Annotated in this window: 52 protein-coding genes (1 of these 52 running past the window's edge); 32 read left to right on the top strand and 20 right to left on the bottom strand. The window is 72.9% G+C overall.

The genetic code is table 11. The features are described from left to right. On the bottom strand, positions 1 to 554 hold the 5' portion of the coding sequence (locus M3666_RS02950; RefSeq protein ID WP_251154450.1) for an NAD-dependent epimerase/dehydratase family protein. It extends 352 nt beyond the left edge of the window; only the first 554 of its 906 coding nucleotides appear in the window; its start codon is at positions 552 to 554; the stop codon falls past the left edge of the window. Positions 555 to 649: 95 nt separating this feature from the next. Here M3666_RS02950 and M3666_RS02945 point away from each other — a divergent pair, with 95 nt between their 5' ends. The 3 genes from M3666_RS02945 (at position 650) to M3666_RS02935 (ending at position 3809) form a co-directional block, all read left to right on the top strand. Then, complete coding sequence (locus tag M3666_RS02945; protein WP_251154449.1) at positions 650 to 1222, top strand: TetR/AcrR family transcriptional regulator; 573 nt, start codon at positions 650 to 652, stop codon at positions 1220 to 1222. Positions 1223 to 1289: 67 nt separating this feature from the next. Next, positions 1290 to 2501 (top strand): acyltransferase, encoded by a 1212-nt coding sequence (locus M3666_RS02940; protein ID WP_251154448.1) that lies wholly within the window; start codon positions 1290 to 1292, stop codon positions 2499 to 2501. Between the two features lie 126 nt (positions 2502 to 2627). Then, complete coding sequence (locus M3666_RS02935; protein WP_251154447.1) at positions 2628 to 3809, top strand: NAD(P)/FAD-dependent oxidoreductase; 1182 nt, start codon at positions 2628 to 2630, stop codon at positions 3807 to 3809. Positions 3810 to 3901: 92 nt separating this feature from the next. Here M3666_RS02935 and M3666_RS02930 read toward each other — a convergent pair whose 3' ends face one another. Then, positions 3902 to 4768 (bottom strand): UbiA family prenyltransferase, encoded by an 867-nt coding sequence (locus tag M3666_RS02930; protein WP_251154446.1) that lies wholly within the window; start codon positions 4766 to 4768, stop codon positions 3902 to 3904. A 94-nt stretch (positions 4769 to 4862) separates the two neighbouring features. Continuing rightward, positions 4863 to 6083: a formaldehyde dehydrogenase, glutathione-independent gene (gene fdhA, locus M3666_RS02925; protein ID WP_251154445.1), complete on the bottom strand. Its 1221-nt coding sequence runs from the start codon at positions 6081 to 6083 to the stop codon at positions 4863 to 4865. Between the two features lie 189 nt (positions 6084 to 6272). Between fdhA and M3666_RS02920 the strand changes: the two genes are divergently transcribed. Continuing rightward, positions 6273 to 7121: an aminoglycoside phosphotransferase family protein gene (locus M3666_RS02920; RefSeq protein ID WP_251154444.1), complete on the top strand. Its 849-nt coding sequence runs from the start codon at positions 6273 to 6275 to the stop codon at positions 7119 to 7121. 12 nt (positions 7122 to 7133) lie between these two features. Here M3666_RS02920 and M3666_RS02915 read toward each other — a convergent pair whose 3' ends face one another. Next, on the bottom strand, positions 7134 to 7619 hold the full coding sequence (locus tag M3666_RS02915) for a GNAT family N-acetyltransferase (RefSeq protein ID WP_251154443.1): 486 nt from the start codon (positions 7617 to 7619) through the stop codon (positions 7134 to 7136). 207 nt (positions 7620 to 7826) lie between these two features. Next, on the bottom strand, positions 7827 to 8741 hold the full coding sequence (locus M3666_RS02910; protein ID WP_251154442.1) for a DMT family transporter: 915 nt from the start codon (positions 8739 to 8741) through the stop codon (positions 7827 to 7829). A 71-nt stretch (positions 8742 to 8812) separates the two neighbouring features. Here M3666_RS02910 and M3666_RS02905 point away from each other — a divergent pair, with 71 nt between their 5' ends. The 9 genes from M3666_RS02905 (at position 8813) to M3666_RS02865 (ending at position 19199) form a co-directional block, all read left to right on the top strand. Beyond that, the gene (locus M3666_RS02905; protein ID WP_066655983.1) at positions 8813 to 9661 is read left to right on the top strand and encodes a LysR family transcriptional regulator; all 849 of its coding nucleotides are present in this window, start codon (positions 8813 to 8815) and stop codon (positions 9659 to 9661) included. Positions 9662 to 9732: 71 nt separating this feature from the next. Continuing rightward, complete coding sequence (locus tag M3666_RS02900; RefSeq protein ID WP_251154441.1) at positions 9733 to 10932, top strand: histidine kinase; 1200 nt, start codon at positions 9733 to 9735, stop codon at positions 10930 to 10932. Further along, positions 10920 to 11627 (top strand): response regulator transcription factor, encoded by a 708-nt coding sequence (locus tag M3666_RS02895; protein ID WP_251154440.1) that lies wholly within the window; start codon positions 10920 to 10922, stop codon positions 11625 to 11627. The genes M3666_RS02900 and M3666_RS02895 overlap by 13 nt, the downstream gene beginning before the upstream one ends. A 33-nt stretch (positions 11628 to 11660) precedes the next feature. Further along, the gene (locus M3666_RS02890) at positions 11661 to 12473 is read left to right on the top strand and encodes a fructosamine kinase family protein (protein WP_251154439.1); all 813 of its coding nucleotides are present in this window, start codon (positions 11661 to 11663) and stop codon (positions 12471 to 12473) included. 100 nt (positions 12474 to 12573) lie between these two features. Continuing rightward, positions 12574 to 13884: an ABC transporter substrate-binding protein gene (locus M3666_RS02885; protein WP_245172470.1), complete on the top strand. Its 1311-nt coding sequence runs from the start codon at positions 12574 to 12576 to the stop codon at positions 13882 to 13884. 44 nt (positions 13885 to 13928) lie between these two features. Beyond that, the gene (locus M3666_RS02880; protein ID WP_251154438.1) at positions 13929 to 14894 is read left to right on the top strand and encodes a carbohydrate ABC transporter permease; all 966 of its coding nucleotides are present in this window, start codon (positions 13929 to 13931) and stop codon (positions 14892 to 14894) included. Beyond that, complete coding sequence (locus tag M3666_RS02875; protein WP_209685759.1) at positions 14891 to 15784, top strand: carbohydrate ABC transporter permease; 894 nt, start codon at positions 14891 to 14893, stop codon at positions 15782 to 15784. The genes M3666_RS02880 and M3666_RS02875 overlap by 4 nt, the downstream gene beginning before the upstream one ends. 54 nt (positions 15785 to 15838) lie before the next feature. Beyond that, positions 15839 to 18265, top strand: coding sequence for a glycoside hydrolase family 31 protein (locus M3666_RS02870; RefSeq protein ID WP_251154437.1), 2427 nt, complete (start codon positions 15839 to 15841; stop codon positions 18263 to 18265). 133 nt (positions 18266 to 18398) lie between these two features. Next, a complete protein-coding gene (locus M3666_RS02865) occupies positions 18399 to 19199 on the top strand; it encodes an HAD family phosphatase (protein WP_209685760.1) in 801 nt (266 codons plus the stop codon). Here the strand turns inward: M3666_RS02865 and M3666_RS02860 are convergent. Further along, complete coding sequence (locus M3666_RS02860) at positions 19175 to 20200, bottom strand: LacI family DNA-binding transcriptional regulator (protein ID WP_209685762.1); 1026 nt, start codon at positions 20198 to 20200, stop codon at positions 19175 to 19177. The genes M3666_RS02865 and M3666_RS02860 overlap by 25 nt on opposite strands. A gap of 52 nt (positions 20201 to 20252) precedes the next feature. On the opposite strand from M3666_RS02860, the gene M3666_RS02855 reads away from it, so the two are divergent. The 8 genes from M3666_RS02855 to M3666_RS02820 all read left to right on the top strand — a co-directional run bounded on the left by M3666_RS02855 (position 20253) and on the right by M3666_RS02820 (position 36443). Then, positions 20253 to 22115 (top strand): glycoside hydrolase family 2 protein, encoded by a 1863-nt coding sequence (locus M3666_RS02855; protein ID WP_251154436.1) that lies wholly within the window; start codon positions 20253 to 20255, stop codon positions 22113 to 22115. A gap of 64 nt (positions 22116 to 22179) precedes the next feature. Then, a complete protein-coding gene (locus M3666_RS02850; protein WP_251154435.1) occupies positions 22180 to 24405 on the top strand; it encodes a glycosyltransferase family 39 protein in 2226 nt (741 codons plus the stop codon). Positions 24406 to 24457: 52 nt separating this feature from the next. Next, the gene (locus M3666_RS02845) at positions 24458 to 25180 is read left to right on the top strand and encodes a response regulator transcription factor (protein ID WP_066655996.1); all 723 of its coding nucleotides are present in this window, start codon (positions 24458 to 24460) and stop codon (positions 25178 to 25180) included. After that, positions 25177 to 26796: an ATP-binding protein gene (locus M3666_RS16990; protein ID WP_251154434.1), complete on the top strand. Its 1620-nt coding sequence runs from the start codon at positions 25177 to 25179 to the stop codon at positions 26794 to 26796. Before M3666_RS02845 ends, M3666_RS16990 begins: the two co-directional genes overlap by 4 nt. Positions 26797 to 26908: 112 nt before the next feature. Next, on the top strand, positions 26909 to 27259 hold the full coding sequence (locus M3666_RS02835; RefSeq protein ID WP_251154433.1) for a hypothetical protein: 351 nt from the start codon (positions 26909 to 26911) through the stop codon (positions 27257 to 27259). A gap of 76 nt (positions 27260 to 27335) precedes the next feature. Beyond that, positions 27336 to 28670 (top strand): glycosyltransferase, encoded by a 1335-nt coding sequence (locus tag M3666_RS02830; protein WP_251154432.1) that lies wholly within the window; start codon positions 27336 to 27338, stop codon positions 28668 to 28670. Between the two features lie 424 nt (positions 28671 to 29094). After that, the gene (locus M3666_RS02825) at positions 29095 to 34659 is read left to right on the top strand and encodes a glutamate synthase-related protein (RefSeq protein WP_251154431.1); all 5565 of its coding nucleotides are present in this window, start codon (positions 29095 to 29097) and stop codon (positions 34657 to 34659) included. Further along, complete coding sequence (locus M3666_RS02820) at positions 34656 to 36443, top strand: sulfite reductase subunit alpha (protein WP_251154430.1); 1788 nt, start codon at positions 34656 to 34658, stop codon at positions 36441 to 36443. Before M3666_RS02825 ends, M3666_RS02820 begins: the two co-directional genes overlap by 4 nt. 66 nt (positions 36444 to 36509) lie before the next feature. Here M3666_RS02820 and M3666_RS02815 read toward each other — a convergent pair whose 3' ends face one another. The 7 genes from M3666_RS02815 to mvk all read right to left on the bottom strand — a co-directional run bounded on the left by M3666_RS02815 (position 36510) and on the right by mvk (position 42616). Continuing rightward, on the bottom strand, positions 36510 to 36677 hold the full coding sequence (locus tag M3666_RS02815; protein ID WP_209685778.1) for a hypothetical protein: 168 nt from the start codon (positions 36675 to 36677) through the stop codon (positions 36510 to 36512). Between the two features lie 135 nt (positions 36678 to 36812). After that, positions 36813 to 37196, bottom strand: a complete 384-nt coding sequence (locus M3666_RS02810; RefSeq protein ID WP_066656011.1) for an ATP-dependent DNA ligase — start codon at positions 37194 to 37196, stop codon at positions 36813 to 36815. Positions 37197 to 37295: 99 nt separating this feature from the next. Next, positions 37296 to 38486: a hydroxymethylglutaryl-CoA synthase gene (locus M3666_RS02805; protein WP_209685780.1), complete on the bottom strand. Its 1191-nt coding sequence runs from the start codon at positions 38484 to 38486 to the stop codon at positions 37296 to 37298. Further along, positions 38483 to 39547: a hydroxymethylglutaryl-CoA reductase gene (locus tag M3666_RS02800; RefSeq protein ID WP_066656017.1), complete on the bottom strand. Its 1065-nt coding sequence runs from the start codon at positions 39545 to 39547 to the stop codon at positions 38483 to 38485. The genes M3666_RS02805 and M3666_RS02800 overlap by 4 nt, the downstream gene beginning before the upstream one ends. After that, positions 39544 to 40623 (bottom strand): phosphomevalonate kinase, encoded by a 1080-nt coding sequence (locus tag M3666_RS02795; RefSeq protein ID WP_066656020.1) that lies wholly within the window; start codon positions 40621 to 40623, stop codon positions 39544 to 39546. Before M3666_RS02795 ends, M3666_RS02800 begins: the two co-directional genes overlap by 4 nt. Continuing rightward, positions 40620 to 41627: a diphosphomevalonate decarboxylase gene (gene mvaD / locus M3666_RS02790; protein ID WP_235426370.1), complete on the bottom strand. Its 1008-nt coding sequence runs from the start codon at positions 41625 to 41627 to the stop codon at positions 40620 to 40622. The genes M3666_RS02795 and mvaD overlap by 4 nt, the downstream gene beginning before the upstream one ends. Beyond that, positions 41627 to 42616: a mevalonate kinase gene (gene mvk, locus M3666_RS02785; RefSeq protein WP_251154429.1), complete on the bottom strand. Its 990-nt coding sequence runs from the start codon at positions 42614 to 42616 to the stop codon at positions 41627 to 41629. The genes mvaD and mvk overlap by 1 nt, the downstream gene beginning before the upstream one ends. A gap of 101 nt (positions 42617 to 42717) precedes the next feature. Here mvk and M3666_RS02780 point away from each other — a divergent pair, with 101 nt between their 5' ends. The 3 genes from M3666_RS02780 to M3666_RS02770 are packed head-to-tail and all read left to right on the top strand — an operon-like array spanning position 42718 to position 44644. Continuing rightward, a complete protein-coding gene (locus M3666_RS02780; protein ID WP_200884109.1) occupies positions 42718 to 43194 on the top strand; it encodes a MarR family winged helix-turn-helix transcriptional regulator in 477 nt (158 codons plus the stop codon). Positions 43195 to 43219: 25 nt separating this feature from the next. After that, positions 43220 to 43642: an organic hydroperoxide resistance protein gene (locus M3666_RS02775; RefSeq protein ID WP_066656027.1), complete on the top strand. Its 423-nt coding sequence runs from the start codon at positions 43220 to 43222 to the stop codon at positions 43640 to 43642. A 27-nt stretch (positions 43643 to 43669) separates the two neighbouring features. Further along, the gene (locus tag M3666_RS02770) at positions 43670 to 44644 is read left to right on the top strand and encodes a zinc-binding dehydrogenase (protein ID WP_251154653.1); all 975 of its coding nucleotides are present in this window, start codon (positions 43670 to 43672) and stop codon (positions 44642 to 44644) included. Between the two features lie 81 nt (positions 44645 to 44725). Here M3666_RS02770 and M3666_RS02765 read toward each other — a convergent pair whose 3' ends face one another. The 3 genes from M3666_RS02765 to M3666_RS02755 form a co-directional block, all read right to left on the bottom strand. Further along, positions 44726 to 45430: a DUF4396 domain-containing protein gene (locus tag M3666_RS02765; protein WP_209685788.1), complete on the bottom strand. Its 705-nt coding sequence runs from the start codon at positions 45428 to 45430 to the stop codon at positions 44726 to 44728. Between the two features lie 112 nt (positions 45431 to 45542). Further along, positions 45543 to 47000: a sugar porter family MFS transporter gene (locus tag M3666_RS02760; RefSeq protein WP_251154428.1), complete on the bottom strand. Its 1458-nt coding sequence runs from the start codon at positions 46998 to 47000 to the stop codon at positions 45543 to 45545. A 145-nt stretch (positions 47001 to 47145) separates the two neighbouring features. Next, positions 47146 to 47655 (bottom strand): hypothetical protein, encoded by a 510-nt coding sequence (locus tag M3666_RS02755; protein ID WP_066656042.1) that lies wholly within the window; start codon positions 47653 to 47655, stop codon positions 47146 to 47148. Positions 47656 to 47765: 110 nt separating this feature from the next. On the opposite strand from M3666_RS02755, the gene M3666_RS02750 reads away from it, so the two are divergent. After that, on the top strand, positions 47766 to 48671 hold the full coding sequence (locus tag M3666_RS02750; protein ID WP_251154427.1) for a LysM domain-containing protein: 906 nt from the start codon (positions 47766 to 47768) through the stop codon (positions 48669 to 48671). A 187-nt stretch (positions 48672 to 48858) separates the two neighbouring features. Here M3666_RS02750 and pgi read toward each other — a convergent pair whose 3' ends face one another. Beyond that, positions 48859 to 50568, bottom strand: coding sequence for a glucose-6-phosphate isomerase (pgi, locus tag M3666_RS02745; protein WP_251154426.1), 1710 nt, complete (start codon positions 50566 to 50568; stop codon positions 48859 to 48861). A 234-nt stretch (positions 50569 to 50802) separates the two neighbouring features. Between pgi and M3666_RS02740 the strand changes: the two genes are divergently transcribed. Together M3666_RS02740 and M3666_RS02735 are read left to right on the top strand one after the other, a co-directional pair. Then, a complete protein-coding gene (locus M3666_RS02740; protein WP_251154425.1) occupies positions 50803 to 51366 on the top strand; it encodes a hypothetical protein in 564 nt (187 codons plus the stop codon). Continuing rightward, on the top strand, positions 51366 to 51560 hold the full coding sequence (locus M3666_RS02735) for a hypothetical protein (protein WP_251154424.1): 195 nt from the start codon (positions 51366 to 51368) through the stop codon (positions 51558 to 51560). Before M3666_RS02740 ends, M3666_RS02735 begins: the two co-directional genes overlap by 1 nt. Before the next feature lie 65 nt (positions 51561 to 51625). Here the strand turns inward: M3666_RS02735 and M3666_RS02730 are convergent, their stop codons facing one another. Genes M3666_RS02730 through M3666_RS02720 form a run of 3 tightly spaced genes read right to left on the bottom strand, consistent with a single transcriptional unit; the run spans position 51626 to position 54441 of the window. Then, positions 51626 to 53893 (bottom strand): heavy metal translocating P-type ATPase, encoded by a 2268-nt coding sequence (locus M3666_RS02730; RefSeq protein ID WP_251154423.1) that lies wholly within the window; start codon positions 53891 to 53893, stop codon positions 51626 to 51628. Next, positions 53890 to 54108, bottom strand: coding sequence for a heavy-metal-associated domain-containing protein (locus M3666_RS02725; RefSeq protein WP_066656057.1), 219 nt, complete (start codon positions 54106 to 54108; stop codon positions 53890 to 53892). Before M3666_RS02725 ends, M3666_RS02730 begins: the two co-directional genes overlap by 4 nt. A gap of 30 nt (positions 54109 to 54138) precedes the next feature. After that, complete coding sequence (locus M3666_RS02720; protein WP_066656058.1) at positions 54139 to 54441, bottom strand: metal-sensitive transcriptional regulator; 303 nt, start codon at positions 54439 to 54441, stop codon at positions 54139 to 54141. Positions 54442 to 54725: 284 nt separating this feature from the next. Here M3666_RS02720 and M3666_RS16985 point away from each other — a divergent pair, with 284 nt between their 5' ends. The 5 genes from M3666_RS16985 to M3666_RS02695 all read left to right on the top strand — a co-directional run bounded on the left by M3666_RS16985 (position 54726) and on the right by M3666_RS02695 (position 57649). Then, entirely contained in the window at positions 54726 to 55919 is a 1194-nt protein-coding gene (locus tag M3666_RS16985; protein ID WP_066656061.1) for an AraC family transcriptional regulator, read from the top strand. Positions 55920 to 56083: 164 nt separating this feature from the next. Continuing rightward, positions 56084 to 56548: an Asp23/Gls24 family envelope stress response protein gene (locus M3666_RS02710; RefSeq protein WP_251154422.1), complete on the top strand. Its 465-nt coding sequence runs from the start codon at positions 56084 to 56086 to the stop codon at positions 56546 to 56548. After that, positions 56541 to 56732, top strand: coding sequence for a DUF2273 domain-containing protein (locus M3666_RS02705; protein ID WP_058728059.1), 192 nt, complete (start codon positions 56541 to 56543; stop codon positions 56730 to 56732). The genes M3666_RS02710 and M3666_RS02705 overlap by 8 nt, the downstream gene beginning before the upstream one ends. Then, positions 56729 to 57061: a hypothetical protein gene (locus M3666_RS02700; RefSeq protein ID WP_251154421.1), complete on the top strand. Its 333-nt coding sequence runs from the start codon at positions 56729 to 56731 to the stop codon at positions 57059 to 57061. Before M3666_RS02705 ends, M3666_RS02700 begins: the two co-directional genes overlap by 4 nt. Before the next feature lie 12 nt (positions 57062 to 57073). After that, the gene (locus tag M3666_RS02695) at positions 57074 to 57649 is read left to right on the top strand and encodes a DUF6286 domain-containing protein (protein ID WP_251154420.1); all 576 of its coding nucleotides are present in this window, start codon (positions 57074 to 57076) and stop codon (positions 57647 to 57649) included. The last annotated feature ends 22 nt before the right edge of the window (positions 57650 to 57671 follow it).

The following is a 57671-nucleotide window of genomic DNA, read 5'->3' as shown; positions in this document are numbered from 1 at the left end:
TAGCCGGACACCCCGCGCTCGAGCGCGACCCCGGCCAGGTACGCGACGAAGCCGTGATCGCCGACGCCGTGCGTGGTCGGGCTGAACCGCGCAGCGATCGTGCGGACCCCCTGGTCCACGAAGTCGAGTGCCCGGTTCTCGCTGCCACCGCGGGGGCTGTCCACACCGGTGAAGGGAGACGGGTCCCGCTCCTCGGCGGGACGACCCGGAGCCAGGGCGGCGACCCCGGATGCCACCACGAACGGGCGGTCCGTGCCGACGAGGGCGTTCGCGAGGGACTCGACGGCGGCGCGCTCGGTGGCGTTCGTCGCAGCCTGGTCGGACCAGTCGTGCTTGTTCGCGAGGTGCAGGACCCCCTCGGCGCCGGCCGCACCCCGGGCGAGCGCCCCGAGGCCGTCGAGGTCGCCGCGCAGGACCGTGACGCCCTTCGTCTCGAGCGCCGCCGCCGCCGCGTCGGAGCGCGCGAGGCCGGTGACGTCGTGCCCGGCGGCGAGCAGGTCGTCGACGGTGTGGGAGCCGATCCATCCGGAGGCTCCGGTGACGAACACGTGCATGAGTGGTCCCTTCGTGGGGTGTCCGCGGCTTGATGTCACGGACTGACATCACCGTAGCACTCGATGTCAGCGACTGTCATCAGTAGGATCGTCCCATGGCACGATGGCGATCGGGCACCCGGGAACGACTGCAGGCGACCGCACTGCAGCGCTTCGCCGAGCACGGCTACGACGAGACGACCGTCGCCGAGATCGCCGCGGCAGCCGAGGTCACCGAGCGCACCTTCTACCGGCACTTCGCCGACAAGCGCGAGGTGCTGTTCGCCGGGCAGGACGACTTCACCGGCATGTTCACCGACCCGATCGCCCAGGCTCCCGGGGGGACACCCGCCCTCGCCCTGGTCGGTCGCGCGCTCGACTCCGCAGCCACGTTCTTCCCCGACGACCGTCGCGCGTGGTCCCGGGCACGGCAGCAGGTCATCGACGCCGTCCCCGCCCTGGGCGAGCGGGAGCTCGGCAAGCTCGCGACCCTGAAGGTCCACCTGGGCGGCGCACTGCGCGCACACGGGATCGACGAGCCGGCGGCCACGATCGCCGCAGAGACGGCGGTCACGGTGTTCCACCTGTCCTTCACGCAGTGGATCGCGGACGGCGAGGACCGCGACTTCGCGACGATCGTGCACGAGCGGCTGGACGCACTGACCCGGATCCTGCACCCCGGATCTTGAGCGTGCTCTTACCCGGACAGGGCAAGCTCGTCGTCATCCGTTCGAACGATCCTCACAGGGAGGAACCGTGGCGACGAACACCCTCGCCCCCGAGCACGCCCACGCGGTCGACCGCAGCACACCGGTCGGCCGTGGGATCCGTGCTGCCCGGCCGACGCCGCCAACGCCGCTGACCCGCCGCGCTCCGGCCCTCGACGGCCTGCGCACGGTCGCCATCGCGATGGTGATCCTCTACCATCTGCACGTCCCGCAGTTCGATGGCGGCTTCATCGGCGTCACCGTCTTCTTCGCCCTGTCCGGCTTCCTCATCACGACGCTGCTGCTCGGCGAGCACCGGAGGACCGGCCGCATCCGTCTCGGGTCCTTCTGGCTGAAGCGTCTGCTCCGCCTGTACCCGGCGCTGCTCGCGCTCGTCGTCGTCGGCCTGCTCCTCTGGAACTGGGTCGGTGACTACAAGGGCGCGTCGTTCGGGCCCGGCGAGGCCGCGTTCATCGCCCTCACCTACACGGGCAACCTCTTCCGCTCCTTCTGGGACACCACGCAGGGCGTCTTCGCGCACACGTGGTCGCTGTCGATGGAGGAGCAGTTCTACCTGGTGTGGCCGCCCGTCCTCGTGCTGCTGTTCCTGGTGCGGTCGCGTCGGCGGTGGCTGCTCGCCGGCCTCGGCGCGGTGATCGTCGGGTGCTCGGTGGCCGCGGGGCTGGTCTACCGGACGCCGAACAGCGGCGCGACGCCCGACGTCTACTTCTCCCCCGTGCTCGGGGTCGTCCCGCTGGCGACCGGGTGCCTGCTCGCACTGCTGCTCGACGACGAGCGCATCCGCACGTGGGCCGCCGGGATCGCCGGGCACGTCGCGACCTGGGCCGGGATCGTCCTGCTCGCCGGGACCATGCTGTGGATCGGCGACGACTGGGCACAGCACGCCTGGACCTTCAGCGTCGTGCTGCCGCTCACGGGTGTCGTCTCCGCGGTGCTCATCGGCGGGCTCGTGTCGGTGCGGTCGCCGCTGTCGGCCGCACTCGCCTGGTCGCCGGTCTCGTGGTTCGGTCGGCGCGTGTCGTACGCCGCGTACCTCTGGCACCCGCTCGTCATCGCGCTCCTCGACCCATTCGCCGTCGGGCCGTGGGGCAAGGTGCTCATGATCGCGGTCGCCGTCGTCGTGGCGGTCGGCGCCGCGTACGCCGTCGAGGTCCCCGTCGAGAAGGCACAGAAGCGCTTCCGCGAGGCCCGTCGACTCGCCGCCGAGGACCGCGCCGAACGCGCACGCGTCACCACCTGACGAGGTCGGCGAGCGTCCGCCGACGTGACGCACCGCCGGACGGGAGGCCCGTGGCGCGCCCGCCACGCGCCTCCCGTCCGACGACGCCTGGGTGGGTCGTCGCGACCGTTCCGTAGGCTCGCCTCCGTGACCACGGAACGCGTCGACGTGCTCGTCGTCGGGGGCGGGCCCGTCGGCCTGTTCGCCGCTGCGCTCCTCGAGCGGGCGGGCGTCACGGTCGCCGTCTGGGAGCGGCGCGACACCGAGCCGACGGGCTCGCGCGCGATCGGGATCCACCCGCCGTCGCTCGACGCCTTCGCCGCGATCGGCCTGGACACCGCGGTGCTCGCCGAGGCGGTGCTCGTCCGCACGGGCGTGGCCCGGAGTCGCGGACGGGAACTCGGGACGCTGTCGTTCGACCGTGCCTCCGCGACGCACCCGTACGTCGCGACGCTCGACCAGCACCGCACCGAGGCGCTGCTGCGCGACCGGCTCGCGTCCGGGACGCTGCGGACGGGCACGACGGTGACCGCCCTGTCCCGCCGCGTCGGGGACGTCGTGGCGCACGGTGTCGGACCCGACGGTGCCCCGGTCGTCGTCGAGGCGGCCTTCGTCGTCGGCGCGGACGGCGCCCGGAGCGCGGTGCGGGACCTGGTCGGCATCGCGACCTCGGGCCGCGACTACCGCGACCGGTACGTGATGGGCGACTTCGCCGACCCCGAACCCGAGCAGGCCCGGTCGTCAGCACTGGTCGACGTCGGACCGGAGGGGGTCGTCGAGTCGTTCCCGCTGCCGGGTGGCAGGCGGCGGTACGTCGCCCTCGTGCCGGACGACCGCACCGCACCGGCCGATGGCGAACCGGACCCGGACGCCGCCGCCCGCCTCGCCGCGATCGTCGCGGGACGCACCGGTGCCCGGCCCGACCCGGCGACGTGCACGATGACGAGCGGATTCCGGGTGCGGCGGCGGGAGGCGTCGCACGTCGGTGTCGGACGGGTGGTGCTCGTCGGGGACGCCGCGCACGAGATCAGTCCGATCGGCGGCCAGGGCATGAACCTCGGCTGGCTCGACGCCGCCGCGCTCGCGCCACTGCTCGCCGAGGCCGTCCGTTCAGGCACGGGCGGACCGTGGCAGGAGTCCGCGAACGGGTACGCCGTCGGGCGGCAGGCCGCGGCGCGGCGGGCTGCTCGGCAGGCGGAACTGAACATGGCGCTCGGGCGTCCCACGGGCGTGCTCGGGTCGGTGGGGCGGGAGGCGCTGCTCCGCACCGTGCTCGCGCTGCCGAGCGCCGACGGGCTCGCCGGGGTCTACGCGATGCGGTGGGCCTGAGTCAGCCGGTGCCGATGCCGTTTCCGGTGCCAGTGCCAGTGCCAGTGCCTGTGCCTGTGCCTGTGCCGGTCCCGGTGCCGCTTCCGGTGCCGTCAGGCGATCAGTCGGGCGCCGGCGACGCCGAGCTCGACGACGAGGACGAGCGAGGACGCGATGACCAGGCGGAACAGTGCCCGCGTCGGACGACCGGCGAACACGAGGCGGATCCCGACCACCGCGAGCACGACGACCACGAGGGCTCCGACGACCGCCAGGACCGTCCCGGCCGTGCCGACGCCTCCGCCGGCGACCTGGCCGCCGAGCACCAGCGCCGCCGCGACGACGAGCGACCCGAACGCCAGCGTCCCCGCACCCCGGAGCCCCAGCCGGTGGGGGAACCCACGGACGCCGGTCGCCTCGTCGTCGAGCAGGTCCGGCAGCACGTTGGTGCAGTGGATCGCGACGCCGAAGACCGCCCCGGTGGCGATCGCCCACCACGCCGGCCACGAACCGTCGCCCCCGGCAGCGACGGACACGACCGGCAGCAGCCCGAACGCCACCACGAACGGCACGACGGACCAGACCGTCCGCTTCAGCCCGGCGTCGTAGGCCCAGCCGGCCGCGACGAGGACGACGTGGGCGACCGCGGCGACCGGCCCCAGGGCGAGCGACAGGAGCACGGCGACACCCGCGGTCGTCACGGCCGCCGTCCGGACGGTCCCGACGGGGATCAGTCCGCGGGCGACGGGCTTGTCACTGCGGCCGACGGCCCGGTCGCGGTCGGCGTCGATCCAGTCGTTGGCGAGGCCGATCGACAGCTGCCCGGCCACGACGGCGAGCGCCACGAGCACGACGAGCCACCAGGGGTGCCCGACGGCCGCGGCGATCACCGCGGCGAGGACCGTCACGGTGACCGTCGGTCCGGGGTGTGACGACGCGAACAGCAGGCGGACGGTCGAGGGCCTGCTGGTGTCGCTCACACCGGCGAGCGTACGGACCGGTGGCTGCGCGAGTGCGACGCCGGTCATGGTCCGCGCCGCACCGGGTGTCGATGCGACGCGGGCCGTGCGGTGGTCAGGCCGCCGGGATCAGGCCGTTCGGGTTCAGCACGTACTTCGTCGCGGCACCCTTGTCGAACTCCTCGTACCCGCGAGGGGCCTCGTCGAGTCCGATCGGCTTCGCGTTGACGTTCTTCGCGATGCTCGTGCGGTCGTGCAGGATCGCCATCATCAGCTGCCGGTTGTACTTCATCACCGGGCACTGCCCCGTGGTGAAGGACAGCGACTTGGCCCACCCGGTGCCGAGGCTGAGCGACAGGGCGCCCTTCTTCGCGGCCTCGTCGACACCGCCCGGGTCACCCGTGACGTAGAGCCCGGGGATGCCGAGTGCGCCGCCAGCGGCCGTGACGTCCATCAGGGAGTTGAGCACGGTGGCCGGGGCCTCGTGTCCGGCGCCGGAGCCGTGCCCCTTCGCCTCGAAGCCCACGGCGTCGATGCCGCAGTCCACGAGGGGTTCACCGAGGATCTGGTCGATCTGGTCGGCCGGGTCGCCCTTCGTCAGGTCGACCGTCTCGCACCCGAAGCTGCGCGCCTGCGCCAGCCGGTCGGCGTTCATGTCCCCGACGATCACCACGCTCGCACCGAGCAGGAACGCGCCCGTCGCGGCGGCGAGACCCACGGGCCCGGCGCCGGCGACGTAGACCGTCGAGCCGACCTCGACCCCGGCGGTCACCGCACCGTGGAAGCCGGTCGGGAAGATGTCGGAGAGCATCGCGAGGTCGAGGACCTTCTCGAGGGCCTGGTCGCGGTCCGGGAACTTCAGCAGGTTCCAGTCGGCGTAGGGCACGAGCACGTACTCGGCCTGGCCGCCGACCCAGCCGCCCATGTCGACGTAGCCGTAGGCGCTGCCCGGGCGGTCCGGGTTCACGTTGAGGCAGATGCCGGTCTTCCGCTCCTTGCAGTTCCGGCACCGCCCGCAGGCGATGTTGAACGGCACGGAGACGATGTCCCCCACCTTGATGAACTCGACGTCCGGACCGACCTCGACGACCTCACCGGTGATCTCGTGCCCGAGCACGAGGTCCGTCGGAGCGGTCGTGCGGCCGCGGACCATGTGCTGGTCGCTGCCGCAGATGTTCGTCGCCACGGTGCGCAGGATCGCGCCGTGGTTCACCTTGCGTCCGACGTTCGCCGGGTTCACCCCGGGTCCGTCCTTGAGCTCGAACGTCGGGTAGTCGGTGTCGATGACCTCGACCTTCCCGGGTCCCTTGTACGCGACTGCGTGGTTGCTCGCCATGTGATCCTCCTCGATCGGTCGGCGGCGGCACGTGCGGGGAGCGCGCAGCACTGCGGTGCGCTCCTCGTCCCGTCGAGGGGCCGTCTCCGTCGACGGGTGATCCGGACTGTACCGCCCGTGTCCGAGGGCGACAAGGACCGTGCGCGACTACCGGATGACCACTCGTCGCGCACGTGCCAGGATGGCGCCGTGGGGTGGGACGACAGCGGGCTGAGCCCGGCGCAGGCGGCGTTCGTCGCGCAGGTGCTCCCCGGGGCGTCGATGGTGGCGGACGAGTCGTGGGGCCTCCTCGACACCCGGGTGCTCCACGTCCGGAACGGTGCCGGGGAGCACACCGTGAAGGCGTCCGGACCGGAGAACACGCACTTCCCACGGGAGCTGACGGCGCACCGGCAGTGGACCGGGGCGCTCCTCCGCGGTGACGACACGGGCCGTCTGGTCGCCGCGGACGCCGAGAGCCGTGTGCTCGTGCTGGAGCGGGTCCCCGGGCACCTCGCGCTCGGCACCCCCGACGAGACCGCTGCGACCGTGCACCGACAGGCGGGCACGATCCTCCGACGGCTCCACGACCAGGCGGCCCGCACCGATGCGGAGTACCTGACGGCCGAGACCGCGAAGGCACTCCGCTCCCTCGACGCCCCGCACCGCATCGATCCGCAGCTCGAGGACCGCGCGCGGACGCTGCTCCGGTCGTCGACCCCGCACGCCGCGACCCTGGTGCCGACGCACGGCGACTGGCACCCCCGGAACTGGATCGTGCAGGACGGCCGACTGCGTGCGATCGACTTCGGTCGCTTCGGGTTCCGCCCGGCCGCAGCGGACCTCACCCGCCTGGCGGTCCTGCACTGGGAGGACTCCCCCGAGCTCGAGCACGCGTTCTTCGCGGGCTACGGGTCCGATCCTCGTGACACCGACGACTGGCGCTGGCTCCAGCTGCGTGAGGCGGTCGGGACGGCCGTGTGGGCCTTCGCGGTGCACGACGAGCGCTTCGAACGACAGGGGCACCGGATGCTCGAGAACGCCCTCGCCGCCTTCTGACCCGCCGGAGGTTCAGGCGGACGTTCCGGCGAGGGACCTCCGGTACCAACGGTCGGAGTACGGCTCGTCGTTGAACGGCTCGACCCGCCGGTAGCCGAGCCGCTCGTACAACGCGCAGGCCTCGGCGAGCTCCCCGCGGGTGTCGAGCTGGACCGTGTCGACGCCCCGCTCCGCGCACACCCGCTCGACGGCGCGGACCATGCGTCTCCCGATGCCCCGTCCGCGGGCCTCGCCCAGGGTGAACACCTTGGTCAGTTCGGCGACGTCCCCGCGGAAGCGCGCGCCGGCACACGCGACCGGTACCCCGTCGTCGAGGCCGACGAGGAGCACGCCGGTCGTGCCCGTGAGGTCGTCGGAGGGCTCGTCGCGGAGTGCCTGGTCGACCTCGTCCTCCGTCGCGGGGCGGCCGTACCACCGCGAGGCGACCTCGGAGGTGTACCGGCGGAGGATGCTCCCGGCGGCGGGCGCACCGGGGAGCACGGTCTCGATCGTCAGCACGGGGCGAGCGTACTGCCGCGGGGGAGCGCGCCGAGTCCTCCCGGGCGTACTCGGCCGTTCCGGGCGTACCTGGTCGATCCGGGCGTACCTGGTCGTCCGTTCCCACCAGGTACGCCCGGTTCCACCTTCCATCGCAGCCGCTGTGGGAAAGAACGGGCAGCGCCAGAGCCGGAGCCCCGCAGCCCGCCCCGCCCCGCCCGAGCGACGTCAGGCGGCGGCTGCAGCCCGCGGGGCGCTCCGCCGCCTGCCGCCCAGGACCCCGGACGCCAGCGCGATCCCGAGCAGCACGACGAGCCCACCCACGGGCTCGTTCCACCGCAGCGGCTCGCCGAGCACGAGGACCCCGAGTCCCACCCCGACGACCGGTGTCAGGTACGTCACCGTCGAGGCCCGCCCGGCGCCCCACGCCCCGACCAACCGCGTGTTCCACGCGTACGCCAGCCCCGTGCCAACCGCGCCGAGCCCGACCATCGCGGCCACGATCCTCCAGTCCAGCTGCACCGGACCGGTCGCGATGACGGGCGCGACCAGCAGCATGAGCAGCGCCGCCAGCGTGAGCTGCACCGTCGCGACCGTCGTCGGGTCCTGCCCGCTGCCGACGCCGAAACGCCGGAGCCACGCCAGTCCGATGCCGTAGGACGCGGTCATGCCGAGCAGTGCGACCTGGCCGGGGACGGTGGCGAGCACGGCGGGGTCGCCGACCAGGTCCCACGGGCCGACGAGTACGAGGACACCCACGATCCCCAGCACGACGCCGCCGAGCTGGCGGCGGCTGAGCCGTTCGGACGGCACCAGCACCGCGAGCGCGAGGAGCGTCATGATCGGCGTCGTGGCGTTGTAGATGCTCGCCAGACCCGACGGCACGGTCTGCTCGGCCCACGCCATCAGCGAGGACGGCACGGCGTTGAGGAACACCGCGACGACGAACAGGTGTCCCCAGACGCGCCGCTCGCGCGGCCACCGTCGACGGGTCGCGAGCAGCACCACGACGAGCGTGAGGGCTCCGAGGACCGTGCGGACGGTGGCGACCTGCTGCGGTGCGAGTCCCTCGAGCCCGATCTTCGCGAAGAAGAAGCTCGAACCCCAGGTGAGGGCGACCAGGACGTAGAGGAGGGCGTTCACGAGCGCTAGCATCGGCCACGTCCGGCACATGTGTCGAACGACTGACCTGCATGACGGCATGAAGGACACGCATGACCCTCTCGATCCCGCAGCTCCGCGCCTTCGTCGCCACCGTGGACGCCGGCTCCTTCACGGGCGCGGCCACCACCCTCGGCGTCGGTCAGTCCGCCGTCTCGCACGCCGTCGCAGGGCTCGAGCGCGAGGTCGGCGGGCCCGTGGTCCGGCGCGGCGGCGCCGCGGTCGCCACCCCGCTCGGCGACCGCATGCTGGCCCACGCCCGCAGCGTGCTCGCCTCGGTCGACGCCCTGGAGGCCGTGGTGCGGCCCGCCACGATCCGCGGCACCGTGCGCCTCGCCGCCGTCCCGACCGTCTGCCAGGGCCTGCTGCCGCGGCTCCGCGAGCTGTGGGCGGTGACGCTGCCGGACGTCGACGTGCAGGTCTACGAGGGTGACGACGACGAGATGGCCGAGTGGCTCGAGGGCGGCACCGTGGACGCCGCCGTGCTCGTCGACCCGGTGCCGGCACCCCACGGGGGCGTGGTCGTCGCGCGGGACGAGATGGGCGCGGTCGTCCGGCGCGACCACCCGCTCGCGTCGAGTACTGCGCTGACGCTCGACGACCTGCACGAGGACGGGCTGGTCGCCGGCGGCGGAGGCTGCGAGCACCAGATCCAGCGGATGCACGAGCTCGCCGGGCAACCGTTCCGCTGGGCACACCGCGTGCGGGAGATGAGCACGATGTTCGGGATGATCCAGCGGGGCGAGGGGGTGTCGATCGTCCCGACGCTCGGGCGGGTGATGCTGCCGGACGACCTGGTGATGCTGCCCGTGGAGCCGCGGTACGTGCGGACACTCGTGCTCAGCGGACCGGACTCGCGGCCGTGGCACCCGCTGGCCCGGGCCCTCGTCGACGCGGTGTGACCCCGGCCGCCGCCGTTTCTCCGACCTTCGGCCGATCCGGCGCGGGTGCCGGGGTTCCTAGGCTCGGAGCCGTGACCTCGACCGTGCTCCGTCCCGTGCCCCTCGGCCGACGCGTGTGGGCGCAGTCGTGGCGACTCGTGCTCGCGGCACTCGTCGGGCTCACCGCGTTCAGCGCGATCTGGTCGACCCTCGACACCACCCGGTGGAGCGAGGCCCGGCTCGGTGCGGCGTTGCTCGTCGACCTCGCGGTCGGGCTCACCGCGCTCGTCCTGGTCCTCTTCCGGCACCGGGCGCCACTGCTCGTCGGCGTGCTCGTCATCGCCGGCAGCACCGTGTCCACCTTCGCGGTCGGCGCGGCCGTCCTCGCGCTGGTCTCGCTCGTCACCCGGCGGCGCCCGGCCGAGATCGCGATCGGGAGTGCGGCGTTCGTGGCCGCCTCGATGTTCGGTGAGGGGCTGTACCCGGTCGAGGACGCCACGCCCCTGTGGCAGGTGCTCGTCGCGGCCGTCGTGCTCACCGCCCTGCTCGTCGCGATCGGCATCGCGATCGGGCAGCGGCGGGCCCTGCTCGACGGGTTGCGCGAACGGGCCGCCCTGCTCGAACGCGACCAGCAGCTCCGCGAGGACCGCGCCCGGGAGCAGGAGCGGGCGCACCTGGCCCGCGAGATGCACGACGTGCTGGGACACCGGCTGTCGCTCGTCGCCCTGCACGCCGGGGCGCTCGAGTACCGCGGCCGGTCGCTGTCACCCGACGAGACGGTCGAGGCCGCCGGGGTCGTCCGGGCCGAGGCGCACGCCGCACTCACCGAGCTCCGCGACGTGCTCGGCGTGCTGCGGGAACCCGGGGACACCGCCGCGCTCGCCGGAGCCGCTCCTCCGCAGCCGACCCTGCGCGACCTCCCCGCGCTGCTCGACGAGGCGCGGTCCTCGGGCGCCGTGGTGTCGGCGACCGTCGACGAGGCCGTCACCGCCGCGCCGGACACCGTCGGGCGGCACGCCTACCGGGTGGTGCAGGAGGCGCTGACGAACGCCCGCCGACACGCTCCGGGGCAGCCCGTCACCGTCACGGTCGACGTGCTCCACGGCCCGGCGCTGCGCGTGCTGGTGGGCAACCCGGCGGTGGGACCCGCGAGCACCGGCGACGGCGCTCCCGGCGGTCACGGCCTGCGGGGCCTGGCGGAACGGGCCCGGCTCGTCGGTGGGACCTTCACGGCCGGTCGCGACGACGACGGCACCCACGTGGTCGAGGCGGTGCTCCCGTGGACGGCGTGAGCGCACCGATCCGGGTCGTCCTCGTCGACGACGACCACCTCGTCCGGGCCGGGCTCCGACTGCTCCTGAGCGGCGACGACGGCATCGAGGTCGTCGGCGAGGCCGGCGACGGACTCGAGGCCGAGGGCGTGATCGCCTCCGCAGCACCCGACGTCGTGCTCATGGACATCCGGATGCCCCGCTGCGACGGCCTCGTCGCCACCGAACGGGAGCTCCGGAAGCAGCCGGAGCTGGCCGTGCTCGTCCTGACCACCTTCCAGGACGACGACCTCGTGCTCGGAGCGCTGCAGCGGGGCGCCCGGGGCTTCCTGCTCAAGGACACCCCGCCGCACGACCTCGTCCACGCGGTCCGGACGGTCGCCGCCGGGCGGTCGATCCTGTCGCCGTCGGTGCTCGACCGCGTCATCGCCGTCGCGGCGAGCGCCTCGACCGGGACGGAAGGTGGGACGGCCGCCGTCGCGACCGCCGCGGCCGACGGGGCCACCGAGCGCGCGCTCCTGGCCACCCTGACCGACCGCGAGACCGAGGTCGCCCTCGCCGTGGCCGCCGGAGCCTCGAACGCACAGATCGCCGCGGACCTGTTCGTGAGCCTGGCCACCGTGAAGACCCACGTGGGGCACGTGTACGAGAAGTTCGGCGTCGACAACCGGGTGCAGCTCGCCCTGGTCGTGCACGCCGCCCGCCGCGGAGCCTGAACACCCGTCGGGCACCGTCGGCAGGATGGACCGGTGCCCGAGATCCACGTGAAGACGTTCCGCGACCCCGACGAGGCGACCGCCGAGGCCGCCGGACTGGCCTGGCTCGCCGAGGCCGAGCAGACGGGCGGCACCCGGATCGCCCGCGTGCTCGACCACCCGGAGCCGACCGTGCTCCACCTCGAGCAGATCCGCGACGGCAGCCCGACGCGGGCGCAGGCCGAGCGCTTCGGTCGCTCGCTCGCACGCACCCACGCCGCCGGTGCCGATCACTGGGGTGCACCCTCGCCCGGGTTCCCGACCCGCGGCGGCCTGCGGATGGGCCGGTCGCGGACGCCGTTCACGAGTGCCGCCGACGCACCGGCCACCTGGGGCGCGTTCTTCGCCGAGTACCGCATCCGGGACTTCGTGCAGCGCATCGTCGACCGCGGTGGCTTCGACGCTGCCGAGGCCGCGGTGTTCGACCGCGTGGCCGACCGGCTCGAGGACGGCACGCTCGGCTCCCCGCAGCCACGGCTCGTCGGCGACGCTCCGGCGCGCATCCACGGCGACCTCTGGGCGGGGAACGTCCTGTGGCCCACGGACTCCTCGGAACCGACCGGTGCGGTGCTCATCGACGCAACGCCGCACGGCGGGCACGCGGAGACCGACCTGGCACTGCTGGCGCTGTTCGGACTCCCCCGGCTCGAGACGGTGCTCGCCGGGTACGACGCCGAGTCCCGCTTGGCGGACGGCTGGCAGGAGCGCGTCGAGCTCCACCAGCTCGCGCCGCTGCTCCTGCACGTGTACCTGTTCGGCGGCTCGTACACCGACCACGCCCTGCGCGCCGCCCGCCGCTACGCCTGACGCCCCTCCTGCGACCGAAGGATGCTCGTCGATTCGTTGACTTTGCTTTTACAGCGCTGTAAAACAGAGCGAGCGCGACGGTGCGCGAAAGGGAGCGACGATGGTCACCAGCAGGACGACGGCACGTGCGGCGCTGAGCCGTCGCGGATTCCTCGCGGGCGCGGCGGGCGGGATCGGCCTCGGCGCACTGGCACTCACCGGCTGCTCGGCACCGTCCTCGGGTGCCGCGGCAGCCGGTGGGACGACGCTGCGCTTCTACGAGCAGAAGCAGGAGGTGATCGCCTACTTCGACGACCTCCTCCGACGGTTCGAGCATGAGCACCGCGGCGTTCGGGTCGTGCACGACAGCACGACCGCCATCGCACCGCAGTTCGTCCGCGGCGAACCGGCGGACGTCGGCTGCTTCAACGACAACCTCGAGCTCGCCCGCTACATCGAGCGCGGCGTACTCCGCGACCTCGGCGACCTTCCGTCGGCGAGCAGGGTCAGGAAGAGCATCGACGGTCTGACGAACCAGTACGCGACCTTCGAGGACCGCACCAGTGTCCTGCCGTTCTCCCTGGCGGCCGCGGGCGTCATCTACAACAAGCGCATCTTCGCCGAACAGGACCTCCCGGTCCCGACGACCTGGAGTGAGTTCGTCGACGTCTGCACGGCACTCTCGAAGACGGACGTCACCCCCGTCTACGCCACCGACCGCGACACCTGGACGCTGTGGCAGGGCCTGTTCGACTACTCCGTGGGCAGCCTGGTCGACACCGGGACGTTCTTCCGCAAGATGAAGGCGCTCGGCACGGACGTCGGACCCGACGCCGAGGTCTCCTTCGAGCGCGACTTCGCCGTGCCGATGGAGCGCGCGAAGACGATCTCGACGTTCTTCAACCCGGACCACGCGACCCGCTCCTACGCCGACGGCAACCTGGCGTTCGGACAGGGCAAGGTCGCGATGTACCTGCAGGGGCCGTGGGCGCTCAGCCAGATCGCGCTCGTCGACCCGGACCTGCCCGTCGGGACCTTCGCGCTCCCCGTGTCCGACGACCCCGACGACCGGCAGGCACGCGTCAACATCGACCTCGGGCTCTGGATCCCCACGACCACGACGCACCTCGACGAGGCGCGGGAGCTCGTAGAGTTCCTCATGCAGCCCGACGTCATCAACGCCTACAACCTCGACAATCTCGCGTTCGCGACGACCGAGGACGCGGCTCCCCAGACCGACGAGCGCGTGGCCGGCCTGCAGCAGTACGTCGACAGCGGCGACTTCTACCAGGGCGCCGGCACCTTCATCCCCACCTCCATCCCCCTCGGCAACTACATGCAGACGGCGATCCGCAGCGGCGACTTCGAGTCGATGCTGCGGCGGCTCGACACCGACTGGCGACGCCTCGCCGGCCGCTCGGCGACGGTCTGACCGCCGCGACCCCGGCACCGCCGACCAGGACCCCAGGAGCGCTCATGACCGTCCAGACCCCGCTGACCCCCGGCACACCGGACACCGGTGGGCCCCGCCCCGGGCCCGCGACCGTCGCGTCCCGCGTGCACCGACGCGTCGGCTCGCTGCGCCGCACCGAGGGCGTCTACTACCTCTTCCTCGTGCCCGCCCTCGTGCTGTTCACGGCGTTCGTCGTCGCCCCCGCGTGCATCGGTGTCTTCTACAGCTTCACCGACTACCTCGGCTTCGGGCAGTGGCACTTCCTCGGGCTCGAGAACTACCGGGCGCTCGTGTCCGACCCGGCGATCCTCGGCTCGTACGGCTTCACGCTCGGCTTCGCCGTGGTGACCGTGGTCATCACGCAGGTGATCGCCCTCGCACTGGCGATCGCACTGACGAAGCGCGTGCGTTTCGCGAGCGGGCTCCGCGCCGTGTTCGTCATCCCGATGGTCGTCTCCGGCATCATCGTCGCCTACGTCTTCAACTTCCTGTTCTCGAACACCCTGCCGGCCCTGGCGACCTCGGTCGGCTTCGGACCGCTCGAGCAGAGCATCCTCGGTGACCCGGACCTCGCCTGGCTCGCGATCGTCATCGTCTCGGCATGGCAGACGATCCCGGGTGCGCTGCTCGTCTACACGGCGGGACTGACCTCCATCCCGACGGACGTGTACGAGGCGAGTTCGCTCGACGGCGCCGGCGCCTGGAAGCAGCTCCGATCGATCACACTGCCCCTGATCGGCGGCTTCATCATCATCAACACGGTACTCGGCGTGAAGGGCTACCTCGGCGCCTACGACGTCATCGTCGGGCTCACCAACGGCGGACCGGGCTCGGCGACGAGCAGCGTCGCGATGACCATCTTCACGGGCTTCACGAGCGGTGACTACGCCTACCAGATGGCCAACGCGACCGTCTTCTTCATCATCACCGTCCTCATCTCGGTCCTGCAGCTCGCAGTGACGCGCGGAAGGAACCTCCGACTCGCATGAGCACCCTCGACACCCGGTCCCCCGCGACCGCCGCCGCACGCACACCGGAGCAGCCCCGCCGGCGCCGCCTCGGCCGCGTCGACGTCCCGCTGACGATCGTCCTGGCGATCGCGTCCCTCACCGTCCTGGTCCCGCTCTACGTCACCGTCGCCATGGCGTTCAAGACGAGCACCCAGGCAGTCGACGGCAACGCGTTGTCCTTGCCCTTCCCGTTCAACCCCGCCAGCTTCGCCGAGGCCTGGACGCTGACCCGCTTCCCGGTGTCGTTCTCGGTCTCGCTCGGCGTGGCCGCCCTCACCGTCGTCGCGACGCTGCTCCTCAGTTCGCTCGCGTCCTACGCGATCGTGCGGAACTGGCACCGCCGCTTCTTCCGTTGGTCGTTCGTCTACCTGCTCGCGGCGATGTTCCTGCCGTTCCCGGTGGTCGCCCTGCCGCAGATCAAGCTGACCGCGATGATCTCGCTGGACAGCCCGGTGGGCGTCGCGATCCTGCACGCCATGTTCCAACTGTCGTTCAGCGTGCTGCTCTACTCGGCGTTCCTGCGCTCCATCCCGGTCGAGCTCGAGGAGAGCGCACGCATCGACGGCGCCTCGACGTGGCAGATCTTCTGGCGCGTCATCCTGCCGCTGCTCGGACCGATGAACGCCACGGTCGGCATCTTCGCCTTCCTGGCTTCCTGGAACGACTTCATGATGCCGTCGCTCATCACCGCGGACCCCGGTCTGCAGACGCTGCCGGTCGTCCAGAACATCTTCCAGAGCCAGTTCGGCACGAACTACAACGTGGCGTTCGCCTCGTACCTCATGGCGATGGCACCGACGATCATCGTCTACCTGTTCGCGCAGCGCTGGGTGATCAGCGGCGTGACGCAGGGCGCCGTCAAGAGCTGACCCGAGCCTCCAGACAGACACCGGCCGGACCGGCCGAGACAGGACCGAACCGACGTGCACACCCCCGACGACGGACCGCTGCCCACCATCCGCCCCTTCCCGGGGTCCGACCCGGTCGCCGACGGCGACGCCGTCGTGCAGGGCGACCACTGGCGGATCACCGTGCTGTGCGACGGGCTCTTCCGTGTCGAGTGGAGCGACGACGGCGGCTTCGAGGACCGCGCCTCGACCTTCGCGGTGCGACGACGCCTGCCGGTGCCCGAGTACACCGTCGTGCGGCGGGGCGACGGGGTCGAGGTGACCACGGACCGGGCCACCCTCCGGTACGACGGCCGGCCGTTCTCGGCGACCGGGTTGGTGGTCGAGACCTCGGGAGCGGACGCGAACCGGTGGCGCTGGGGCCAGGAGCCGCGTGACCTCGGCGGCACCGGCAGGACGCTCGACGACGTGGACGGGCGGATGCCGCTCGAGTCCGGCGTCCTGGCGCGCGACGGGATCGTCGCGCTCGACGACACCGGCTCGTTCCTGTTCGAGGACGACGGGTGGGTCGGCAGCCGCGTGCCGGGGCGCCGCGACGTGCAGGTGTTCGCCTACGGCCGCGACTACGACGCGGCTCTCCGGGCGTTCCACGCGGTGTCGGGACCGCCGACGCTCCTGCCCCGGTGGGCGCTCGGGAACTGGTGGAGCCGCTACCACCCGTACTCGGACGAGTCGTACCTGGCGCTGCTCGACCGGTTCGCCGAGGAACGCCTGCCCTTCTCGGTCGCGGTCATCGACATGGACTGGCACCGCGTCGACTCCGTGCCGGCACGCTTCGGCAACGGCTGGACGGGGTACTCGTGGGAACCGTCGCTCTTCCCCGACCCGCCCGCCTTCCTGGCCGAGCTGCACCGTCGCGGCATGCGGACCACGCTCAACCTGCACCCCGCCGACGGCGTACGGGCCTTCGAGGACGCCTACCCGGCGATGGCCGCTGCGACCGGGATCGACCCCGACACCGAGCAGACGGTCGCGTTCGACCCCACCGACCCGGACTTCCTCCGCGCGTACTTCGAGCACCTGCACCGGCCGCTCGAGGAGCAGGGCGTCGACTTCTGGTGGATCGACTGGCAGCAGGGACGCACCTCCGGCATGCCCGGTGTCGACCCGCTCTGGGTGCTCAACCACTTCCACCTGCTCGACTCCGCGCGCGACGGCGGTGCCGGCATGACCTTCTCGCGGTACGCGGGTCCGGGCAGCCAGCGGTACGCGGTCGGGTTCTCCGGTGACGCCGTCGTCTCGTGGGCCTCCCTCGCGTTCCAGCCCGAGTTCACCGCCACCGCCGCGAACGTCGGGTACCCCTGGTGGAGCCACGACATCGGCGGCCACACCCGCGGGGTGCGCGACGACGAGCTCGCCACGCGCTGGGTGCAGTTCGGGGTCTTCTCGCCGATCATGCGCCTGCACTCGGCGAACAACCCGTTCATCCGGAAGGAGCCGTGGATGTTCCCGGCCGAACCCCGGTCCGCGATGGGCGACGCCCTGCGCTTCCGCCACCGGCTCGTGCCGTACCTGCACACCATGAACCACCGCGCGGCCGCGGGTACCGCACTCGTCCGACCGGTGTACCACCTCGAGCCCCACCGCGACGAGGCGTACCGGGTACCGAACGAGTACGCCTTCGGGTCGGAGCTGCTCGTGGCCCCGATCGTCGAGCCGCGTGACCCGGTGACGCGGCGAGGCCGGGCCCGGGCCTGGTTGCCGCCGGGCACGTGGACGGACGTCTTCACCGGCACGACCCACGCCGGCGACCGGTTCGTCGACCTGCACCGCGGGCTCGACACGATCCCCGTGCTGCTGCGCGCGGGCGGTATCCTGCCGCTCGCGGCGTCGGACGAGTCGGACGCGACGGTGAACCCCGCGGCACTCGAGGTACTCGTCGCCCCGGGCGCATCGGGCACGTTCACGCTCGTGGAGGACCGCGAGCAACGGACCCCCAGCGGCACCGGCACCGGCATCAGCACCGGCACCGGCACCGGCACCGGCACCGGCACCGGCACCGACGGCGTGTGCCGGACCACGCTCACGTGGGACCGCGACGGCGGCGTGTTCCGGATCGCCCCCGCCGAGGGCGACCTCGGCAGCGTGCCGGCGTGGCGTCGGTGGCGCGTCACCTTCCTGGGGTCCCCCGCGGCCGGACAGGAGATCGACGCAGCGTCGGCCGACCGGTTCTCGGTCGACCTGGACGTCGCGACGGACACCGGCGCGGTCCTGCCCCTCGCCGGGCCGCCCACGATCGGTGTCGACGCCCGCGACGCCGCACGGCAGCTCCTCGAGGGCGCCCAGGCAGGCAACGCGGAGAAGCTCACCGCGTGGGAGGTCGTCGACCGCGACGCACCCCGCGCCGACCGGATGGCCGAGCTCGAGACCGTCGGGCTGCCCGAGTCGCTGCGCAGTGCCCTGGTCGAGCTGCTCGGGAGCGTGCACCCCGGGGAGCGATGACGCAGGCGGGCCCCGGTCCTGCGGGAGCGGCACGTCGCACGTGTCGAGCGACACGCGGGACGTCGCAGACCGACCGGGCAGTCCGAGCCAGCGCCCGGACGCGGCCCGCAGCCACGTCGCCTAGCCTGGTCGGATGGCGGACGAACAGGCGGGCTCCCCGGTCCTCGCGTTCTTCGACGTGGACAACACCCTCGTGCACGGAGCGAGCGCGTTCCACCTCGTGCGCGGACTCCGAGCCGCCGGCCTGATCACCCTGCGCGACGTCCTCGGTGCCGGGTGGAAGCACGCGCGGTTCAAGGTGCGCGGTGAGAACGACCGGCACCTGGCGGCCGCGCAGACCCGCGGGCTCGAGGTGATCACCGGGATCACGGTCGCCGACATGGCGGAGCTGTCGGACGACGTCTGGGTCCGGCACACCGAGCCGTCCGTGTGGCCGGAGACCGCTGCCCTCGCCCAGGAGCACCTCGCGAAGGGCCACCAGGTGTGGCTCGTCACCGCGACACCGACGTTCCTGGCGGAGGTGATCGCGCGCCGTCTCGGTCTGACCGGAGCACTGGGCAGCGTGTTCGAGGTGCGGGACGGCACGTACACGGGCCGCCTCGACGGGGCGTTCCTGCACGGGGAGCACAAGGCGGTCGCCGCCCGTGCGCTCCTGGCCCGGACCGGCGCAGACCCCGCCCGGTGCTGGGCGTACTCGGACTCACGGCACGACATCCCGCTGCTGTCGCTCGTCGGGCACGCCGTGGTGGTCAACCCGGACCAGGGACTCGCCGCGCACGCGCGGGCAGCGGGGTGGCCGACGATGCGCCTGCAGCGCGCGAGCCTCCGTGAGGCCCGACGCCGGGTCCGACGAGAGGCTCCGGCGGCCGCGTCGTCGTCGCCGGGCGGTCCGACGACGGGCCGCCCGGATCAGTCGACGGAGCCGTCCGGGTAGGGCGCGCTCTCCCCCACCAGCAGCCGGTGGCCGACCGTCACCGCCCGACCCTCGCCCGGGCGTCCCTCGATGCGCTCCTGCAGCCGGTCGACGGCTGCCTCGGCGAGCGCGACCGTGTCCGGCGCGACCGAGGTCAGGCTCGGCACCAGGCTGGCGGCCAGTCCGATCGCGTCCCACCCGACCACCGCCAGGTCGCGGGGCGCCTCGAGCCCCCGCAGGCGCATCGCCCGCAGCGCCCCGACGGCGGCGAGGTCGTCGCGGCAGAGCAGCCCGTCGATCCGGAGCCCCTGGTCGAGCGCGCGTCCGAAGGCCTCCTCCGCCCCGCGGGCGTCACCGACCTCCCGCGCCACCAGGAGCGACGGGTCGAAGGGCAACCCGACCGCGGAGAGGCCGTCGCGGTAGCCCTCCGTCCGGAAGGCCGACGTGCGCGACTGCTCACCCACCTCGTGGCCGAGGAAGCCGATCCGGCGCCGCCCGAGGGCCGCGAGGTGCGCGACGGCCTCGGCCGCGGCCCGCACGTTGTCGATGGCGACGAGGTCCGCTCCCTCCGGACGGACGTCCTCGCCGAGGAACACGACCGCGGTGTCGCCGCGCTCCCGGTCGATCTCGGTGGGCGTGAGCACCTGCGGGTGGATGACCACCCCGTCGACGACGCCTGCCTCGCGCCCACGGACCGCCGACAGCTCGCCACCCGGCGCCCCGGCGGTCTCCTCGAGCAGCAGCTGGTAGCCGCGCGCGGCGCACACTTCGGAGAAGACGTGCGCGAGCTCGGCGAAGTACGGCCGACGCAGGTCGGGGAACGCGAACGCGAGCATGTTCGTGCGGCCGGTGGCCAGGCTCCGTCCCGTCACGTTCGGTCGGTAGCCGAGCGCGTCGACCGACGTCTGCACCCGGGTCCGCATGGCGTCGCTGACGTGCCGGTAGCCACGGACGACGTTCGACACGGTCTTCATCGAGACGCCGGCGTGCTCCGCGACGTCCTGCAGCGTGACCCGGCCCACGCGCCCACCGTAGCGTTGACGATTTGTTTACAGCGCTGTAACTTGCGGGAGCATGAGCAGCGTCGCCCCCGTGTCCTCCGCCGACGTCTCCGTCGTCCCCCTCGCCAGCCGGCAGGACGGCCGGTACCCCCGGCCGCAGGTGGTCCGACGGGACTGGGTCGACCTCAGCGGCCCCTGGTCGTTCCGGCACGACGACGAGGACGCCGGGAGCGATGCCGGGTGGGTCGCCGGGGTGCCGTCGCCGCGCACCATCACGGTGCCCTTCCCGCCCGAGTCGACGGCGTCCGGCATCGGCGACCCCGGGTTCCACCCGGTCGTCTGGTACAGCCGGACGATCGGCCACGACGAGCTCGTGCAGGCCGGGCACGGTACCGACCGGCCCCGCGTCCTGCTGCACTTCGGCGCGGTCGACCACCGCGCCCGGGTCTGGATCGACGGCCGGTTCGTCGGCGAGCACGAGGGCGGGCACACCCCCTTCACGTTCGACGTCACGAGCCTGCTCGCCGAGACCCCCGACGGGGCCGACCACGTGCTGGTCGTCCGAGCCGAGGACGACCCCGACGACGTCACGCAGCCCCGCGGCAAGCAGGACTGGCACGAGGAGGCCCACGCGATCTGGTACCGCCGGACGACGGGCATCTGGCAGCCGGTCTGGCTGGAGGCCGTGCCCACCACCGCGATCGACGCGCTCCGGTGGACCCCCGCCTCCCCCGCGTCGACGGCGCTGTCGGTCCGCTTCCGTGGGCGGGTGCCCGCCGGTGCCCGGCTCCGGGTCGCCCTCCGCTTCGACGAGCGCGACGAGGACCTCGGCACGACCGAGTGGGACGCCACCGCCAGCCGTCCGACCCTCGAGGTCACCGTGCCGATCGCACGGCAGCGCAACGGTCAGGCCGAGGACGAGCTGACGTGGTCGCCGGAGACCCCGCGGCTCGTCGACGCCGTCCTCACCCTGGTCGACGCGTCCGGCGCCGTGCTCGACGTCGTCGCCAGCTACCTCGGCATGCGCACGGTCGGCGTCGGCGGTGGCCGGTTCCTGCTCAACCGGCAGCCGTACCCGGTGCGCAGTGTGCTCGACCAGGCGTTCTGGCCGGAGTCGCACCTGGCCGCACCGCACCCGCTCGCGCACCGGCAGGAGGTCGAGCTGATCAGGTCCCTCGGCTTCAACGCCGCCCGCATGCACCAGAAGATCGAGGACCCGCGCTTCCTCTACTGGGCCGACCGCCTCGGCCTCATGGTCTGGGGCGAGGCTCCCGCGGCGTACGAGTTCTCGCCCACGGCCGTCCGCCGGCTCACCGCGGAGTGGACAGCCGCCGTCGAACGGGACGCTTCGCACCCCTCGATCGTCACCTGGGTCCCGTTCAACGAGTCGTGGGGCATCCAGCACGTCGTCTCGGACCCCGCGCAGCAGGCGTACGCGCGAGCGCTCGTCGACCTCACCCGGGCCCTCGATCCGTCCCGTCCCGTGATCGGGAACGACGGCTGGGAGCAGCAGGACACCGACGTCGTGACCATCCACGACTACGAGGGCGACGGCGCCGTGCTCGCGGACACCTACCGCGACGACGCGGCACGCACGCGCGCCCTCGAGGGCCTCGCCCCCTCCGGGCACCCCCAGTTCGTCGGCGGTGCCGTCGACCGCGGCCAGCCGGTGATGCTCACGGAGTTCGGCGGCGTCCGGTACCAGGCCGCCGGTCGGCACACGGAGGGCTGGGGCTACACGGCGGCGGTCGACGGCGACGACTGGGTGGCGCGGATCACGGCGCTCTACGACGGGGTCCGGGCGAGCTCGTTCCTGGCCGGTTCGTGCTGGACGCAGCTGACGGACACGATGCAGGAGACGAACGGCCTGCTCCACGCGGACCGGACGCCGAAGGTCCCGATCGAGCAGGTCCGCCGGGCTGTCACCGGCTCGTGACGTCTTAGGAAGCACCAAGGCAGCACATCGGGACGGCCGACCCGGCCCGGCGATGCTCGCTGCCATGACCACGTACCCGATCCCCGTGACCGACCGTCACGACCGAGCGCACCCGGGAGCGCCGACGCGCCGCCCGGCTGCCGCCCGTCTGTTCGCCGGCGAGCGCGAGGACGCCCGCTGGCTCCGCCCGGCGTTCTGGGCGCTCCTCGTCCTGACCGCCGTCGTGTACCTGTGGGACCTCAGCATCTCCGGGTACGCGAACAGCTTCTACGCCGCCGCCGTGCAGGCCGGCACGAAGTCCTGGGAGGCGTTCTTCTTCGGCTCCCTCGACTCGTCGAACTTCATCACCGTCGACAAGCCCCCGGCCTCGCTGTGGGTGATGGTGCTGTCCGCCCGCGTGTTCGGCTTCTCGTCGACCAGCCTGCTGCTCCCCCAGGCGCTCATGGCCGTCGGCTCCATCGCCCTGGTGTGGGGCACGGTCCGGCGGACCCTCGCCCGCCTCGGTGCGACGACCGCGAACGTCGGTGCGCTGCTCGCCGGCTTCGTCGTCGCCGCGACCCCGGCCGCCGCGCTGATGTTCCGCTTCGACAACCCGGACGCGCTCCTCGTCCTGCTCATGACCGCGGGCGCGTACTGCACCGTCCGGGCGCTCCCGAGGGGCAGCTGGCGGTGGATCGCCCTCGCCGGTGTCGCCCTCGGCTTCGCGTTCCTGACGAAGATGCTGCAGGGCCTGCTCGTCCTGCCGGCGTTCGGCCTCGTGTACCTGTTCGCCGCACGCACGAGCTGGGGCCGGCGCGCGATCGGCCTCGGCATCGCCGCGGTCTCGCTCGTCGTGTCCGCGGGGTGGTGGGTGGTCGCCGTGGCGCTGTGGCCCGCGGAGTCGCGCCCGTACATCGGTGGGTCGACGGACAACACGGTCCTCGACCTGGTGTTCGGCTACAACGGCCTCGGCCGCATCTTCGGCGGCTCGGGCAACGGCGGCGGCGGGGGCGGCACGGGCGGAGGCGGCACCGCGGGCTCGTCGTTCGGCGGTGCGACCGGGTTGGACCGCCTGTTCTCGTCCGAGATGGGCCTCGAGATCTCCTGGCTCCTGCCCGCCGCGCTCGTCGCGCTCGTCCTCGGCCTGGTGGTCGTCGGTCGTCGGCACCTCGCCGATCCGGCACGCGCCGGTCTGGTGCTGTGGGGCGGCTGGCTGATCGTCACCGGTCTGGTCTTCTCGTTCATGTCCGGCACGATCCACCCGTACTACACGGTCGCGCTCGCCCCGGCGATCGCCGGCCTGGTCGGCACCGGTGGTGCGCTCCTCTGGCACGCCCGCGAGCGTGTCACCGGTCGCCTCGGCCTCGCCGCGATGGTCGGCGGGACGGCGTTCTGGAGCTGGTGCCTGCTGAACGAGGACCCGACCTGGCTGCCCTGGCTCCGATGGGTGGTGCTCGCCGGTGGGCTCCTGTCCGCCGCGGCGATCGTCGTCGGCAGCGTGCCCACCCTCCGGAAGGCCGTCACCGTCGGCGTCCTCGCCGGCACCCTGTTCGGGCTGACCGGCACGACCGCGTACGCGCTCGCCACGACGACCGTCGCGCACTCCGGGTCCATCCCGAGCGTCGGCCCGGCGGGCAGCGGCTCCGGTGGGACGGGCGGCGCAGCAGGATTCCCCGGCGGCGGTGGCGGTGGACAGCCGGGAGGCGCGGGAGGCCCCGGCGGGTCGACTGACGGCACGCAGACGGACGGCTCCCAGGACGGTGGCGGCCCGGGCGGGCAGGGCACGCAGCAGGACGGGACGGACGGCTCCCGGCAGGGCCCGGACAGCGGCGGGCAAGCGCCGACCGGCTCGGCTCCTGCGGGGACGGGCGACGGCGTCCCGACGATGCCGGGCAGTTCCGGCTCCGGCTCCGGCTCCGCGACCTCGGAGGACGGTGCCCCGACCGGCGGCGGCGGGATGGGTGGTGGCGGTGTGACGACGTCGTCGGCACTGACGAAGCTGCTCGCCGCCTCGGACGCGAAGTGGTCGGCCGCGGTGAACGGCTCGCAGTCGGCCGCGCAGCTCGAGCTCGACACCGACACCGCCGTGATGGCCATCGGCGGCTGGTCGAGCGACCCCGCGCCGACCCTGGCCGAGTTCCAGGCCTGGGTCGCGGCCGGTGACGTCGGCTACTACGTGTCCTCGGGCTCCGGCGGCGGGATGGGTGGCGGCTCGTCGACCGCGAGCGCGATCCAGGAGTGGGTCGCCGCGCACTACGAGGCGACCACGGTCGGCGGCCAGACCGTCTACGACCTGAGCGCATCGAAGTGACGGCATCGACGTGACCGACGACGAGGACACGGCGGTGGCTAGGCTCCGGTGCATGGCGGACCGACCACTCCGACGCACCGACGGCAGCCCCGTCCGGGTCCTCGTCGTCGACGACGAGCACGCGCTCGCCGATGCCGTCGCCCTCGCGTTCGAGGGCGACGGCTGGGCCGTACGGGCGGTGCACCGCGGACGGGACGTGCTCTTCGCGGCGCGGGAGTTCCTGCCCGACGTGGTCGTGCTCGACGTGATGCTGCCGGACATCGACGGCTTCGAGGTGCTCGAGCGGCTCCGGGACGCCCGGGACCCCGTGCGGGTGCTGTTCCTCACCGCCCGGGACGCCCCCGAGGACCGGCTCGCCGGACTCACCGGCGGCGGCGACGACTACCTGACGAAGCCCTTCGGCATCGACGAGCTGCTCGTCCGTGCCCGCATCCTGGCCCGGACCGCACCGCAGGTGGTCGCGGCACCGGGGTCGTCCGCGGTCGTGGTCGGCGACCTCCGGCTCGACGAGGAGGACCGCTCGGTGCTGCGCGACGGCGAGCCGATCGAGCTCACGCCGACCGAGTACGAGCTCCTCCGCCACCTCGCCCGGAACGCGAACCGGGTGCTGTCCCGCGAGCAGATCCTGGCGAGCGTGTGGGGCATGGACTTCGGCACGTCGTCGAACCTCGTCGACATGTACGTCTCGTACCTGCGGCGGAAGCTCGACGCCGGACGCGAGCCGATGCTGCAGACGGTCCGGGGCGCCGGCTACGTGCTGCGGCCGACGCCGTGAGCCGTCCCGACGGGGCGGGGCGTGCCTCCCGACCGGTGCGCACCCCGTCGCTGCGCTGGCGGATCGTCGGAGCCGTGGCGCTGCTGCTCGTCGCGACGAACGTCGTCGTCGGCGCGGTGACCGTGATCGCGTACCGCGAGTACCTGGTCGGACGGCTCGACGCGGAGCTGGCGACGGCGGCGGGCCGGACCCCGGGCGGGCAGCCGCCGTCCGGACCGCCCCCGGAGTCCTCGGGCGGTCAGCAGGACCCGGACAACCGGTTCATCGGGGCGCCGGGACAGGCGGCCGACACCGTCGTGGCGGTCCTGCGCGACGGTGACGCCGTGCTCGCCGGGTACACGGACGGTGCCGGTGCGCAGCACGGTCTCAGCCGAGCGCAGGAGGCCGTGCTCGCGGACGTCGCACCGGATGCGACCCCCACGACGGTCTCGCTGGGGTCGCTCGGGGCGTACCGGGCGCAGGCGGTCACCCGCGGCGGCGACGTCTTCGTGACGGCGCTGCCCCTCGGGGACCTGCGCGCGTCGGTCGTCCGACTCGTCGTCGTCATCGGGAGCACCACGCTGCTCGCACTCCTCGTCGCGGCGTGGGCGCTGACCCTGGCCGTCCGACGATCGCTGCGTCCGCTCGAGCGGGTCGCCTCCGTCGCGTCGAGCGTCACCGCGCTGGACCTCGAACGCGGCGACGCCGACATCGCCGCCCGGGTGCCCTCCGCGGACCTCGTGGTCAGCCGCGAGGTCGGACAGGTCGGCACCGCGCTCAACCGGCTGCTCGGCCACGTCGGCCGCGCACTGACCGTCCGACGGGACGCCGAGCGGGGCATGCGCACCTTCGTCGCCGACGCCTCGCACGAGCTGCGCACGCCGATCGCGACCGTCCGCGCCTACGCCGAGCTGTCGGCCGGTTCGCAGGACGTCGCAGCGCTGCAGCGGAACGCCGAGCGGATCGGCCGCGAGGCGGTGCGGATGGGCGACCTGGTCGAGGAGCTCCTGCTGCTCGCCCGGCTCGACGCCGCGACACACGACGGCGCAGCACCCGACGCAGCGACACACGACGGCGCGGCGCCCGACGGCCCGGCGCCCGACGCCGCCGCCCTCGCCGCCCGGCCCGGGACGGTGCACGAGGACGTCGACCTCACCGCCACGGTCGTCGAGGCCGTGATGGACGCACGAGCCACCGCACCCGACCACCGGTGGACGCTGCAGCTCGCCGACGACCGCCCGCTGACGGTGCCCGGCGACCCGGGGCAGCTGCGGCGCGCCGTCACGAACCTGCTCGCGAACGCGCGGACGCACACCCCGGCGGGGACGACCGTCGTGGTGTCGCTGCAACGGGTCCCGCGTACCGGGGGCGACGAGGCCGCGACGGGCGGGCTCGCACGGCTGGTCGTGGCGAACGACGGACCCCCGATCGACGCCGAGGTCCTGCCGGTGCTGTTCGACCGCTTCACCCGGGGCTCGTCGTCCCGCTCGCGGGAGCACGGGACGAGCGGCCTCGGACTGGCGATCGTCCGCGCGGTCGTGACCGCACACGGTGGGAGCGTCCGGGTCGTGTCGGAGCCGGGACGGACCGCGTTCACGGTCGACCTGCCGGAGGTCGGCAACCGATCCGACGCCTGACGATCCCGGTGCACGATCCCCGCGGACCGCGAACCAGGATCGTCACGCGTACCCGCTCCCGCTTCCTCGTCTGCCACGGGTACGCTGCGGGCACCGGCGGAAGGGGAACGCGATGGACCAGCAACACGGCGACCTGCGGGACGGCGACCTGCGCAGCGGCGACCTGCGGGACGGTGACCCGCGCGGGACGGACCAGCGGTTCACCCGCCTGCCGGAGCGTGCCCGACCCGAGGACCTGGTCGTCGAGGTCCCGGCGTTCGAGGACGACCGACCCCAGCCCGAACCCGAGCCGCCGGCCGCCGCCCCCGAGCTCGTCGCCGCGACCCGCTTCGCGCAGACCTCGCACGCGATGCCGACGATCCGGCGGACGCAGACGCGCGCGGGGCTCTGGATCGCGGGCGTGCCGATCGCGGCGCTCGCCGTCGTCGCGATCGTGCAGATCGTGCTCGGCGTCACCGGCTGAGCCCTCCGAGCGCTTCTTAGGGGCACCACAGGGTGCTGCTGCGGTCCGCATCGACGCGCTGCCGAGCCTGGGCGGCATGACGGAAGCAGCCACCCCCCACGACAGCAGCACCCCGCTCGACAGCAGCACCGCGCTCGACATCGACATCGTCGTGCCCTGCCACGACGAGCAGGGCACGCTCGCCGCCCACGTCCGACGTCTGCACCACTTCTGCCGGACGTCGTTGCCGCACACCTGGCGCATCACGATCGCCGACAACGCCTCGACCGACGACACCGGGCGCATCGCCGACGACCTCGCCGCGATGCTGCCCGAGGTGCACGCCGTCCACCTGCCGCTCAAGGGTCGCGGCCGCGCCCTCAAGGCGGTCTGGGCCGCATCCCCGGCCGCCGTGCTCGTCTACGTGGACGAGGACCTGTCGACCGACCTCGCGGCGCTCGAACCGCTCGTCGCACCGCTGCTCTCCGGCCACTCCGACGTGGCGATCGGCACGCGGCTCGCGGGGTCCTCCCGGGTCGTGCGCGGCGGTAAGCGCGAGTTCATCTCCCGCTCGTACAACCTGCTCCTCCGCAGCACGATGGGCGTGTCGTTCTCCGACGCCCAGTGCGGGTTCAAGGCGATCACCCGCCAGGCCGCCGACCACCTGCTGCCCCTCTGCGAGGACGACGCGTGGTTCTTCGACACCGAGCTCCTGGTGCTCGCCGAGCACGCGGGGCTGCGCGTCCACGAGGTCCCGGTCGACTGGGTCGACGACGTGGACTCCTCCGTGCACATCGCGTCGACCGCAGCCGAGGACCTCAAGGGCATGTGGCGGGTCTCCCGGGGGCTCGCGACCGGGCGCATCCCGATCGACCCGGTGTACGACGCCATCGGCCGGCAGCCCTTCACGACACCGCACGTGGGGATCGTCGGTCAGCTCCTGCGCTTCGGGACCATCGGCGTGCTGTCCACGGTCGCCTTCGCGCTGCTCTACGCACTGTTCCGGCCCGCGATCGGAGCGCAGACGGCGGACTTCCTCGCGCTGCTCATCACGGCGATCGGCAACACCGCACTGAACCGCCGCTTCACCTTCGGAGTCCGAGGGCGGGCGGGGGCCGGTGTCCACCACGTGCAGGGACTCGTCGTGTTCGGCATCGCCTGGGCGATCACCGCCGGGTCGCTCGTCCTGCTGCACACGACCGTGCCCGGGGCGTCGCACGGCGCCGAGGTCCTGGTGCTCACCGGCGCGAACCTCGTCGCGACCCTGGTGCGCTTCGTCCTCTTCAAGGCGTGGGTGTTCCGTACGAGGCGGCGTCCCGTGCTCGTGCGCCCCGGCGGCCCCACGGCAGCCGTCGCCGACGCTGCCGGCCCGATCGCGACGACGGCGACCGCCGCGGCGGCGGCCCGGCGGGTCGACGAGCCGGCGGCCTGAGCCGCCGCAGCAGGCGGCGCACCGTGGACGGCGCGGCACGCGGCACGGCGCTCGCGGCACAACCGGAAGCACGTCGCGCCACGGGACCCCGTGGCGCGAGGTGCTTCCGGTTGTGCGCAAGCAGACGGAACCGCGGGAGCAGAACGGCACCGGCACCGAGACCGGCACCGGCACCGGCACCGGCACCGGCACCGGCACCCGCACCGGAACCGGCCGCGCACCGGACGGGAGGCGCGTGGCCGGACCGCCCCGCGCCTCCCGTCCGGCCGGTCTGTTGCACCCGCGGTATACCAAGCCGTAGCATCGGCTCACCGCACCACCCCCACACAGGGCCACGACCGCCACCACCGGTCCGCCCGCGGCGAGCGCTCCACCGATGCAGCCCTGGCCGTCCGCTGCCGGCTGAGCCCCACTGGACCCGCACGTGAACCCCTCCCCCTTCGGTCTGTACGACCCTGCCCGCGAGTCGAGCGACTGCGGCGTCGGCTTCATCACCCGCCTCGACGGGGTGCCGACCCACGACGTCATCGTCCGCGGTGACGAAGCGCTCTGCTCGATCCCGCACCGGGGCGGCAAGTCCGCCGAGGGCGTCGGTGACGGCGCCGGCGTGAGCATCGACCTGTCGGTGGAGTTCTTCAGCGCGATCACCGGCGAGGAGCTCGTCGCCGGGCACTTCGGCGTCGCGAACTGCTTCGTGCCGGCCGACCCCGACGAGCGTGCCGCCGCCGTGCAGACCGTGACCGACGCGATCGAGCACGAGGGCTTCACGCTGCTGCTCGTCCGCGACGTCCCCGTCGACCACTCGGTCGCCCGTCCCGAGGCCGAGCAGTACCAGCTGCCGATCGTGCAGTGGGTGTTCCGCGCGCCCGAGGGGTGGTCCCGCACCGACGTCGACGCCGCGGCGAACCGCGCCCTGCTCGCCGTCGAGCGCGTGTCCTACACGCAGGCGGCCGAGGCCCGTGCCCCGCACGCCGCGCTCTACCCGCTGTCGCTCAGTGCCCGCACGCAGATCCTCAAGGGCCGACTGAACTCGGGCGAGGTGATCTCGTACTTCCGCGACCTCACGGACCCGCGGCACTCGGTGCGCACGCTCTACTTCCACACGCGGTTCTCGACGAACACCGAGCCGCACCCGACCATGGCGCAGCCGTTCCGGTTGATGGCGCACAACGGTGAGCTCAACACCGACCGGAAGAACCGGCTGTCGGACGAGGCACTCGCCGCCGCCCGCACCCGCAGCATCGTCCGGCCTCCCGGACAGTCGGACTCGAGCCGGCTCGACCAGACCCTGCAGAGCCGCGTGTTCGACGACGGGCTCGAGATCGTCGAGGCCGTCGTCACGCTCATGCCGCCGGCGTGGGAGAACGACCGCACCCTGACGGCCGACGTCCGGGACATGCTCGAGTACTTCTCGCTGTACGAGGAGAAGAACGACGGCCCGGCCGCGGTGATCTTCAGCGACGGCGACGTCGTCGGCGCACGGCTCGACCGACTGGGGCTCCGTCCCCTGCGGACCGTGCAGACGGACGAGTACCTCATGGTGGCGTCCGAGTCCGGCCAGGTGACGTTCCGGGCCGACGAGGTCATGCACCGCGGTCGCATCGAGGCCGGCGGCATGCTCGTCGTCGACCACCGCACCGGGTCGGTGATGCGCACGGACGAGGTCCTGCGGATGCTCGCCGCCCGTCGCGACTACGGGACGCTGCTCGACGCCGCCCGCGTGCACCTCGACGACCTGCCGGCGCCGGCCTACGACCGCGGCACCAGCACGCTCGGCTACGACGGCGACCTGTCGCTCGCGGGCCGCTACGTGGCGTACTCGCTGAACCAGGAGAGCTTCCGGTTCATGCTCGACCCGATGCTCGCCACCGGCTCGGAGCGCATCTCGGCGATGGGCTACGGCAACGCCATCAACGCGCTGAGCGACACCGAGGGCGGCATGGCGAAGTACTTCTCGCAGCGCTTCGCCCAGGTGACGAACCCGCCGCTCGACTCGATCCGCGAGGCCGACGGCATGTCGATGCGGGTCGCCCTCGGCAGCAAGCCGGACGGTACGGGCAGCGCGTCCGGCACGTCGAGCCGGCAGATCGTCGTGGACTCCCCCGTCCTCGGGCACCTCGACATGGTCCGCCTGCGCGACCAGACGATCGTGCCGCTCGAACGGTTCGACATGCTCTACGTGCCGGTCGTCGACGACGAGCAGGCGAACGCGGACGCCGTCCGTACCGCGACCGAACGGCTCGCCGGTGCCGTCGTGGCCTTCGCCGAGCGCCAGGGCGGGATCGCGGTCCTGACCGACCGCTCGGTGTCGTCGACGCACGCACCCCTCCCCGTGATCCTCGCCGTCGCCGCCGTCAACCAGCGGCTCATCGAGACCGGTCTGCGCCTGCGGGTGTCCGTGGTCGCCGAGTCCGGCCAGCTGCCGTCCTCGCACCACGTGGCCACCGCCCTGGGCTTCGGGGCCTCGGCCGTGTACAGCCTGTCCGCGCGGCTCCGCGCGGAGGAGAAGTACCCCGCCGCCCCCGCACCCGCCGGCCAGCTCACCGAGACGGATGCCGCCCTCAAGCGCTTCCGCAAGGCGGCCGAGAAGGCGCTGGCGAAGACGATGGGCCGCGTCGGCCTGTGCACCGCCGAGAGCTACATCGGCGGCGAGTTCTTCGAGCCGAACTACCTCGACACCGGCGACGACCTGTTCGCCCGGGTCTTCCCGCACATGGCCGCTCCGGTCGGCGGTGTCGGCTTCGCCCGCATCGCCCAGGCGTCCACCGAGTGGCACGAGCGCGCGCGCTCGGTCGCCACCGAGGGCCAGGTCCCCCTGCTCGGCCTGTTCAAGGAGCGGTCGGACGGCGCCGGACACTCGTTCGGCGTCGCGAGCGTCCGCGGCTTCGGCGGCATGACCGAGGAGCGCCCGGCCTTCGAGCGCTCCGGTGACTCCGACGCGCTGCGGCTGCTCACGCTCCGGCAGCTCGACGACTCGTTCGGCATCTCGGACACGGCGTACCGGAACACCGGTTACGACCGGCTGAGCGACGCCGAGATCGACGCGCACCGCATCACGCCGGGCTACGTCACGTTCCTGCAGACCACGCACGACGAGCGTTCCCGCCGCCCGGCGGCCCTGCGCGACGTGCTCGCCCTGCCCGCGGACGTCACCGGCATCGACGAGGCGCCGGACTTCGCGCGCGAGCTCGGCCGCTTCTCGACCACCGGGAACGCGAGCATCACGGTGCGCGGGCTGTCCGGCTCGCGGTCTTCCTCGGAGGACGCCCTGCCGGGAGGCACGACCCGCTTCACCCTGCGGCTCACCTCGACGGGGCCCACGGGCGCACTGCGCCACCGGGCCCTCGCGGACGGGCTCGCCCTGCTGCACCCCGGCACGGTCGACGTCGACGTCGTCGCCGACGATCGGGTGACGCTGCGCGCCACCGGTGCGGCCGCCGACCTGCTCGGCCTGCTGCAGCAGGCACCGGCGAGCGTCGACGTGGCCGAGGTCCAACCCGCGCACGAGATCACCCGGACCCTGGCGTCCGGTGCGATGAGCCACGGCGCCCTCGTCGCGACCGCGCACGAGGCCGTCGCCCACGGCACGAACATGGTCGGCGGCATGTCGAACTCGGGCGAGGGCGGCGAGCACCACTCCCGCTACGGCACGATCCGCGGCTCGCGCATCAAGCAGTTCGCCTCGGGTCGGTTCGGCATCTGGGCGGGCTACCTGGCCGACCCGATGCTCGAGGAGCTCGAGATCAAGATCGGCCAGGGCGCCAAGCCCGGCGAGGGCGGACAGCTCCCCGCGCCCAAGGTCACGGTGGACATCGCCGCGGCCCGGGGTGGGACGCCCGGCGTCGAGCTCATCTCGCCGCCGCCGCACCACGACACGTACTCGATCGAGGACCTCGCGCAGCTCATCCACGACTGCAAGGCCGCCCGGGTGCGGGTCGTCGTGAAGCTCGTGTCCTCCGAGGGCATCGGCACGATCGCGGTCGGCGTCGCGAAGGCCGGCGCGGACGTCATCAACGTCGCGGGCAACACCGGCGGCACCGGCGCCGCGGCCGTCACGAGCCTGAAGTACGCCGGACGCTCCGCGGAGATCGGCGTGGCCGAGGTGCACCAGGCCCTCGTCGCGAACGGCCTGCGCCAGAAGGTCACGCTCCGCTGCTCCGGTGCGCACCAGACCGGCTCGGACGTCGTCACGAGCGCGCTGCTCGGCGGGGACTCCTTCGAGTTCGGCACGACCGCGCTCATGATGCTCGGTTGCGTGATGGCGAAGAACTGCAACGTGAAGTGCCCGGCGGGCCTGACCACGAACGCCGAGGCCTTCGAGGGCGACCCCCGAGCGCTCGCGCAGTACCTGCTCAACATCGCGCACGACGTCCGCCAGATCCTCGCGCGCCTCGGCCTGCAGTCCCTCCGCGAGGCCCGGGGTCGCACCGACCTGCTGCAGCTCCTCGACCACCCGGCGTCCGTCGGCCGGCTGGACGTGCGGAACCTGCTCGCGCAGGTGCCCGAGAAGGTCGTCACCGACCCCGAGTACCTCGAGAAGGACTACCGCACCGACGACGCCCTGATCGACCAGGTGCGGGCCGCGCTCGTCGACGGGCACGAGCACGCCCTGACCGTGGACGGCATCGGCCTGGGCAACGCCGACAAGTCGGTCGGCGGGCAGCTCGGGATCGACGTCGAGCGCATCCTCAACCACGAGCTGCGCGGCGTCGACCTGTCCGCGCACCCGGCGGTCACCACCGACGACCGCGGTCGCCGTCGCCTGGTCGACGGCGCGGTGACGGTCCGCACCCACGGCGCTGCCGGGCAGTCGTACGGCGTCTTCACGAACGACGGCACGACGCTCGAGCACACCGGCACGGCGAACGACGGTGTCGGCAAGAGCCAGTCCGGCGGACGCATCGTCGTCCGTGCCCCGGGCGGCGGGAGCGCCGAGCGCGGCGGCAACGTCCTCGTCGGCAACTTCGCGCTGTTCGGCGCCACCGGCGGACGCACGTTCGTCGAGGGCGAGGCCGGCGACCGGTTCGCCGTCCGGAACTCGGGCGCGACGGCGGTGGTGGAGGGCCTCGGCGACTTCGGCTGCGAGTACATGACCGGCGGCGCCGTGCTCAACCTCGGCGGCTACGGCAAGGGCCTCGGCAACGGCATGTCCGGCGGCTTCCTGTACCAGTACGACCCGTCGGGAGCGGTGACCGAGCGCGCGAGCACCGACTCGCTCCTCGTCTTCCCCGTCACGGAGACCGAGCGCGGTGCGTTCCACGAGGCCGCGGCGAAGCTGCTGCTCGAGTGGCACCTCGAGGCCACCGGGTCCGCCCTCGCCGAGCGGCTGCTCGCGGACTGGGCGACCACTCGCGAGCACGTGTTCGTCGGGATGCCGCGCGCGCTCCTGCTCAGCCAGGACGCCGACGAGATCCTCGCCGCCGCGACGCGGAACGAGCTCCTCGACGAGCTCGCGACCTCGGTGGCGACGGACAAGCTCCGGGCGTTCAAGGTGGACTACCGCGACCAGCGGACGGTGCTCGACGGCCGCGCTCCGGCGCTGGGTGACCAGGGCGAGGACACGTTCTCGCTGCTGTCGTCGTACACGGTGCTCGGGGTGGCGCATGACGTCGCGCAGGAACGTGTGCCGGGTGCCGCGCCGAGCGACCCCCGGGTGACCGAGGCGGTGCGGAACCTCGTCCTGACCGAGGACTTCCAGGTGAAGCAGCGCGTCGTGAAGTACCTCCGCGGCACGTTCGACCGGTTCGCCGACGACGAGCTCGCGACCCTCATCGCCGTCAAGCGGCTCGACGACGCCAAGCGTGCCCTCGCACAGCGGAACAACCGCAGCGCGGACATGCCCGGTACCACGGGGTGGATCATGCACCAGAACGCCAAGAACGCCGGCCGTGTCCGCGCCGCCCGCTTCGACGAGCTGCTCGCGACCGCGGCGCTCGAGGACATCGCCGCCCGCGCCCCGCAGGCCCCCGTCGAGGCGGTGTCGGCATGAGCACGCTTCCCCCCACCGGGCAGCTGATCCCGGTCGACGCCCCGTTCTCGGCAGCGCAGGAGTCGTGGCTCGCCGGGTTCATCGCCGGCATCGCGGCCGCGGGCAAGCGTGCCACCGGCGGTGCCCCGACCACGACGGTGGACGTGCTCTTCGGGACGCAGACCGGCAACGCCGAGTTCCTCGCCGACGAGCTCGTCGCCGGCGCGAAGGCGCGCGGGCTCGGCGGACGGGCGACACCGCTCGACGCCGTGACGCCGGAGCAGCTCGCCGGCATGTCGCACGTGCTCGTCGTCACCTCGACGTACGGCGAGGGCGAGATGCCCGACAACGCCGGACTCTTCTGGGACGCGGTCCAGGCCTCGACGGTCCCCCGGCTCGAGGGGCTGCAGTACGCGGTGCTCGGGCTCGGCGACACGAGCTACGACGAGTTCTGCCAGGCCGGGAAGCTCCTCGACCTGCGGTTCGAGCAGCTCGGCGCGACCCGCATCCACGACCGCGTCGACTGCGACGTCGACTTCGAGGACCCCGCGGCGCTCTGGAGCGCGGCGGTCCTCGACCGGCTGGCGGCCGAGGCCGGAGCGCAGCCCGGGGCGGACGGCCCCGCCGCAGCCGCGACCACGTCGTCCGCCGCAGCGGGCGCGTCGGAGGCGGGCCGCGCCTCCCGGCCGGGGTCGCAGTGGAACAAGCGCAACCCGTACCGAGCCCCGCTCGTCGTGAACCGGCTGCTCTCCTCGCCGCGCAGCGCGAAGGAGATCCGGCACGTCGAGTTCGACCTCGGCACCTCGGGCATCGAGTACCGCGCCGGCGACGCCCTCGCGGTGGTGCCGCACAACGACCCCGCGCTCGTCGACCAGCTGCTCGAGCACCTCGGGGCCGACGGGGCCGCCGCGTTCGACGGACGGCCGCTCGCCGAGGTCCTGCGCACCGAGCGCGAGATCCGGACGCCGTCGAAGGACCTCGTGGCCGACCTCGTGCAGCGCGCACCGGCGTCGGAGCTCGCGGCGGTCGTGTCGCACGGGGACAAGCACGAGCTCGACCGGTGGCTCTGGGGCCGCGACGTCCTCGACCTGCTCCGGGACGCCGGTACCGCGGCGCCGTCGATGGAGGAGCTGCTCCCGAACCTCCGCGGGCTGCAGGCGCGGCAGTACTCGATCTCGTCGAGCCCGCTGGCGCACCCGGACCGCATCCACCTGACGATCGCGTCCGTCCGCTACGGCGACGCGCACCGGTCCCACGCCGGCGTCGCGTCGACGTACCTGGCCGACCGGGTGCAGGCGGACGGTGAGGTCGACGTGTACCTCCAGCCGAACGCCGCGTTCGGGGTCCCCGCCGACGGCGACGCCCCGATGGTGATGATCGGCCCCGGCACCGGCATCGCCCCGTTCCGCGGGTTCCTGCACGAGCGGGCAGCGGCCGGTGCGACCGGGCGGAACTGGCTGTTCTTCGGCGACCAGCACCGCGAGACCGACTTCGTGTACGAGGACGAGCTCACCGCGATGCAGGCGTCGGGCGTGCTCACCCGGCTCGACCTGGCGTTCTCGCGCGACCAGGCCGAGAAGGTCTACGTGCAGACGCGGATGCGCGAGCAGGCGGCGGAGCTCTTCCGGTGGCTCGAGGACGGGGCGCACGTGTACGTGTGCGGCGATGCCTCGCGCATGGCGAAGGACGTCGAGCAGGCGCTCCTGGAGGTCATCGCGACCGGTCGGGGCCGCGGGGACGACGACGCGCAGGCGTACCTGGCGGACCTGCGGCGCGCGAAGCGCTACGTCCGCGACGTGTACTGAGCGGCGCCGCCGCCGAGGCGTGCCCCGGCCGCCGAGGGACCGACGGCCGGGGCACCCGAGGGACGGTCACCCGGTGACGGCGACCGACTCCGCATCCCGCACGACGAAGAAGTCCGAGTACAGCGCGCACCCGTCCGGCTCGACCAGGAGACCCCTGATCCAGATCTCGTGTCGACACTCCACCTCGACGACCGTCCCGGCGCGGTCGTCGACCGTGTCCTCCGTCGCGGACATGCGGTTCCCTCCGTCCGCGGTCGCAGCCGGCCGGCTCCCTGACGCCGGCCGTGGGGACTGTGCGTCCCGCGGCACCCGTACCCTACGGACGCGCCCGCGACGGCCGGAACCCGTTGACCCGGCTCGGCCGCTGTGCTACTCCGTGTCGCCGGCGGACGCGGACTCCGCCGCCCCCGGGACGACCGCCCGGGACCACGCGGAGTCCGCCGCGGTGCTCGTGTCCGGTGGCTCGGGCACGAGCACGAGCCCGGCACCGGAGGTCGCCGCCGCGTAGAGCTCCTCGAGCCAGCTGCGGTTGATCGCGGGCACCCGGCTGCCCGCGAAGGTGAACCGCAGGCTGACGTTCGGGTGCAGCCAGACGGAGCTGCGCCCGTCGCCGTGGAGCACGTCGTCCTTCCACGAGAACACGAAGCGGTGGTCGCGCCGCAGCATGTTCACGATGACGATCTGCAGGTGCGTGAGCGCGCGGTCGTCGACCCGCAGGTCGAGCACCTCACCGTCGTAGACGATCTGACCCATGAGGATCCTTCTACACCGTGCGGGCGAGGGACGGGTGCGGGACGGACGGGAGGCGCGGTGCCGGCCGGCACCGCGCCTCCCGTCCGTCGTGGGGTCGCGTCAGTCCTGCGCGGTCGCCTCGTAGTGCCGCGCACCGCCGCGTACACCCGCGAAGCGGTACGGCGCAGCCGTGACGCGGGGCCGCTCGACGTCCTCGCTCGTGGCGGCACCGGCAGCGTGCAGCTCCCGGTACGCGTCGACCGTCAGCGGGGTGCGCGCCGCGAGCAGTGCGCGGACCCGGCCCTCGCGGCGGTGGGAGCGGTAGTCGGGCCGGACGATCCCGGTGATGAGCTCCCCGACGCTGCCCGAGCCGTAGCTGAACAGGGCGATCCGCTCGCCGCCCAGGTCGTCGTCGAGGTCGAGCAGCGCCGCGAGCCCGATCCAGAGCGACGCCGTGTAGGTGTTGCCGGTCTGCTTGTTGTAGGTGAAGCCGATCGCGAGCTCGGACTCGTCGAAGGGCACCCCGACGTGCTGCGTGAGCTTCCGGTGCGCCTTGAGCGCCATCTTCGTGAACGGCTGGTGGTGGACGAAGCGCACGATGTCCTCGTACGCCGGGCCGCCCTGCGACGCCAGGTCGTCCCACGCCCCGACGAACGCGTCGACGTACGCGCTGACCGACAGCCGGCCGTCGACGAGCGCCGTCGAGCGGTCGTTCGGTCGCCAGAAGTCGTCGACGTCGGCGGTGAAGACGCCCGCGGCGGGCTCGATCTCGATGAGGTCGGGGTCCGCGGACACCAGGATCGCGGCGGCCCCGGCGCCCTGGGTGGGCTCGGCGGCGGTGTCGACGTCGTACCGGGCGACGTCGGCGGCGATGACGAGGACCCGCTCGTGGGGTGCGCGCGCGATGATGCCCAGGGCGAGCTGCACGGCCGCGGTCCCGCCGTAGCAGGCCTGCTTCAGCTCGACCACGCGGACGTTCTGCGGGAGGCCGAGGAGCCCGTGCACGTAGACACCGGCGGCCTTGGACTGGTCGACGCCCGACTCGGTCGCGAACAGCACCGTGCGGATGCCCTCGACGCCGTGGCGGTCGATGACCTCCTTCGCGGCGGCGGCACCCATGGTGACGATGTCCTCGTCGGGTGCGGGCACGCTGAACGCGTCCTGCCCGATGCCGACGTGGTACTTCGCCGGGTCGACGCCGAGCCGTTCGGCCAGGTCGTCGAGCTCGAGCACGTGGTGGCCGGTCGCGATCGCGATGTCGTGGATGCCGACGGACAGCGGCTGCCGTGCGTCGCGCTGCTGGGCGCTCATGCTGCACCTCCTGCGGGCTTCGACCCGCGACGTTCCATGGCGACGTGCGCCGCCATCAGCTCGCCCGGGTTGGTCTGGGCGGCGAGCAGGGACAGCTCACCGCAGAGCACCGTCGCCGCGCACAGGGCGGCCAGGCGGCGGGCGTTGGCACCGGGCTCCCGGTCCTCACGGCAGCCGAGGCGCACCAGGGCGTCCTCGACGACGGGCAGGTCCCCGCCCTTGCCGTTGCCGACCGTGCCGACGATGAGGTGCGGCAGCGCCGTGGAGAAGTAGAGGTCGTCACCGCGGGCCTCGGCGTAGGTGATGCCCTGCGAGCCCTCGACGATGTTGGCGGCGTCCTGCCCGGTGGCCAGGTAGAAGCCGAGGAGCATGTTCGCGTAGTGCGCGTTCGCGGAGCGCAGGGCCCCGGCGATGGTCGAGCCGACCAGGTTCTTCGCCACGTTGAGCTCCGCGATCCGCGCAGCGCTCGACCGCAGCCGCTTCTCGACGATCTCCCCCGGGATCACGATCTCGGCGATCGTGTTCCGGCCGCGACCGCGGATGCCGTTCACCGCGGTGGCCTTCTTGTCCGTGCAGAAGTTGCCCGAGACGCTGACGTAGCGCAGGCCCGGCTCCCACGCGAGGATCGCGGGCAGGAGCTTGTCCGCCGCCTGCGTCACCATGTTGTGGCCGGAGGCGTCGCCCGTGGTGAACGCGAAGCGCAGGAACAGCAGGTCGCCGACGATCTCGGGGTGCACCTCGATGAGCTTCGCGAAGCGGCTCTGCCCGGCGACGATCTGCTCGAGTTCGTCCTGGCGCGCGAGGATGCGGCCTGCCGCGATGTGCGCAGCGGCGGCGCTGTCGGCCTTCACGACGACCGAGCGGGTCATGCGCTCGTCGACGACGGTCGCGACGATGCCGCCCTCGACCATGCGCGAGATGCGGGCACCGCGACCGACGGACGGCCACAGCGGCGACTCGTACGTGGCGAGGGGCACCTCGTGCTCGCCCTCGACGGCGTTGCCGCTCACGCGGATCGGCCCCACCCACTTCGTGGGGATCGGGGTCAGCAGGTCGGTCATTCGACGCTCCCTTCGGGCGCTTGCACCGCGACGCTGAGGTGTCTGATGTCGTGCGCCTCCCAGGCGCGGTGGATGCCGGCGAGGTCGGTGTCCGCCGGGACGAGCGCGATGCCGCAGTCGCCGCCGCCGGCACCGGACGGCTTCGCCGCCCCGCCGGCCGACTCGACGACGTCGCACAGGGTCGCGAGCCGCTCGGTCTCGATCTGCGAGCCGACGGACGCGCCGAGGCGCTGCATGAGCACGCGGGCGCGCCGCAGGGCGTCGAGCGTCATCGCGGCGTCGCCGGTCCGGAGGCCCGTGGTCAGGTCGTCGACGCAGGCGCGGCTGTCGTCGAGGAACGCCTGGTACCCGCCGTTGCGGTGCTTCCGGACCACGCTGACGAGCTTCGTCGTCGACGCCGGCGAGCCCGTCCAGCCGACGAGGAGTTCGAGGTCCGCCGGCGCGGGCAGGCGCTGCACGTCGAAGCCGGTCCAGGCGTCGGTGTCGTCGAGGATCGCGGTCACGGAACGGCTGTCGAGCATGGCCACCAGGCGCTCGCGGTCCGGTGCGCTGTAGCGGAGCCAGCCGCCGAAGGTGCTCGCGGCGAGGTCGCCGCCGGACGCGCGCGGGTTGACCCGGACGGTCGCGAGCAGCGCGACCCGGAAGCGGTCCCGCTGCGAGAGCCCGATGCCGTAGAACCGGTCGAGTGCGCCGACCGTGGCGACGGTGACCGCGGCCGAGGATCCGAGTCCGAACTTCCGACCGCTGGCGTCGTCGAGCTGGCTCTCGATGCGGAGGTCGTGGAACCGCGGTGCGATCCCACGCTCGGCCCGGAGCTTCTCGACCAGGTCGATCGTCGCCATGACGTAGTCGTAGGGGTGGTGCTCGCGGTCCAGCGCCAGGCCATCCTCGTCGCGGGTCCACGTCAGCGGGAGGTGTCCGTACTCCTCGGAGTGCACGCTCCCGGAACCGTGGCCCTCGCGCACCCGGGCGGTGATGGCCCGGTCGAGGGCGATGAGCACGGACGGCTGCCCGGGCTCGACGACGGCGTACTCGCCCGCGACGAACAGCTTGCCGTGGGCGCGGAACTCGATCACTCGGCGGTCTCCTCCGGTCGGACGGCACCCACTCCGGGTGCCTCCGTCCCTTCGGAGCGGACGACCCGTGCGCCTGGTCCGGTGCCCGACTCGATGACGTCTCCCAGACCGGCGAGCGCCGTGGCGACGGCACCGCGGTCCTCGGGCTTCGTGAGCACCACGACGTTCGGGCCGGCGTCGGCGGTCGCGTACGCCTCGGTCCCGGCGGCACGGAGCTCGGCGACGGCATCGAACACGGCGACGCTGCGGGCGTTCAGGTACCGGATGGGCGGGAAGGCGCCCTCGATCGTCGCGTGCATGCGGAGCGCGTTGCTCTCGGTGAGCTCCCCGATCCGGGTGAAGTCACCGGCGGCGCAGGCGTCGAGCATCTCCCCCACGGTCTCGGTCGTCGACGTCACCCACGCCGGGTAGAACGGCGAGGTCGCGATCGTCCGGCGCATCGCCTCACGCGAGCCGATCGCCTTCTCGCCGGCGGAGATCGTCACCACGACCATGGCCATCGGCGGGGCGGGGACGCGCTCGGCGTAGGAGCCCTGGTCGTCGCCGGCGTGCCAGACCGCGACACCGCCGGGGATCGAGCGCGTGGCGGACCCCGAACCGCGTCGGGCGAGCCGGGAGAGGTCGCGCTCGGACAGGTCGAGCCCGTAGGCCGCCGACGCCGCGGTCGCGAGGGCCGCGAAGCCGGACGCGCTGGAGGCCAGCCCGGCGCCGGTCGGCACGGTGTTCTCGGAGACGACGGCCGCACGGTCGGACGACCCGGCGAGCGCCCGCACGAGGTCGAGGAACTGCTGCACGCGGAGCAGCGCACCCTCGGGGGCCGCGCCACCGTTGAGCACGAGCGAGTCGGCGTCCGCCGCGGCGTCGAGCGTCACGGTCGTCGTGGTCGGGAAGACGTCGAGGCCCATCGACACGCTGCCGGTGGCGGGCAGGGCGAGCTGCGCGTCGGCCTTGCCCCAGTACTTCACGAGCGCGATGTTGGGGTGCGCGACGGCGGTGGCGGTCATCAAGCGCGGGCTCCGATCGTGGTGGTCCAGGTCTCCGTCGCGCCCGCGGCACGGAGTGCGGCGGACACGCGGTCGGCGTGCTCCCCGTCCGCGACGAGCGCGAGGACGCATCCGCCGCGCCCACCGCCGGTGAGCTTCGCGCCGAGGGCGTCCGCACGGCGTGCGGCGTCGACGAGCCGGTCGAGGTCCGCGCTCGACACGTCGAGTTCGGTGAGCAGTTCGTGCGCGGCGTCCATCGTGGCACCGAGGGCCTGGGCATCGCCATCCTCGAGTGTCCCCCGTGCGCGTCGCGCGAGGGCGCCGATGGCGTCGACGATGCCGTCGACCGTCGCGGGGTCGGCGTCGTGCCGTTCCCGGACGGCCGCGACTGCCTCGCGCGTGTGCCCCGGGACACCGGTGTCCGCGACGACGAAGGTGAACACCGCGCCGAGCGGGACGGGCTCGACCACGCCGCCCTCGAACCACACGGGCACCTCGGCGACGACGCCTCGGGCATCGAGTCCGGAGGGGCGGCCGTGGGCGACGCGCTCGCACTCCTGCACGAGTTCGTGGTGCTCCTCGGGGTCGAGGGTCCGACCGAAGACGTCGGCCACGGCGGCGGTCACGGCGGCGGCGACGGCGGCGCTCGAACCCATGCCCCGGGCGGTCGGCACGGCACTGTCGACCCGGACGTGCACGTGCTGCTCCTCGGCGCCGAGGTGCCGGAGCGTCGCGGTCACGGCGGTCACCGTCGGCAGCACGGCCGCCGGTGCGGTGTCGAGGGGTCCGGTGTGCACGGTCGACTCGAGCCGGCTGCCGTCGCCGGGCGCCACCGGGGACACCGTCGCGGTCACCCGCACGTCGAGCACGGGGAGCACGAGCGCGGGTACGCCGTACACCACGGCGTGCTCGCCGATCAGGATCGTCTTGCCGTGGGACGACGCTGACCCGGTGCGGAGGCTGGGTCCTGCTCCCGGGGTCGCGGTGCTGTCGGTGTCGTTGCTGGTCATCGTGGCTCAGGTCAGCCTAACCGGCCGTGCACGCGACCGCCCGTGCCCACCTGTGAACAACCTGGTTGTGCACAACTGAGTTGCGTGCCACACTGGTGGGCATGCCGGTGACCGACGAGATGGTGTGCTTCTCGCTCTACGCGGCGTCCCGGGCGACCACCCAGGCGTACCGCGCACTGCTGGAGCCCTGGGGACTGACGTACCCCCAGTACCTCGTCCTCGTGACCCTGTGGATCGAGGGCGACCAGACCGTCTCCACGCTCGGCGAGCACCTGCAGCTCGACTCGGGCACCCTGTCGCCGCTGCTCCGGCGCATGGAGCGGGCCGACCTGGTCCGCCGCGAGCGCCGCAGCACCGACGAGCGCGTCGTGACCGTCACGCTCGGCGACCGCGGTCGCTCGATCCGCCCCGAGCTCGCCCACGTCCCCGCGCGCATCGCCGCGGGCATGGGCCTGTCCGACGAGCAGGCCGCCCTCGAGCTCATCGCGACGCTCCAGCGCCTGACGGCGACCATGCACGCCGCGGCCGACGACACCGCCACCACGACCACCGACGCCCCCACAGCGTCGGACGACTGACCCCACGAAGGAAGGAAGGACCCCCATGGACGTCCTCTACACCGCCGAGGCGCTCGCCACCGGCGAGGGCCGCAACGGCCACGTCGCCACCAGCGACGGCCGCGTCGAGCACGACCTCGCCATCCCGAAGGAGATGGGTGGCTCCGGCAACGGCGCCAACCCCGAGCAGCTCTTCGCAGCCGGCTACGCCGCGTGCTTCCACTCCGCGCTGCAGGGCGTCGCCCGCGCGCAGAAGGTGAAGATCACCGACTCGACCGTCGGTGGCCGCGTCTCCATCGGCCCGAACGGCCAGGGCGGCTACCAGCTCGCCGTCATGCTCGAGGTCGTCATCCCCGGCCTGGAGCACGACCAGGCCCAGGCCCTCGCGGACGCCGCGCACCAGGTCTGCCCGTACTCGAACGCCACCCGCGGCAACATCGACGTCACCATCGTCGTCTCGGAGGACTGACCCATGACCGACACCACCCCCACCACCATGCGTGCCGTCGTCCACGAGACCTTCGGCGAGCCGGCCGACGTCCTGACCGTCGCCGAGCGCCCCGTCCCGCAGCCCGGCCCCGGCCAGATGCTCGTCCGCACGGTGCTCTCCCCCATCCACAACCACGACCTGTGGACGATCCGCGGCACCTACGGGTTCAAGCCCGAGCTCCCCGCGGCCAGCGGCACCGAGGCGCTCGGCGTCGTCGAGGCCCTGGGCGAGGGCGTCGACCGCCTGCAGGTCGGCCAGCGCGTCGCGGGCGGCACCTTCGGCGTCTGGGCCGAGTACTACGTCGCCGACGCCGCCGGGCTCGTCCCCGTGCCGGACGCCATGCCCGACGAGTCCGCCGCGCAGCTCGTCTCGATGCCGTTCAGCGCGATCAGCCTGCTGCACTCGCTCGACCTGCACGAGGGCGACTGGATCATCCAGAACGCCGCGAACGGCGCCGTCGGCCGCATGGTCGCGCAGCTCGGCAAGGCCCGCGGCATCAACGTGATCGGTCTGGTCCGTCGCGCCGAGGGCGTCGAGGAACTGCGGGAGCAGGGCATCGACCGCATCGTCGCCACGGACTCCGAGGGCTGGCAGGACCAGGTCCGCGAGCTCACCGGCGGTGCCCCGATCATCGCGGGCGTCGAGTCCGTCGGCGGGAAGGCCGCGGGCGACATCGCCTCGGTCATGGGCGAGAACGGCACGCTCGTCGTCTTCGGCGCCATGGCGTCGCCGACGCTCGAGATCCCGTCCGGCAAGGTCATCTTCGGCCAGCTCACCGTCAAGGGGTTCTGGGGCGCCGTCGTCAGCAAGACCATGCCGGCCGAGCTCAAGGGCCAGCTCTTCGGCGAGCTCATCACCCGCGTGCTCGACGGATCGCTGACGCTCCCCGTCTCCGAGACCTTCGTCTTCGAGGACGCCCGCGACGCGGCGCGTGCCAGCGACACCGCCGGCCGTGTCGGCAAGGTGCTGCTGCGCCCGTAGCGGTCCAGCACCCCGGGACGGACGGGAGGCGCGGTGCCAGCTGGCACCGCGCCTCCCGTCCGTCGCGGCGTGCGCCGGAGGTCACATCGCCTCCTTCAGCCCCTTCCGCACCAGGAGCGCGTTCATCGGGTACGAGCAGACGAACCCGGCGACCATCGCGACCTGCATCGCGACCCAGAACTCGGGTGTCAGCACGCCGACGCGGCCACCGAGCACCGCCGGCAGCAGCGCGAACTGCAGCACCGCCATCGCGCCGTACATGCCGACCTGCCACGCGGTGATGCTGAGGGTGTCGGCCTTCAGCGCGGCGACGAGCCCGTCCCGCCAGCCGAGCCCGCGCATCGGCGCGATCGCCGCGTACTGGAACGCGATACCGACGACGAACGCGATGACGAAGTCGATGATCCACCCGGCGAACATGCGGTCCTGGTAGAGCGTACCGAGCCCGACGAGGGTGCCGAGGGCCGGGAAGGCGACGAGCCCGAACTCGCCGACGAGGTCACCGAGCGCACACCCGGCGCCGCAGTGGCTCGTGTCGATCGCGGTGCCCGCCCACCGGCCGTGCCCGCCCACCGTCGCACGGCCCCGGCGGAGGTAGAAGACCAGCCACACCACGCTGCCGAAGAGCATCGTCAGCGGCCAGACGAGCGCCATCACCCGCATGTGCGGTGGATGCCGGACGACGTCGACCGCGACGACGAGCGCGCAGCCGACCGCCACCACGAGGAGCACCGCGCAGACCGCGGTCAGCGTCGTCGGCAGGTCGCCCACCTGCAGTTCGGTCATCGCGTGCGCCTCCCGTGATCGTTGTCGCCCGACAACGGTGCACCGTACACACCCGTGCCGGAGCCCCGGTCGAGCAGGCGTCCCCCGGCGTCGGTCCGCGTGGCAGCGCGGGCTACCGCTGCGCCTGCTCCGCGGCGACGGCGGAGACGTCACCGGAGGGGAGCCCCTGCTCGACCTCCTCCAGGGTGCGGCCCCGGCTCTCGGGCACGAACCTCCGGATGAAGAGCAGGGCCAGGACGCCGACCGCGGCGAACCCGAAGAAGGTGCCGGTGATGCCGGTCGCCGCGACGATCGTGGGGAAGGTCAGCCCGAGGAACGCGTTCGCGGTCCAGAGGCAGAAGACGGCGATCCCCATGCCGAGCGCGCGGATCTGCGTGGGGAAGATCTCCGACAGGATCACCCACGTCGCGATGTTGAGGAACGTCTGCATCGAGCCGACGAACGCGACGACGAGGACCAGGATCACCCAGGGTCGAGCGGGGTTGCCCTCGACCAGGGTCATCGACGCGATGCCGATCAGGAAGTGGCACACCGTCGTCAGCGAGTACCCGATGACGAGCGTCGTGCGTCGGTCGATGCGCTCCATGTTGGTGAGGGCGACCACCCCGCCGACCACCGCGATGACCCCGGGAGCGATGTTCGCGATGAGGGCCGCCGACTCCTGGAAGCCGGACTCGACCAGGACGGTCTGCCCGTAGTACATGATCGAGTTGATGCCGGTGAGCTGCTGCGCGACACCGATGCCGGACCCGACGAGCACGGTCCGGACCAGCCACCCGCTGCCGAGCAGCGTGCGCCACCCGCCGCCGTGCCGGGCCTCCGCCTCGCGCTCGTTCGCGCGCTCGATCTCCTCGAGTTCGGCCGTGGCGCGCTCCTCGGAGCGGACCTGCACGAGCACCGCACGGGCCTCCCCGTACCGGCCCTTCGACGCGAGCCACCGCGGCGACTCCGGCACGCGCAGCATGCCGACGAAGAGCGCCACCGCAGGCAGGGCGCAGACGGCGAGCATGACGCGCCAGACGCCGTCGCCCTCGCCCCAGAGGGTGCCGATGACGGCGTTCACCACGAAGGCGGCGAGCTGGCCGATCACGATCATGAGCTCGTTGCGGCCCGACAGCGATCCACGGATCTCGTACGGTGCGAGCTCGGCGAGGAAGACGGGCACGACGGTCGACGCCCCACCGACCGCGAGCCCGAGCAGGACCCGGCCGACGACCATGACCCCGAACGTCGGGGCGAGGACGCAGGTCAGCGTGCCGACGAAGAAGGCCACGGCGAGCAGGACGATCGTCCTCCGACGTCCCCAGCCGTCCGCGATCCGACCGCCGAGCACCGCACCGACCGCAGCGCCGAAGAGCAGCGAGCTCGTGACGACGCCCACGGTCAGGTCCGTCAGGCCGAGCTCCTGCTGCATCGGGAGCAGCGCCCCGTTGATCACACCGGTGTCGTAGCCGAAGAGGAGGCCGCCGAGGGTCGCGACGAGGGCCAGGACACCGAGACGGCGGCGGTGGGGGCCCTCCCCCACCGGGGGGAGAGCGACCTTCGGTGCTGTCGGCGCGGTATCGACCATTGCGTGGCTCCTTCGTCGGGGGACCTCGCGACGGTGCGCGCGGCGATCGTGTCCCGTTCCGTGTCCCGTTCCGTGTCCCGTCGACCGGACCGCTCACCCGTGCGGCCGGCCGATCCTCCGACCGGTCGGCGGAGGCCGGTGCTGCTCAGTCGGAGTCGGCCGGACCGTCGCCGAGCACGTCGCCGAGCGAAGCCATGCCGGCCCCGTGGTCGGTGTAGCGGCGGACGGTCCGTCGGGCCGCTGCACTCGCGGCCCCGCCGAGCGCCGGGTTGCGCCGAGCCGCGTCCGCCACCCGACCCGCGTGCCCGGCGGTGGACAGCAGGACGTTCGCCAGTGCGCGTGCGGCGCCGGACTCCGGGACCCCGGTGACCGTCCAGGCGCTCCGGAGCTGCTCGTCCGGTGTGACCCCGCGACGGGTGCCCATCCGGTGCCAGTCGGAGAGGGCGCCCTCGGTGCGCTCAGCGGCCCGCTCGACCTCTCCTGCACGCCGGCGCTGGACCGCGCGGACGGCGTCGGCCGAAGCATCGTCCGTCCCGTGCTCGCGCCCCTCGACGGCGGCGGCACGCTGCCGGGCGGCCGTGTCGTCACCGCCCGCCTCGGCGATGCGAGCGGCGTGGGCGGCGGCTGCGGCGGCGAGGATGTCGTGGCGGTCCATGCCTCGACGGTAGCCGCTCGCGCCGACAGCTACGTCCCTCGACACATCCGCTCGCCGCCGCTCCCTGCCGCGCCGGATCCGCCGGTAGCATCTCGAACCGAGGGGGAATCATGAACCGAACCGTTGCGACCGGTGCCACCGCTCTGGTCGTCGCCGTCGCGCTGTCCGGTTGCTCGCTGCTCGGCGGGTCCGACGGAGCGCTCCCGGCGCCCTCGGCCCCGCCGACGGCGAGCCGGACGTCCACCCCGTCGCCGACGGCGACCGAGGACCCGGACGCCGCCCGGCTCGAGGCCTCGGCGACCCCGCGCGCGCCCAGCCCGGTCGCGTCCGAGGCCGCCGTCCCCGACCCCGTGCTCACCCCGATCCCGGCCGGGACGGTGCTGGCCGAGGGCGACGTCGCCTCACCGAAGGGCAGCATCCACTTCCACTACCGCGTCGTGGCGGACGGCGACGACACCTTCACCGCACAGTTCAGCGGCGTGACCTCGTCGCTGCCCGTCCCGATCGGGGCCGGGTTCTTCGAACGCGAGCGGACGGTGGGCGACGGCCTGACCTACCCCGGCGTGGGCGACACCGTGCTCGGCGGTCCGACCCCCGCGCCGGTCGCGAAGGACGTGCCGCTCGACGGCTCGGGTGTCGACCCGTCGGGGCTCGTGACGCTCGTGGTGTCCTCGGCGGCCGACCCCGGCCAGGCCGACCTGCCGATCGAGATCGCGGCCGGCAAGGTGCTCGCGGTCGCGCCGGTGCGTTGGTCGGTGCCCGAGCGGCAGACGAACGTGCACCCGGTCGACGGCGGAGCACGGTCGAACGCCTCCGGTCCGGTCACGGCGACGACGGCGTCCGGTGCGCCGCGCTCCTACACGGTGGCGCCGGACGACCTGATCGGCGACGTCGCGGCACGCTTCGGCATCAGCGTGAAGGCGCTCGTCTGGTTGAACGCCGACGTGCAGGTGTTCGGCGACGACCAGTACCTGTACGAGGGGACGACCCTCAACCTCGACCCGCTCGCGCGCTGACGCCGGCTGGTCGCACTCCCGCCGAGTCTCGCGCAGGCGGACGTGTTCGCGGCTCGCGAGCCGCGAAGGTGTCCGCGGGGCCGAGTCTCGGGGCCGAGGCCGCCCCGCGGCAAGCGCGACCACGCACCGGACGGGAGGCGCGGTGTCAGCTGGCACCGCGCCTCCCGTCCGTCGTCAGGTGCGTGGGCTACTCGCCGCGCAGCTCCAGGTACTTGGCGATGAGCGCCTTCGTCGAGGAGTCCTGCGACGCGAGCGCGTCCTGGTCGCCGTCGACCGCCGGGGCGATCTGCAGCGCGAGCTGCTTGCCGAGCTCGACACCCCACTGGTCGAACGAGTCGATGCCCCAGATGGTGCCCTCGGTGAACACGATGTGCTCGTAGAGGGCGATGAGCTGACCGAGCACGCTCGGGGTGAGCTCCGGCGCGAGGATCGACGTCGACGGCTTGTTGCCCGTGAAGGTGCGGGCCGCGACGATGCCCTCGTCGGTGGTGCCCTCGGCGCGGACCTCGTCGGCGGTCTTGCCGAACGCGAGCGCCTTGGTCTGCGCGAAGAAGTTCGCCAGGAACAGCGCGTGGACGTCCTGGCCCGGCTGCACGGCCTTGCCGTCGCCCGACTCGTCCTTGAGCGGACGCGCCGGCTTCGCGACGGTGATGAAGTCCGCCGGGATCAGGCGGGTGCCCTGGTGGATGAGCTGGTAGAACGCGTGCTGGCCGTTGGTGCCCGGCTCGCCCCAGAAGACCTCGCCGGTGTCCGTCGTGACGGGCGAGCCGTCCCAGCGGACGCGCTTGCCGTTCGACTCCATCGTGAGCTGCTGCAGGTACGCGGCGAAGCGGTGCAGGTACTGCGTGTACGGCAGGACCGCGTGGCTCTGCGCGCCGAGGAAGTTCGTGTACCAGACGTTGAGCAGACCCATGAGGACGGGGACGTTCTGCTCGAGCGGCGTGGTGCGGACGTGCTCGTCGACGGCGTGGAACCCGGCGAGGAACTGCTCCCAGTTCTCCTTGCCGATCGCGATGACCACCGAGGTGCCGATGGCCGAGTCGACCGAGTAGCGGCCGCCCACCCAGTCCCAGAAGCCGAAGGCGTTCTCGGGGTCGATGCCGAACGCGGCGACCTTGTCGAGCGCGGTCGAGACAGCGACGAAGTGCTTGGCGACGGCGTTCGACTTCTCGTCGTCCGACGCGTCGGTCAGGCCGAGGCGCTCCCACAGCCACTGGCGGGCGAGACGGGCGTTGGTCAGGGTCTCGAGCGTGCCGAAGGTCTTCGACGCGACGATGAAGAGCGTGGTCTCCGGGTCGAGGTCGACGGTCTTCTCGTAGATGTCGGCGGGGTCGATGTTCGAGACGAAGCGCGCCTCGAGGCCCTCCTGCACGTACGGCTTGAGCGCCTCGTAGACCATGACCGGGCCGAGGTCGGAGCCGCCGATGCCGATGTTGACGACGGTCTCGATGCGCTTGCCGGTGACACCGGTCCACGAGCCGTCGCGCACCTGCTCGGCGAAGGCGTAGACCTTGTCGAGCGTGGCGTGCACGTCGGCGTCGACGTCCTGGCCGTCGACCACGAGCGCCGGCTCGATGCCCCGCGGACGGCGGAGCGCCGTGTGCAGGACGGCGCGGTCCTCGGTCACGTTGATGTGCTCGCCGGCGAGCATCGCCTCGAAGCGCTCGGCGACGCCGGTGTCCTTCGCGACCTGGAGCAGGGCGGCGAGGATCTCGTCGTCGACGAGGCCCTTCGACAGGTCGACGGTCAGGTCGGCGGCCTGGAACGTGTAGCGATCGGCGCGACCGGGGTCGCTGTCGAACCAACCGCGCAGGTCGGGGGTGAATCCGTCGGCGATGCCGGCGAGCTTCTTCCAGCCGTCGGTCGATGTGGGGTCGACGGGAGCGGATTCGGTCACTTCGGTCCTCCTGGGTACCTTCTGGACGTACTGGACCGCGGGTCACCGCAGCGCTGCGTCGCGGACCACGTCCGAGCGTAGTGCCGCAGCAGTGCGGTTGCGCACAGCTCGGTGGGGCGAAGCGGCGTAACAACTCGTCGTACTGAGATTTCACACTTCAGAATCGACGTTCCGACCCCTACGGTCAGGAGTCCGGGGAGCACTCAGCTCTCGGACCCCAGAGGAAGGAATCGCATGTCGAAGGTCAGGACGTCGCTCGCCATCAGCGCGACCAGCGTCGCACTCGTCGCCGCAGGGCTGATCGCTGCCCCTGCAGCCAACGCCGCAGACACCACCGCGGGCGCGCAGGGCGCTGCTGCCAGCGCCGACGCGTTGCAGCACTTCACACCCGCTCAGATCGACGATGCGATCGAAGAAGCCCGAGCTGGCGGCTACGTCGAGCGGCAGACGGTCGACGACGACGGGAGCATCCGCACGACCCTGGACCTCGGGCAGGGAATGACCTTCGATCTCGTCCAGGAGGGTCCGACATCGCGTCTGAGCGCCGGTCGGGACAGCAGGGGCACGTACGTGGCGTTCAACAGCACCGACCAGAACCTGATCATCAGCGGAGCAGCATTCGGGCTCGGTGCCGGACTCTGCGCCATCAGTGCGGGAACGTTCTGCGTCGTCGCCGGCGCGATCCTGACCGCCGCGACCGTTGCGATCACCTCGAACGGAGGAGTGCGGTGCAGCGGCGGCAAGGCTCTCCGGGTCTACCCGTTCGCTGGCGGCAAGGTCAAGCCGCGCTGCGCCTGATGAGCAAGCGCGCAGTCTGCGGGGTTGCCTCGAGCGTCCCGTTCGCCGTCGCCGTCAGTCTCGTCCTCGTGGGCGTCGGGTCCGTACTCGCCAGCTCCGACTCCTGGCTCGGGAAGCTCGCCCTGGGGGCCGCTCTCTTCGTCGGGATCGTCCTCACCGGGTTCGCGGTGCGGAGGCACCAGCGACGCAGATGACCGACGGACCACCGTGATCGGCTGTCCCCGCGCCCCCGGAAGGGCGCGGGGACACTCGTCGGGCGTCAGCCGAGGGCCCGGAAGCGACGCAGGCGCAGACTGTTCGTCACCACGAAGACGGATGAGAACGCCATCGCCGCACCCGCGAGCACCGGGTTCAGCAGGCCCGCCATCGCGAGCGGGATCGCCGCGACGTTGTAGGCGAAGGCCCAGAACAGGTTGCCGCGGATCGTGCGGAGCGTCGCCCGGGACAGCCGGACCGCGTCCGCCACGACGGTGAGCCGACCGCTCACGACGGTGATGTCGCTCGCGGCGATCGCCGCGTCGGTGCCGGCCCCCATCGCGATGCCGAGGTCCGCCGCCGCGAGCGCCGCCGCGTCGTTGACCCCGTCGCCGACCATCGCGACCGTCCGCCCCTCGGCCTGCAGTCGCCGGACGGTCTCGAGCTTCGAGGCCGGGGTCGCACGGGCGTGCACCTCGTCGATGCCGACGCGCGCCGCGACGGCGCGCGCGGCGCCCTCGTTGTCCCCGGTGAGCAGCACCGGGCGCAGGCCGAGCGCGACGAACCGCCGGACGGCCTCCGGCGCCTCGGGCTTCACCGTGTCGCCGACGACGACGGCGCCGAGCACCGAGCCGCCCCGGCCGACGAGGACCGCGGTCCCGCCGTCCGACTCGGCAGCGGCGACCCGCGCGGCCAGCGCCTCGTCCACCGGCAGTGCCCAGGCCTCCGCCAGCCACCGGGCGGTGCCGACGACGACCACCTCGCCGTCGACCACGGCCTGCACGCCCGCGCCCGGCGTCGCAGCGAACTGCTCCGCGACCGGGACGTCGAGTGCGCGGTCCCGCGCGGCCCGGACGACCGCACGCGCCACCGGGTGCTCGGAACCGTCCTCGACCGCCGCCGCCACCGCGAGCAGCGATCCGTCGGCGTCCGGTGCGCCGTCGACCGGCAGGACCGCCGTCAGGCGCATCTCCCCGGTCGTCACGGTGCCGGTCTTGTCGAGCACGATCGTGTCCACGGCGCGGGTGCGTTCGAGCGCCTGGGGGCCGCCGATCAGGATGCCGAGCTGCGAGCCACGACCCGTGCCGACGAGCAGCGCGGTGGGCGTCGCGAGCCCGAGGGCGCACGGGCAGGCGATGACGAGCGTCGCGACCGCGGCGGTGACGGCAGCGGTCAGGGACCCGCCGTCGACGAGCCACCCGACGAACGCGACCACGGCGAGGCCGATCACGACGGGTACGAACACGGCGGAGACCCGGTCGGCGAGTCGCTGCACCGCGGCCTTGCCGGTCTGGGCGTCCTCGACGAGGCGTCCCATCCGGGCGAGCTCGGTGTCGGCACCGACGGCGGTGACCTCGACCACGAGCCGACCACCGACGTCGATGGTCGCGCCGGTCACACGGTCGCCGGGTCGCACCTCGACCGGGACCGACTCACCGGTGAGCATGCTGAGGTCGACGGCTGACGAGCCCTCGCGCACGATGCCGTCGCTCGGGATCCGCTCCCCCGGTCGGACGACGACGACGTCACCGACGACGAGCGACGCGGCGGACACACGGGTCTCGACGGGACCGGACGGCCCGTCGCGGAGCACCGACGCGTCCTTCGCGCCGAGCTCGAGCAGCGCGCGCAGCGCCGCCCCGGACCGCTGCTTCGCCCGGGCCTCCATGTACCGGCCGGCCAGGATGAAGACCGTCACGGCCGCGGCCACCTCGAGGTAGAGGTCGCTCGCCTCGGGGTCCGTGGCGAACCACGAGAAGGTCATGTGCATGCCGGGGGCACCGGCGTCGCCGAGGAACAGTGCGTACAGCGACCAGCCGAACGCGGCGACGACGCCGAGGCTGACCAGGGTGTCCATGGTCGCGGCGCCGTGTCGGGCGTTCACCCACGCGGCACGGTGGAACGGCAGCGCTCCCCAGACGGCGACCGGTGCCGCCAGTGCCAGGGCAGCCCACTGCCAGTTCGGGAACTGCAGGACCGGCACCATCGAGAGCAGGACCACGGGCAGCGCCAGGACGGCGGAGACGACGAGCCGCTGCCGCAGGGGCGCGGTCGCGGCGTCGGGACCGGTGGCGTCGTCGACGTCGTCGGCAGAGCCCGGAGTCGGCTGCCGCACGTGGACGGTCGCCCCGTACCCGGCGGCCTCGACCGCCGCGACGAGCGCCGCGGTGTCGACCGTGTCCGGGTCGGTCACCGACACCTGCGCCTGCTCGGTCGCGTAGTTCACGGTCGCGGAGACGCCCGGCAGCTTGCCGAGCTTCCGCTCGACGCGGTTCGCGCACGAGGCGCAGGTCATCCCCGTGATGTCGAGCTCGACGACGCCCTGGCTCACCGGGACACGACCTCGTACCCCGCCTCCGCGATCGCGCCGCGGAGGGCCTGGTCGTCGATCCGGTGGTCGGACGTGACGGTGACGGACGACGACCCGCCGGGCACGAGGTCCACGGTGACGTCGGTCACGCCGGCGAGCTCGGAGACCTCCTCGGTCACGCTCGCCACGCAGTGCTCGCAGGTCATCCCGGTCACGGCGACGGTCTCGGTGGTCATGGGTCCTCCTCGGTGTGTGGTGCGGTGGGGTCAGGAACGGACGAGTCGGGCGATGGCGTCGCTCGCCTCGCGGACCTTCGCGTCGGCGGCGTCGCCGCCCTCGGCCACGGCCTCGGCGACGCAGTGGCGCAGGTGGTCCTCCAGCAACGACAGGGCGACCCGTTCGAGCGCCCGGTTCGCCGCGGAGATCTGGGTCAGCACGTCGATGCAGTACGTCTCGTCCTCGACCATGCGCGCGATCCCGCGGACCTGCCCCTCCGCGCGGCGCAGCCGCTTGAGCAGGTCGTCCTTGTCCTCGATGTACCCGACGTGTGCGTGCGGTGCTGCTGGCATCCTGACCTCCGTCCTCCCCGACAGGGTACCCCCCTGGGGTATTTCGTGCTCGTCGATCCCTCGGGAGGCGCAGAGTTGTCTGAGAATTCGTCATTGAAGGGCGGGATCGCTCGTCGCTGCGGGCGAGGGTCGGCGTGCGCCGGCGGATCCCCGCCGTGGCGCGGATCGAACCGGTACCCACCGGACGGGAGGCGCGTGTCGCGGCCGCCACGGGCCTCCCGTCCGGCAGCGCCCACCCGGGACGCGGAAGCGCGCATCCCGGACAGTGCTGGCATGATGCGCGGGTGAGCACCTCGTCGACGAACGGTTACCGCCGCCTGCGGTTCACCGAGAGCGACGGCACCGACTACGGCCGGATCTTCTCGGCCGAGTACAACGGCCGCGACCTCGGTACCGAGACCTACGTCGCCGAGGGCACCCGGTACGAGTACACGATCGTCGGCGACGACGACGTCACGCTCCGCACCATGCGCGCCGAGGGTGGACGGCGCGGTGGCGTGATCGGCCCGCGCAACGACCACGTCGTGTTCTGGCTCACCCGCGGACGCCTCGAGATGCACTTCGCGGACCGGACGCGGGTGATCGAACCGGGGAGCCCCTACATCGCCTCGGCGTCCGAGGCGTACCGGTTCGAGTCCGCCGACACCGTCTACAACGGCCTGCACGTGTCGGACCCGTTCCTCCGGTCGGTCGGCGCGGAGCTCGGCTACCGCCTGCCGGACGGCCCCCTGCTGTTCGACCAGCAGGACGAGGCGATCGCCCGGCGCGAGCCGCTCCGCCGCCTGGTGCAGGACCTCGCGCCGGCGCTGCTCGACGACCGCGTGGTCGGTCCGATGCGCACGGCCCTGAACCGGCGGCTCGCGGTGGTCGTCCTCGACACCTTCCCGATCCGCAACCGGGGCCAGGACGTCCCGGTCGCGAACCGGCTGCGCGACGCGGTCCGCCACATCGAGGCACACGCACAGGACCGACCGTCCGTCCCCGAGATCGCGGCCGCGTGCGGACTGAGCCAGCGCGGCCTGCAGGACGTCTTCGCGCGGACGCTCGGCACCACACCGAACCGGTTCATGCGCGACCACCGGCTCGACTGCGTCCGTCGTGAACTGCTGCGCGCCGCCGGCGACGAGGGCGTGACACCGGTCGCCCGACGATGGGGCTTCACCAACCCCGGCCGTTTCGCCGCGGCCTACCGGGAGCGCTTCGGTGAGGACCCCGCGGCGACCCTGCGCGGCTCACGGGCCGCGCGACCCGACTCCGGCCGGACGTCCTGGCGGGTCCGACGTGCCGTCGCGCACATCGTCGAGCACGCCGACGGCGACCTGACCGTCGACGAGATCGCGGACGCTGCGGGGGTGCGTCCCCGCCGGTTGCAACAGCTCTTCCGACAGGAGTGCGGACTGTCGCCCATGGCGTACGTGCGCTCCGTGCGGGACGCCGCGTCGCGCAACACCGGGGCCGGTATCGGCGGCACCGGCTGACCCTCCGCCGTCGGGGTACACGGAGAACCGGCGTTCTGGCGCTTCCCCTGGAAGAGCGCTGAATCACACCGGACCCGTGTGACGAATCTCGGTGTCAGCCCGTCTCATCCGTGAACAGCAACCGCTGGGAACGAGTCCCGGCGGGTCCTCGAAGGGAGACACCAATGGCTGACACCACCACCACCTCGACCACTCCGGCGACCGCTTCGGCGGCGTCGCGCTCGGCCGTCCAGAACGGTTCGGGTACTGCGGGCAAGACCACGATCGACGACACCGTCGTGTCGAAGGTCGCCGGCATCGCCGCTCGTGAGGTCAACGGGGTGCACTCGCTGGGCGGCGGCGCTGCCCGTGCGATCGGCGCGATCCGCGACGCGATCGGGCAGCGTGACCACGGTCAGGGCGTCAAGGTCGAGGTCGGCGAGAAGCAGGTCGCCGCGGACGTCGTGATCGTCGCGGAGTACCCGGTGTCGCTGCAGCAGGTCGCTGACGGTGTCCGTTCGTCGGTCGCCCGTGCGCTGGAGCAGATCGTCGGCATGGAGGTCGCCGAGGTCAACGTCACCGTCCAGGACGTCTACATCCCGGGGGATGACGACGACAACGACGACAAGAAGGAGTCCCGCGTTGAGTAACACACTCGTCGGCGCGCTGATCGGCGCCATCCTCGCCGTCGTGGCACTGCAGTTCGGGTTCTGGGGCTTCGTCCTGGTGATCGTGTTCGGTCTGATCGGTGCACTCGTGGCCGCGATCACGACCGGGAAGATCGACCGCGGTGCCCTGACCGACGTGCTGACCGGACGCCGGAGCTCCCGGTGAGCGCCGGCCCGGGGAGCCTCCCGGCGAGCGCGGTCCCGGGCCGGGTCGAGATCACCGCCCGGGCGCTGACGGCGCTGGCCCGGGCCGTCGCAGCGGAGCGTCTGGGCGCTCCCGCGAAGCGGCTCCGGGTCGGGTTGGACGACCACGACGGCGCGCTCGCGCTCGAGGTCACCGGCCCGATCGCCGCCGGCGGGGACGTCGTCTCCGCGGCGTCGTCGGCTGCTGACACGATCCGCTCCCGCGTCGGGGAACTCTCCGGCCGTCACGTGGGTCGGACCCACATCGAACTGACCGGGATCGTGCGTGCGCACGAGGGCCGGGTCCGGTAGGAGACAGAGCACATGAGCACCGAACAGCTCGAGAAGCGGCTGCGTCGTCGCAGCATCCACCGGTCCCGGTCCACCGCGGTCGCGATCACCCTGGTCGTCGTCGCACTGGTCGCGGCGTGGATCGGCACCGAAGCGGTCCTGAAGGCCATCGGGCAGCAGCCGCTGCTGGCGGACCCGCAGACCGTGGTCGACACCGCCCTCACGCCCGACGCCGCGTTCACCACCATCATCGAGGTCATCGCCGCCGCCCTGGTGATCCTCGGCATCGTCCTGGTCGTGCTGGCCCTCAAGCCCGGCAGGCAGCCCCGGTCCGGGATCGACCGTGACCGCGGTGCGGTCGTGATCGACACCCGCATCCTGGCCTCCACCGCCGCGAACGCCGCCGCCCACGCAGCAGGCGTCCCGGAAGCCAACACGTCCGCGTCCGCGCGTGGGCACCGCACCCAGGTGCACGTGGTGCCCCTGTCCGGCATCCCCGTCGACGCCAGCGCCGTCGAGCACGCCGTCGGGGACCGGCTCGGTCGCCTCGGCGGCAAGCACGGCTCGTCGGTGCAGGTCACCGTGGAACAGAAGGGAACCCTGGCATGACCACCACCAACCGCGGCGTCAA

The sequence above is a fragment of the Curtobacterium sp. ODYSSEY 48 V2 genome (assembly GCF_023712625.1).
GTDB lineage: Bacteria > Actinomycetota > Actinomycetes > Actinomycetales > Microbacteriaceae > Curtobacterium.
This window is presented reverse-complemented; position numbering and strand designations above follow the sequence as displayed.

What these genes read in the sequence shown, in the direction of transcription:
- M3666_RS02945 (WP_251154449.1), top strand. Translation starts at nt 650, where the DNA reads ATGGCACGATGGCGATCGGGCACCCGGGAACGACTGCAGGCGACCGCA.
- fdhA (WP_251154445.1), bottom strand. Translation starts at nt 6,083, where the DNA reads ATGGCGAGCAACCACGCAGTCGCGTACAAGGGACCCGGGAAGGTCGAG.
- M3666_RS02905 (WP_066655983.1), top strand. Translation starts at nt 8,813, where the DNA reads ATGACCCTCTCGATCCCGCAGCTCCGCGCCTTCGTCGCCACCGTGGAC.
- M3666_RS02885 (WP_245172470.1), top strand. Translation starts at nt 12,574, where the DNA reads ATGGTCACCAGCAGGACGACGGCACGTGCGGCGCTGAGCCGTCGCGGA.
- M3666_RS02880 (WP_251154438.1), top strand. Translation starts at nt 13,929, where the DNA reads ATGACCGTCCAGACCCCGCTGACCCCCGGCACACCGGACACCGGTGGG.
- M3666_RS02875 (WP_209685759.1), top strand. Translation starts at nt 14,891, where the DNA reads ATGAGCACCCTCGACACCCGGTCCCCCGCGACCGCCGCCGCACGCACA.
- M3666_RS02865 (WP_209685760.1), top strand. Translation starts at nt 18,399, where the DNA reads ATGGCGGACGAACAGGCGGGCTCCCCGGTCCTCGCGTTCTTCGACGTG.
- M3666_RS02855 (WP_251154436.1), top strand. Translation starts at nt 20,253, where the DNA reads ATGAGCAGCGTCGCCCCCGTGTCCTCCGCCGACGTCTCCGTCGTCCCC.
- M3666_RS02850 (WP_251154435.1), top strand. Translation starts at nt 22,180, where the DNA reads ATGACCACGTACCCGATCCCCGTGACCGACCGTCACGACCGAGCGCAC.
- M3666_RS02845 (WP_066655996.1), top strand. Translation starts at nt 24,458, where the DNA reads ATGGCGGACCGACCACTCCGACGCACCGACGGCAGCCCCGTCCGGGTC.
- M3666_RS02835 (WP_251154433.1), top strand. Translation starts at nt 26,909, where the DNA reads ATGGACCAGCAACACGGCGACCTGCGGGACGGCGACCTGCGCAGCGGC.
- M3666_RS02830 (WP_251154432.1), top strand. Translation starts at nt 27,336, where the DNA reads ATGACGGAAGCAGCCACCCCCCACGACAGCAGCACCCCGCTCGACAGC.
- M3666_RS02820 (WP_251154430.1), top strand. Translation starts at nt 34,656, where the DNA reads ATGAGCACGCTTCCCCCCACCGGGCAGCTGATCCCGGTCGACGCCCCG.
- M3666_RS02815 (WP_209685778.1), bottom strand. Translation starts at nt 36,677, where the DNA reads ATGTCCGCGACGGAGGACACGGTCGACGACCGCGCCGGGACGGTCGTC.
- M3666_RS02810 (WP_066656011.1), bottom strand. Translation starts at nt 37,196, where the DNA reads ATGGGTCAGATCGTCTACGACGGTGAGGTGCTCGACCTGCGGGTCGAC.
- M3666_RS02805 (WP_209685780.1), bottom strand. Translation starts at nt 38,486, where the DNA reads ATGAGCGCCCAGCAGCGCGACGCACGGCAGCCGCTGTCCGTCGGCATC.
- M3666_RS02800 (WP_066656017.1), bottom strand. Translation starts at nt 39,547, where the DNA reads ATGACCGACCTGCTGACCCCGATCCCCACGAAGTGGGTGGGGCCGATC.
- mvaD (WP_235426370.1), bottom strand. Translation starts at nt 41,627, where the DNA reads ATGACCGCCACCGCCGTCGCGCACCCCAACATCGCGCTCGTGAAGTAC.
- mvk (WP_251154429.1), bottom strand. Translation starts at nt 42,616, where the DNA reads ATGACCAGCAACGACACCGACAGCACCGCGACCCCGGGAGCAGGACCC.
- M3666_RS02780 (WP_200884109.1), top strand. Translation starts at nt 42,718, where the DNA reads ATGCCGGTGACCGACGAGATGGTGTGCTTCTCGCTCTACGCGGCGTCC.
- M3666_RS02775 (WP_066656027.1), top strand. Translation starts at nt 43,220, where the DNA reads ATGGACGTCCTCTACACCGCCGAGGCGCTCGCCACCGGCGAGGGCCGC.
- M3666_RS02770 (WP_251154653.1), top strand. Translation starts at nt 43,670, where the DNA reads ATGCGTGCCGTCGTCCACGAGACCTTCGGCGAGCCGGCCGACGTCCTG.
- M3666_RS02765 (WP_209685788.1), bottom strand. Translation starts at nt 45,430, where the DNA reads ATGACCGAACTGCAGGTGGGCGACCTGCCGACGACGCTGACCGCGGTC.
- M3666_RS02760 (WP_251154428.1), bottom strand. Translation starts at nt 47,000, where the DNA reads ATGGTCGATACCGCGCCGACAGCACCGAAGGTCGCTCTCCCCCCGGTG.
- M3666_RS02755 (WP_066656042.1), bottom strand. Translation starts at nt 47,655, where the DNA reads ATGGACCGCCACGACATCCTCGCCGCCGCAGCCGCCGCCCACGCCGCT.
- M3666_RS02750 (WP_251154427.1), top strand. Translation starts at nt 47,766, where the DNA reads ATGAACCGAACCGTTGCGACCGGTGCCACCGCTCTGGTCGTCGCCGTC.
- M3666_RS02740 (WP_251154425.1), top strand. Translation starts at nt 50,803, where the DNA reads ATGTCGAAGGTCAGGACGTCGCTCGCCATCAGCGCGACCAGCGTCGCA.
- M3666_RS02735 (WP_251154424.1), top strand. Translation starts at nt 51,366, where the DNA reads ATGAGCAAGCGCGCAGTCTGCGGGGTTGCCTCGAGCGTCCCGTTCGCC.
- M3666_RS02725 (WP_066656057.1), bottom strand. Translation starts at nt 54,108, where the DNA reads ATGACCACCGAGACCGTCGCCGTGACCGGGATGACCTGCGAGCACTGC.
- M3666_RS02720 (WP_066656058.1), bottom strand. Translation starts at nt 54,441, where the DNA reads ATGCCAGCAGCACCGCACGCACACGTCGGGTACATCGAGGACAAGGAC.
- M3666_RS02710 (WP_251154422.1), top strand. Translation starts at nt 56,084, where the DNA reads ATGGCTGACACCACCACCACCTCGACCACTCCGGCGACCGCTTCGGCG.
- M3666_RS02695 (WP_251154420.1), top strand. Translation starts at nt 57,074, where the DNA reads ATGAGCACCGAACAGCTCGAGAAGCGGCTGCGTCGTCGCAGCATCCAC.